The organism is Vibrio sp. CAU 1672, assembly GCF_029223195.1.
Lineage (GTDB): Bacteria > Pseudomonadota > Gammaproteobacteria > Enterobacterales > Vibrionaceae > Vibrio.
Genome location: NZ_JARHUF010000019.1, coordinates 1 through 57,030, shown reverse-complemented (window position 1 = coordinate 57,030; position 57,030 = coordinate 1). Strand labels below are relative to the sequence as shown.

54 protein-coding genes are annotated in these 57,030 nt (G+C 47.8%); 31 read left to right on the top strand and 23 right to left on the bottom strand.

Annotated features, from left to right (window positions below; all coding sequences use genetic code 11):
• Window positions 1-72 precede the first annotated feature (72 nt).
• Complete coding sequence (locus P2G85_RS15990; RefSeq protein WP_275865063.1) at window positions 73-750, top strand: transaldolase family protein; 678 nt, start codon at window positions 73-75, stop codon at window positions 748-750.
• A gap of 125 nt (window positions 751-875) precedes the next feature.
• Window positions 876-1,211 carry a PTS fructose transporter subunit IIB gene (locus tag P2G85_RS15985; RefSeq protein WP_345795429.1) on the top strand — a complete coding sequence of 112 codons (336 nt, stop codon included), beginning with the start codon at window positions 876-878 and terminating at the stop codon, window positions 1,209-1,211.
• Window positions 1,212-1,214: 3 nt separating this feature from the next.
• Here the strand turns inward: P2G85_RS15985 and P2G85_RS15980 are convergent, their stop codons facing one another.
• Window positions 1,215-2,153: an AraC family transcriptional regulator gene (locus tag P2G85_RS15980; RefSeq protein ID WP_275865062.1), complete on the bottom strand. Its 939-nt coding sequence runs from the start codon at window positions 2,151-2,153 to the stop codon at window positions 1,215-1,217.
• A gap of 260 nt (window positions 2,154-2,413) precedes the next feature.
• Here P2G85_RS15980 and P2G85_RS15975 point away from each other — a divergent pair, with 260 nt between their 5' ends.
• The 3 genes from P2G85_RS15975 to manA all read left to right on the top strand — a co-directional run bounded on the left by P2G85_RS15975 (window position 2,414) and on the right by manA (window position 5,488).
• The gene (locus P2G85_RS15975; RefSeq protein WP_275865061.1) at window positions 2,414-3,502 is read left to right on the top strand and encodes a glycerol dehydrogenase; all 1,089 of its coding nucleotides are present in this window, start codon (window positions 2,414-2,416) and stop codon (window positions 3,500-3,502) included.
• A 74-nt stretch (window positions 3,503-3,576) separates the two neighbouring features.
• Window positions 3,577-4,251 (top strand): HAD-IA family hydrolase, encoded by a 675-nt coding sequence (locus tag P2G85_RS15970; RefSeq protein ID WP_275865060.1) that lies wholly within the window; start codon window positions 3,577-3,579, stop codon window positions 4,249-4,251.
• A gap of 49 nt (window positions 4,252-4,300) precedes the next feature.
• Entirely contained in the window at window positions 4,301-5,488 is a 1,188-nt protein-coding gene (manA, locus tag P2G85_RS15965) for a mannose-6-phosphate isomerase, class I (RefSeq protein ID WP_275865059.1), read from the top strand.
• A 361-nt stretch (window positions 5,489-5,849) separates the two neighbouring features.
• Here manA and P2G85_RS15960 read toward each other — a convergent pair whose 3' ends face one another.
• On the bottom strand, window positions 5,850-6,782 hold the full coding sequence (locus P2G85_RS15960) for a M14 family metallocarboxypeptidase (protein ID WP_275865058.1): 933 nt from the start codon (window positions 6,780-6,782) through the stop codon (window positions 5,850-5,852).
• Between the two features lie 170 nt (window positions 6,783-6,952).
• On the opposite strand from P2G85_RS15960, the gene P2G85_RS15955 reads away from it, so the two are divergent.
• Window positions 6,953-7,858 (top strand): DUF808 domain-containing protein, encoded by a 906-nt coding sequence (locus P2G85_RS15955; protein ID WP_275865057.1) that lies wholly within the window; start codon window positions 6,953-6,955, stop codon window positions 7,856-7,858.
• A gap of 84 nt (window positions 7,859-7,942) precedes the next feature.
• Here P2G85_RS15955 and pyrC read toward each other — a convergent pair whose 3' ends face one another.
• Both pyrC and P2G85_RS15945 read right to left on the bottom strand, forming a co-directional pair.
• Window positions 7,943-8,971, bottom strand: a complete 1,029-nt coding sequence (gene pyrC, locus P2G85_RS15950) for a dihydroorotase (RefSeq protein ID WP_275865056.1) — start codon at window positions 8,969-8,971, stop codon at window positions 7,943-7,945.
• Between the two features lie 134 nt (window positions 8,972-9,105).
• Window positions 9,106-9,294, bottom strand: a complete 189-nt coding sequence (locus tag P2G85_RS15945; protein WP_275865055.1) for a YqaE/Pmp3 family membrane protein — start codon at window positions 9,292-9,294, stop codon at window positions 9,106-9,108.
• 205 nt (window positions 9,295-9,499) lie between these two features.
• Between P2G85_RS15945 and P2G85_RS15940 the strand changes: the two genes are divergently transcribed.
• A complete protein-coding gene (locus P2G85_RS15940; RefSeq protein ID WP_275865054.1) occupies window positions 9,500-11,317 on the top strand; it encodes a hybrid-cluster NAD(P)-dependent oxidoreductase in 1,818 nt (605 codons plus the stop codon).
• 129 nt (window positions 11,318-11,446) lie between these two features.
• Here the strand turns inward: P2G85_RS15940 and nadE are convergent, their stop codons facing one another.
• Window positions 11,447-12,277: an ammonia-dependent NAD(+) synthetase gene (nadE, locus tag P2G85_RS15935; RefSeq protein WP_275865053.1), complete on the bottom strand. Its 831-nt coding sequence runs from the start codon at window positions 12,275-12,277 to the stop codon at window positions 11,447-11,449.
• Between the two features lie 232 nt (window positions 12,278-12,509).
• On the opposite strand from nadE, the gene P2G85_RS15930 reads away from it, so the two are divergent.
• On the top strand, window positions 12,510-13,043 hold the full coding sequence (locus P2G85_RS15930; RefSeq protein WP_275865052.1) for a nicotinate-nicotinamide nucleotide adenylyltransferase: 534 nt from the start codon (window positions 12,510-12,512) through the stop codon (window positions 13,041-13,043).
• An 8-nt stretch (window positions 13,044-13,051) separates the two neighbouring features.
• Window positions 13,052-13,528 carry a hypothetical protein gene (locus P2G85_RS15925; protein WP_275865051.1) on the top strand — a complete coding sequence of 159 codons (477 nt, stop codon included), beginning with the start codon at window positions 13,052-13,054 and terminating at the stop codon, window positions 13,526-13,528.
• Window positions 13,529-13,643: 115 nt separating this feature from the next.
• Here P2G85_RS15925 and P2G85_RS15920 read toward each other — a convergent pair whose 3' ends face one another.
• The gene (locus P2G85_RS15920) at window positions 13,644-14,252 is read right to left on the bottom strand and encodes an AraC family transcriptional regulator (RefSeq protein WP_275865050.1); all 609 of its coding nucleotides are present in this window, start codon (window positions 14,250-14,252) and stop codon (window positions 13,644-13,646) included.
• A gap of 255 nt (window positions 14,253-14,507) precedes the next feature.
• Between P2G85_RS15920 and P2G85_RS15915 the strand changes: the two genes are divergently transcribed.
• Window positions 14,508-15,614, top strand: a complete 1,107-nt coding sequence (locus tag P2G85_RS15915) for a 1-acyl-sn-glycerol-3-phosphate acyltransferase (RefSeq protein ID WP_275865049.1) — start codon at window positions 14,508-14,510, stop codon at window positions 15,612-15,614.
• 115 nt (window positions 15,615-15,729) lie between these two features.
• Here P2G85_RS15915 and P2G85_RS15910 read toward each other — a convergent pair whose 3' ends face one another.
• Complete coding sequence (locus P2G85_RS15910; protein WP_275865077.1) at window positions 15,730-16,329, bottom strand: hypothetical protein; 600 nt, start codon at window positions 16,327-16,329, stop codon at window positions 15,730-15,732.
• A gap of 184 nt (window positions 16,330-16,513) precedes the next feature.
• Between P2G85_RS15910 and P2G85_RS15905 the strand changes: the two genes are divergently transcribed.
• Complete coding sequence (locus tag P2G85_RS15905; RefSeq protein WP_275865048.1) at window positions 16,514-16,804, top strand: DUF1496 domain-containing protein; 291 nt, start codon at window positions 16,514-16,516, stop codon at window positions 16,802-16,804.
• A 47-nt stretch (window positions 16,805-16,851) separates the two neighbouring features.
• Here P2G85_RS15905 and P2G85_RS15900 read toward each other — a convergent pair whose 3' ends face one another.
• On the bottom strand, window positions 16,852-17,151 hold the full coding sequence (locus P2G85_RS15900) for a YfcZ/YiiS family protein (RefSeq protein ID WP_275865047.1): 300 nt from the start codon (window positions 17,149-17,151) through the stop codon (window positions 16,852-16,854).
• A gap of 498 nt (window positions 17,152-17,649) precedes the next feature.
• On the opposite strand from P2G85_RS15900, the gene P2G85_RS15895 reads away from it, so the two are divergent.
• Entirely contained in the window at window positions 17,650-18,111 is a 462-nt protein-coding gene (locus P2G85_RS15895; protein ID WP_275865046.1) for a TetR/AcrR family transcriptional regulator, read from the top strand.
• A 99-nt stretch (window positions 18,112-18,210) separates the two neighbouring features.
• Here P2G85_RS15895 and P2G85_RS15890 read toward each other — a convergent pair whose 3' ends face one another.
• Genes P2G85_RS15890 through P2G85_RS15865 form a run of 6 tightly spaced genes read right to left on the bottom strand, consistent with a single transcriptional unit; the run spans window position 18,211 to window position 22,818 of the window.
• Window positions 18,211-18,993, bottom strand: a complete 783-nt coding sequence (locus P2G85_RS15890; protein WP_275865045.1) for a heme ABC transporter ATP-binding protein — start codon at window positions 18,991-18,993, stop codon at window positions 18,211-18,213.
• On the bottom strand, window positions 18,993-20,030 hold the full coding sequence (locus P2G85_RS15885) for an iron ABC transporter permease (RefSeq protein WP_275865044.1): 1,038 nt from the start codon (window positions 20,028-20,030) through the stop codon (window positions 18,993-18,995). Before P2G85_RS15885 ends, P2G85_RS15890 begins: the two co-directional genes overlap by 1 nt.
• Window positions 20,031-20,065: 35 nt before the next feature.
• Entirely contained in the window at window positions 20,066-20,935 is an 870-nt protein-coding gene (locus P2G85_RS15880) for a helical backbone metal receptor (RefSeq protein ID WP_275865043.1), read from the bottom strand.
• A gap of 25 nt (window positions 20,936-20,960) precedes the next feature.
• Window positions 20,961-21,374 (bottom strand): biopolymer transporter ExbD, encoded by a 414-nt coding sequence (locus P2G85_RS15875; protein WP_275865042.1) that lies wholly within the window; start codon window positions 21,372-21,374, stop codon window positions 20,961-20,963.
• Entirely contained in the window at window positions 21,371-22,069 is a 699-nt protein-coding gene (locus P2G85_RS15870) for a MotA/TolQ/ExbB proton channel family protein (RefSeq protein ID WP_275865041.1), read from the bottom strand. Before P2G85_RS15870 ends, P2G85_RS15875 begins: the two co-directional genes overlap by 4 nt.
• Window positions 22,069-22,818 (bottom strand): energy transducer TonB, encoded by a 750-nt coding sequence (locus tag P2G85_RS15865; RefSeq protein ID WP_275865040.1) that lies wholly within the window; start codon window positions 22,816-22,818, stop codon window positions 22,069-22,071. The genes P2G85_RS15870 and P2G85_RS15865 overlap by 1 nt, the downstream gene beginning before the upstream one ends.
• 167 nt (window positions 22,819-22,985) lie before the next feature.
• Between P2G85_RS15865 and hutW the strand changes: the two genes are divergently transcribed.
• The 4 genes from hutW (at window position 22,986) to P2G85_RS15845 (ending at window position 26,141) form a co-directional block, all read left to right on the top strand.
• On the top strand, window positions 22,986-24,356 hold the full coding sequence (hutW, locus tag P2G85_RS15860; protein ID WP_275865039.1) for a heme anaerobic degradation radical SAM methyltransferase ChuW/HutW: 1,371 nt from the start codon (window positions 22,986-22,988) through the stop codon (window positions 24,354-24,356).
• Window positions 24,357-24,377: 21 nt separating this feature from the next.
• Window positions 24,378-24,881: a heme utilization cystosolic carrier protein HutX gene (gene hutX / locus P2G85_RS15855; protein WP_275865038.1), complete on the top strand. Its 504-nt coding sequence runs from the start codon at window positions 24,378-24,380 to the stop codon at window positions 24,879-24,881.
• 111 nt (window positions 24,882-24,992) lie between these two features.
• Entirely contained in the window at window positions 24,993-25,523 is a 531-nt protein-coding gene (gene hutZ, locus P2G85_RS15850; RefSeq protein WP_275865037.1) for a heme utilization protein HutZ, read from the top strand.
• Between the two features lie 81 nt (window positions 25,524-25,604).
• On the top strand, window positions 25,605-26,141 hold the full coding sequence (locus tag P2G85_RS15845; protein ID WP_275865036.1) for an ATP:cob(I)alamin adenosyltransferase: 537 nt from the start codon (window positions 25,605-25,607) through the stop codon (window positions 26,139-26,141).
• A gap of 32 nt (window positions 26,142-26,173) precedes the next feature.
• Here P2G85_RS15845 and P2G85_RS15840 read toward each other — a convergent pair whose 3' ends face one another.
• The 3 genes from P2G85_RS15840 to P2G85_RS15830 all read right to left on the bottom strand — a co-directional run bounded on the left by P2G85_RS15840 (window position 26,174) and on the right by P2G85_RS15830 (window position 30,097).
• Window positions 26,174-27,088: a chemotaxis protein gene (locus P2G85_RS15840; RefSeq protein WP_275865035.1), complete on the bottom strand. Its 915-nt coding sequence runs from the start codon at window positions 27,086-27,088 to the stop codon at window positions 26,174-26,176.
• Window positions 27,089-27,208: 120 nt separating this feature from the next.
• Window positions 27,209-28,930: an AMP-binding protein gene (locus tag P2G85_RS15835; RefSeq protein WP_275865034.1), complete on the bottom strand. Its 1,722-nt coding sequence runs from the start codon at window positions 28,928-28,930 to the stop codon at window positions 27,209-27,211.
• Between the two features lie 30 nt (window positions 28,931-28,960).
• Window positions 28,961-30,097 carry a Glu/Leu/Phe/Val dehydrogenase gene (locus P2G85_RS15830; protein ID WP_275865033.1) on the bottom strand — a complete coding sequence of 379 codons (1,137 nt, stop codon included), beginning with the start codon at window positions 30,095-30,097 and terminating at the stop codon, window positions 28,961-28,963.
• Window positions 30,098-30,382: 285 nt separating this feature from the next.
• On the opposite strand from P2G85_RS15830, the gene ppiC reads away from it, so the two are divergent.
• From ppiC to P2G85_RS15810, 4 genes are all read left to right on the top strand, one after another.
• The gene (gene ppiC / locus P2G85_RS15825; RefSeq protein WP_005375342.1) at window positions 30,383-30,661 is read left to right on the top strand and encodes a peptidylprolyl isomerase PpiC; all 279 of its coding nucleotides are present in this window, start codon (window positions 30,383-30,385) and stop codon (window positions 30,659-30,661) included.
• Between the two features lie 272 nt (window positions 30,662-30,933).
• A complete protein-coding gene (locus P2G85_RS15820) occupies window positions 30,934-31,062 on the top strand; it encodes a hypothetical protein (protein ID WP_275865032.1) in 129 nt (42 codons plus the stop codon).
• Between the two features lie 226 nt (window positions 31,063-31,288).
• Window positions 31,289-33,190: a S8 family serine peptidase gene (locus P2G85_RS15815; protein WP_275865031.1), complete on the top strand. Its 1,902-nt coding sequence runs from the start codon at window positions 31,289-31,291 to the stop codon at window positions 33,188-33,190.
• Window positions 33,191-33,476: 286 nt separating this feature from the next.
• On the top strand, window positions 33,477-33,821 hold the full coding sequence (locus P2G85_RS15810; RefSeq protein WP_275865030.1) for a YajD family HNH nuclease: 345 nt from the start codon (window positions 33,477-33,479) through the stop codon (window positions 33,819-33,821).
• Between the two features lie 100 nt (window positions 33,822-33,921).
• Here P2G85_RS15810 and P2G85_RS15805 read toward each other — a convergent pair whose 3' ends face one another.
• From P2G85_RS15805 to P2G85_RS15790, 4 genes are all read right to left on the bottom strand, one after another.
• Window positions 33,922-34,803, bottom strand: a complete 882-nt coding sequence (locus P2G85_RS15805) for a patatin-like phospholipase family protein (protein ID WP_275865029.1) — start codon at window positions 34,801-34,803, stop codon at window positions 33,922-33,924.
• 262 nt (window positions 34,804-35,065) lie between these two features.
• A complete protein-coding gene (locus P2G85_RS15800) occupies window positions 35,066-36,649 on the bottom strand; it encodes an SgrR family transcriptional regulator (RefSeq protein WP_275865028.1) in 1,584 nt (527 codons plus the stop codon).
• Window positions 36,646-36,873: a hypothetical protein gene (locus P2G85_RS15795; RefSeq protein WP_275865027.1), complete on the bottom strand. Its 228-nt coding sequence runs from the start codon at window positions 36,871-36,873 to the stop codon at window positions 36,646-36,648. Before P2G85_RS15795 ends, P2G85_RS15800 begins: the two co-directional genes overlap by 4 nt.
• A 237-nt stretch (window positions 36,874-37,110) precedes the next feature.
• Window positions 37,111-37,998, bottom strand: coding sequence for a LysR family transcriptional regulator (locus P2G85_RS15790; protein WP_275865026.1), 888 nt, complete (start codon window positions 37,996-37,998; stop codon window positions 37,111-37,113).
• Window positions 37,999-38,116: 118 nt separating this feature from the next.
• On the opposite strand from P2G85_RS15790, the gene P2G85_RS15785 reads away from it, so the two are divergent.
• Both P2G85_RS15785 and P2G85_RS15780 read left to right on the top strand, forming a co-directional pair.
• The gene (locus tag P2G85_RS15785; protein ID WP_275865025.1) at window positions 38,117-38,971 is read left to right on the top strand and encodes an SDR family oxidoreductase; all 855 of its coding nucleotides are present in this window, start codon (window positions 38,117-38,119) and stop codon (window positions 38,969-38,971) included.
• Window positions 38,972-39,084: 113 nt separating this feature from the next.
• Entirely contained in the window at window positions 39,085-39,960 is an 876-nt protein-coding gene (locus P2G85_RS15780; RefSeq protein ID WP_275865024.1) for a nuclear transport factor 2 family protein, read from the top strand.
• Window positions 39,961-40,107: 147 nt separating this feature from the next.
• Here P2G85_RS15780 and P2G85_RS15775 read toward each other — a convergent pair whose 3' ends face one another.
• Complete coding sequence (locus P2G85_RS15775; protein WP_275865023.1) at window positions 40,108-42,303, bottom strand: hypothetical protein; 2,196 nt, start codon at window positions 42,301-42,303, stop codon at window positions 40,108-40,110.
• A 371-nt stretch (window positions 42,304-42,674) separates the two neighbouring features.
• On the opposite strand from P2G85_RS15775, the gene P2G85_RS15770 reads away from it, so the two are divergent.
• The 9 genes from P2G85_RS15770 (at window position 42,675) to P2G85_RS15730 (ending at window position 54,518) form a co-directional block, all read left to right on the top strand.
• On the top strand, window positions 42,675-43,058 hold the full coding sequence (locus P2G85_RS15770; protein ID WP_275865022.1) for a DUF2703 domain-containing protein: 384 nt from the start codon (window positions 42,675-42,677) through the stop codon (window positions 43,056-43,058).
• A 655-nt stretch (window positions 43,059-43,713) separates the two neighbouring features.
• Window positions 43,714-45,075, top strand: coding sequence for an alpha-amylase family protein (locus P2G85_RS15765; RefSeq protein ID WP_275865021.1), 1,362 nt, complete (start codon window positions 43,714-43,716; stop codon window positions 45,073-45,075).
• A 337-nt stretch (window positions 45,076-45,412) separates the two neighbouring features.
• On the top strand, window positions 45,413-46,843 hold the full coding sequence (locus P2G85_RS15760; protein WP_275865020.1) for an alpha/beta hydrolase domain-containing protein: 1,431 nt from the start codon (window positions 45,413-45,415) through the stop codon (window positions 46,841-46,843).
• A 1,279-nt stretch (window positions 46,844-48,122) separates the two neighbouring features.
• Window positions 48,123-48,791 (top strand): PAS domain-containing protein, encoded by a 669-nt coding sequence (locus P2G85_RS15755; RefSeq protein WP_275865019.1) that lies wholly within the window; start codon window positions 48,123-48,125, stop codon window positions 48,789-48,791.
• 24 nt (window positions 48,792-48,815) lie between these two features.
• Window positions 48,816-49,199, top strand: a complete 384-nt coding sequence (locus P2G85_RS15750) for a RidA family protein (RefSeq protein WP_275865018.1) — start codon at window positions 48,816-48,818, stop codon at window positions 49,197-49,199.
• A 37-nt stretch (window positions 49,200-49,236) separates the two neighbouring features.
• Complete coding sequence (locus tag P2G85_RS15745) at window positions 49,237-50,643, top strand: cation:dicarboxylase symporter family transporter (RefSeq protein WP_275865017.1); 1,407 nt, start codon at window positions 49,237-49,239, stop codon at window positions 50,641-50,643.
• A 77-nt stretch (window positions 50,644-50,720) separates the two neighbouring features.
• Window positions 50,721-52,043 carry a CoA-disulfide reductase gene (locus P2G85_RS15740; RefSeq protein ID WP_275865016.1) on the top strand — a complete coding sequence of 441 codons (1,323 nt, stop codon included), beginning with the start codon at window positions 50,721-50,723 and terminating at the stop codon, window positions 52,041-52,043.
• 783 nt (window positions 52,044-52,826) lie between these two features.
• A complete protein-coding gene (locus P2G85_RS15735) occupies window positions 52,827-53,984 on the top strand; it encodes an aromatic amino acid transport family protein (protein ID WP_275865015.1) in 1,158 nt (385 codons plus the stop codon).
• 225 nt (window positions 53,985-54,209) lie between these two features.
• Window positions 54,210-54,518 (top strand): hypothetical protein, encoded by a 309-nt coding sequence (locus tag P2G85_RS15730; protein ID WP_275865014.1) that lies wholly within the window; start codon window positions 54,210-54,212, stop codon window positions 54,516-54,518.
• 72 nt (window positions 54,519-54,590) lie between these two features.
• On the opposite strand, the gene P2G85_RS15725 is transcribed toward P2G85_RS15730, so the two are convergent.
• Window positions 54,591-56,462, bottom strand: coding sequence for a methyl-accepting chemotaxis protein (locus tag P2G85_RS15725; RefSeq protein ID WP_275865013.1), 1,872 nt, complete (start codon window positions 56,460-56,462; stop codon window positions 54,591-54,593).
• Between the last annotated feature and the right edge of the window lie 568 nt (window positions 56,463-57,030).

Here is a 57,030-nt window from a genome sequence, read left to right as displayed (position 1 = left end):
TCATCAAAGAGAGAGATTCAGGCGATTGTTTTACGCTAGCCAGCAGTCGCCGTTTAAATTAGGAGTTGTACTATGATTTTAATGCTAGACACCGCAAGCATCGAAGCGATTAAGAAAGCCGTTGATCTTTACCCTATCGAAGGTGTTACTACTAACCCGTCGATTATCGCGAAAGAGAATCGTCCTCTAAAAGAAATCTTGTTAGATATTCGTGAGATCATTGGTGAAGAATGCACTTTGCACGCTCAGGTGATGGGCAAAGACGCGGAAACCATGTTAAAAGAAGCAAGAGCACTACGCGCAATTGATCCTAAGATAATCATTAAAGTGCCCGTGACGCCACAAGGCATCAAAGCGATGAAGTTGATTTATGAGGAAGGTATTCGCATTACCGCGACTGCAATTTTGACTCCGCAACAAGCGCTGATGGCGGCGAAAGCAGGGGCTGAATTCCTCGCGCCTTATGTAAACCGTCTGGACAATATTTGTGGTGATGGTGTTGCCGTTGCTGTTGAAATGGCACAAATCATCAAAAACTACAATCTAAACGCGAAGGTGCTTGGCGCTTCATTTAAGAACGTTCAACAAGTGCATCAATTAGCGTTGTCTGGCATTCATTCAGTGACGATTGCACCGGATGTGTTTGATCAGTTGCTTGTCCACCCATTAACTGACTCTGGTGTTGCAGGATTTGTCGCAGACTGGGATGCGGTTTACGGCGAAGGTACCAACGTTCTCGACGTTCTTTAGTGTGATCCAGTACACGCTCTAATCGTTTGTCCGCTTGGTTGTGACGTAAAGCTGACCAGGATTAAGAATGACCATGCTTAATGAGTTAAACTCATTTATAAGCTTGGTCTTTTTATTTTTATATTATGAAAATAGTTGGTGTAACCGCATGTATTAGCGGTGTAGCGCATACTTACATGGCTGCCGAAGCGCTTGAAAAAATGGGGCGCAAACTCGGTCACAAGGTAACGGTTGAAACTCAGGGAGCATTGGGGAGTGAAAACCAATTAACACAAGATTTGATTGATTCTGCGGACGTTGTTGTGATCGTTTCTGACATCAATATTGAAGGTGCGGAACGATTTGAAAATAGCCGAGTAGTGCGCTGTGCCATCGCGCATTTTTTGCGTCGTACCGAAGAGGTGATGGGAGCGATTGACAAGATCCGCCAAGCCCCCCGAGGTACTGAAATCAGTTTTTGATCGTTACTCTTCTGCAACATGAGCACTGAGATATTGTGCTCGATATTCTGATGGCGAGCGCTCGGTTTGCGCTCGAAATACCCGACAAAAGTAGTTACTGTCTTTGAAGCCACAACGGTGCGCCACTTCTTTTACCTTCATATCGTATTCTACCAATAAGAACTTGGCGCGCTCTAAACGAATATGGTTTAAGTGTTCATTGAACTTGATTTTCCCTTCTTTTTGGAACAGTTGCGAAAGGTAGTTCGGCGATACGTAAAAATGCTCTGCTACGGATTCTCGCGTCAATGGCTCTTGGTAGTGCTGTTCTAAATAATCTCTTACTGACTCAAACAACGCGTGGCTTTTAGATGGTGTTTCTAGTGGCTGTTCAATGAGATCCACAATGTGACTATACAGTGAACTTACCAAAAGCTTCATCGTGGCTTGCGATTCGATTTGTCGAGTTAATTCTTCCAATGCATTGAGAATAAACGTCCCAACTCGTGGTCCGCGGCGCAGCACGGTCTCCTTTATTGCAGAGTCGAATGTCTCGCCATCCCAGCTCAGCAGGCTTAAACCAAAGCTCTGTTTACCCACCATGACCGTCATGGTCACCACAGGATTTTTGCCCCAGCTCGGTTGGTTCCAGCTCTCTGCTGGCAAGTAAATTACATCACCTTGTTTGAATACTCTCTTCTGCTCGACACCAGTGTGGCTGCCAAGTTCTATTTCTAACTCACCAAACAGCACCATTTCGATACGCGGAAAGTGAACTTGAAAAGCAAGTTGAGGCGGTTTAGGCAGACTGCCCGCACAAAACACATTGTTGATATCACCACTCAAGTTTTTGTAATGGTGAAGAGATTCAAGGAGGTAATCTTTATCGAGCATGAAGGGGAACCAGAGAAGTAAATAACCATTCCAGTATATGTCATTCTTTCTTGGCGTTGCTAGATACATTTTTCTCTATTTGTGAAGCAAGCTGTCTTGAAATGGCTGCGAGTAATCAGTGCGGATTATATATAATTTCATTGATTTATAATGCCTTAGCTTCGGCTTTGTATCGTCATCACAGTTTGGCTTTCTAAAAACAAATGTCCAGTTAGACGAACAAATATGCTGTGTACTGAAAGTTATTGGGTTGCTATTTTGTATTTATTCCAAGTCGAGATGTGCTCTTGAACTTTGCAAAAAATCGAATCAGTTATCTAGGAGTTATTATGCTTACCACAACTATTTTTCCGGGACGTTACGTTCAGGGTAAAGATGCTCGTAAACAACTTGGCACAGAGCTAAATCGCTTTGGTAAAAAAGGCTTGATGATCTGCGACCCGTTCGTCTACGACACATTGTTGACAGAATTTGAACCATACCTAGAGAACGTAGAGGTAGAAGTGGTTCGATTCGCTGGTGAGTGTTCTGACGAAGAAATTGCTCGATTGACGGCTATGTTAAAAAGTTTTGAAGGCGAATTTGTGGTTGGCTTAGGTGGCGGCAAAACCATTGATACGGCGAAAGCGACATCTCACGAAGCGAAAGTGCCTGTTGCAATCGTACCAACCTTGGCCGCAAGCGATGCGCCTTGCAGTGCTCTTTCTGTTATCTACACCGAAGAGGGCGAGTTCAAGCGTTACCTGATCCTTCCTCAAAACCCAAACTTAGTTTTGGTTGACACCCAAATCATTGCTAAAGCACCAGTTCGCCTACTTATCGCAGGTATGGGCGATGCGTTAGCAACATGGTTTGAAGCAGAGTCTTGCCAACAAAGCTTTGCCTCCAACATGACAGGAAATGTTGGATCGGTTTCTGCTTATGCATTGGCTCGTTTGTGCTACGACACCTTGCTTCAATATGGTGTGATGGCAAGAACCGCCAATGAACAAGGTGTTGTTACGCCAGCACTGGAACGTGTTGTTGAAGCGAACACTTTGTTAAGTGGTTTAGGTTTTGAAAGTGGCGGTCTTGCGGCGTCGCATGCAATTCACAATGGCTTGACGGTTCTAGAGCCGACGCATGCTTTTCTACACGGTGAAAAAGTGGCGTTCGGCGTGTTGTCTTCTCTGTTCTTAACCGATAAGCCTGCAGAGACCATCGCAACAGTATATGACTTCTGTGAGCGCGTTGGTTTGCCAACAACTCTCGCTCAAATTGGTTTAGAAAACGTATTTGATGAGGATTTGTCAGCGGTAGCTGAAGCTGCGTGTGCAGAAGGGGAAACCATTCACAATGAATCTCGTACCGTGACGCCGGACATGGTGTTTGCCGCAATGAAAGCAGCGAACGCAGAAGGACTTCGTCGTAAAAGCTAAGTCTATTTTGAACTGAAATCAGCCCTGCTTGTTACCTGTGTATGAGCAGGGCTGATTAACTTTGGAGAACAGAAATGATCACGATTCCTTTTACCGGTTTGTTGTTTGACTTAGACGGTACCCTGGTCAACTCTATTCCTTCTGTCACGCGATCTTGGACGACTTGGGCAACCAAAAAAGGGCTGGAACCCGAGTATGTATTGTCTCGCATTCACGGTCGTCCTGCGATTGAATCTATTTCTGAGCTTTTGCCGAATGCTTCACCGCAAGAAATTCAGGATGAAATGATATGGATGGAAGAGCTGGAAGCAACAGATATAACGGGCATCAAGCCAATTGCTGGCGCTAGAGAGTTACTGCATCACCTTAATGAGCTCAATGTGCCTTGGGCAATAGTTACGTCGGGAACCATCCCTGTTGCGAGTGCGCGGATCAAAGCCGGTAATTTACCCATGCCGAAAGTACTGATTACCCCTGAATGCATTACCAAAGGGAAGCCAAACCCAGAACCTTATCTCAAAGGTGCAGAAGTGCTTGGATTGAACATCGAAAGCTGTATCTGCTTTGAAGATGCTAGTGTGGGGGTACGTTCCGGTAAAGCAGCGCAGGCAAAGGTCATCGGAGTACTAAGTCATGGCGAAAAAGAGGCATTGTCAGAGGCGGATTTTGTCATTGATTGTCTGCACGAAGTGACGATCACCAAACAAGATCCGACAGAGCTTCGGTTAACTGTCCATCGCCTTTTGTAACGTTCAACGATTTCTAAAATTTCTCATTGTCTTTAAGACGAGGCCGCTTATGTCGATTTCAAAACTCGATACAGTTATCCAAAACTATAAATGGGGGAGCAAGTCCTCCATTAGCCAGATGTTTGGTGTGGAAAACCCAAACTCAGAGCCACAGGCGGAGATGTGGATGGGCGCGCATCTCAGTGGCTGCTCTAGGATCAAAGAAACGGGCTTGCCGCTCTCTTATGTTATCGGCGAAAACAAGGTAGCGGTGCTTGGCGATTACACCAGTTCTCGATTTGGTGAACTGCCGTTTTTACTCAAAGTGCTCGCGGCAGATACACCGCTTTCTGTTCAGGTTCATCCAAAGAAAGCCAAAGCTCAGGCCGGTTTTGAAAGAGAAAATGAGTTGAAGATTCCACTTACTTCTGAACAGCGAAACTATAAAGATCTTAACCACAAGCCAGAGCTGGTCTACGCGTTAACCTTTTATGAAGCAATGAACGGTTTTAGACCTATCGAGCAGATCGTTGCGTTATTCAAGGAAGCCAATATCTCGACTCTTGAGAAAGAATTGGTTCAGTTGGAAAATAATCCTAATCCAGAGGGTTTAAAGGCATTTTTTACATTCATTATGTCACTCAGTGGTGATAAAAAGCAGCAAGCGTTAACGGAGTTGTATACAGCTCATGAAATCGCTCCAAAAACCGCGCTCAGCCGGCAAGCAATGCATTACAGCAAGGTGTTTAAGCAGCATTACCCTGATGATGTAGGTTTGTTCGCACCATTGATGCTTAATATTATCGAACTCGCACCCGGCGAAGCTATGTTTCTGCATGCAGAAGTGCCTCATGCATATATTCGAGGAACGGCTTTAGAGATTATGGCAAACTCTGATAACGTGCTTCGTGCTGGTTTGACCCCCAAACACATCGATATTCCTGAGTTAATTGATAACACCAGTTTTGTCGCAATGACGCCAGAAAAGTTGATTCTGAACCCCATTGTTAAAGAGAACAGACTGACATTTTCTGTGCCAGTAGATGATTTCAGTTTTGATATTGTGTCGGTGAATAATGATGAATCGACTCAGTACCTAAGAAGTGCTGAGATCCTCTTTTGTATCGAAGGTGAGGTGACTATTTGCTCAAACACGCAAAGCGTTAATGTCCAAGCCGGAGAGTCTATATTCATTACTAATGACACTAAGTGTTATCACTTTCATGGGCGTGGAATTCTTGCACGGGCTTATAATTAATCACCGAAATGCTTGTACCTATGTTCGAGTAAAATGTAATAGACACCAAGTTAAAGTCGTTAGAGCTCTTTCTTGGTGCCTGCGGTGAATGTCACCTGGCCAAAGATAGTTTAAGTCGTTTAGCTTGAATTCTGGTTGTCTGAAATGATGAACAATGTCCCTAAAACGCATTTTCCAGGATAAGCTGGGGGGTACATGTGCTAGTTAGCAACCTTAGGTTTAATTTGAGTGAAAAGTGACACATCTATGGTCAGCTGTAAGAATGAATTTTACAGCTGACAGGTTTGTAACTTCAATTTGGTGACGTCATGTCAACTCATGGTGCACATAAGACATGAATTATTTGATATGCACTTGGCGCTTATGTTGTTTTATCGTGCAAACTACAGATAACGTAATCCAAACCACCGACAATGGCGGCGACCTGAGCAAGGTTACACTCTTCATCGGTCACTCTCGGGCTGTCCGGGTACACTTCGGTGGTGGTGCCGTACTGGCAGTTGGTCACGCTGCCGCATAAACCCAGCTGCTTCATCGGGTAGTTGATCACGCCGGGCTGCACCACGGGTGAGCCGATGATCTCACCGTTTTCATCCGCCGGGGCGATATGGGTAACCTTGGCGACAGATTCGATCACCGCTTTTTGAAACTCCGGCTGAGGGTTTTCACTGTCCCCCACGGTGTAGAAACCATCCGGGATCATCCCTTCAATGTACTGCTGGCCATCGCGCGCCGCCAGGGCCGGGCGGAACTCGCTTTCGTCAGAATCCGTGGTTTCGTGCAGGTCGAAATGGACCCGGATATCACCAAGGGTTGCGACCAACTTGATTAGCTGTGCCGCCTCTTCTGCCGGGCTGTCCGGGTAGAAGGAACGGTTAGGATCGAGGGAATCTGGGTTCCAGCGGTTGATCACTTCATAACCCCACGGGCTGACACACGGAACCACCACTATATTAAAGTGCCTGGTATATCGGTCGGCCTGCGTGTCGAGGAACTTAAGTGCTCCCTGTACGCCGCTGGTTTCATAGCCATGCACGCCACCGGTGATCAAAACGACGGGCTTATTGTTGTCCCATTGGCGGGTTTTAATGCAAAACAGTGGGAAACGCGTTTCGTCGTAAGATAGCGCACCATACTGGTGGACATCGAACCGACCCCGCAGGGCATCAATCTTTGCTATAACCTGCTGGTGATAACTGCGCTGGACGGTTTGACGGGCCAGCCAGGCCTGGCGTTCGGCGGCGCCCCATTTCTGACCGGGAGTGCCAATTGGATAAGTGGATTTATTTTTCATCTAGGTTGTTTCTTTTATCCGCTTGAAGGTAAGACAAGACTAGAGGTCTGCTATCTTGCTGGTAACCGTAAATACGAAATGGCGTTGTTTTATGTTGGCAATCATTACTTTGCTGACTGAAGTTGTGGTGTTACATTTTGTAGTATATTCAACGTAATGAAGAGAGAGCGATGGCAGGTGCGAGTTTACTGACACTGTTAGACGATATTGCTTCGGTATTGGATGACGTGGCACTGATGTCTAAGGTGGCGGCCAAGAAGACCGCGGGCGTGTTAGGCGATGATTTGGCGCTTAACGCCCAGCAGGTCTCAGGGGTGGCGGCTGACAGAGAACTCCCGGTGGTGTGGGCGGTGGCGAAAGGCTCGTTCAGGAACAAACTGATCCTGGTGCCTTCGGCATTGTTGATCAGCGCGATTGTCCCCTGGCTGATCATGCCGTTACTACTGCTGGGGGGATTGTTTCTCTGTTTTGAAGGGGCGGAGAAAGTGTTAGAGAAACTTTTTCCTTACCACCACCCGGATGAGGAACAAACGGCGACGCTTGAGGCCGGGGAGTCAATCGCCGAGTATGAGCGGCGGAAAGTCGCGGGTGCGATCCGTACCGATTTTATCCTTTCGGCAGAGATCATTGTGATCGCGTTGGGTACCGTTACCGGAAGCAGTATCATTACCCAGATCCTGGTCGTCAGCCTGATCGCGGTATTAATGACGATTGGGGTGTATGGCCTGGTGGCGGGGATCGTCAAGCTGGATGATTTAGGTTTCTATCTCGAGCGTCGGTCTCGGGGGGCTGGGCTGGGCGCTAAACTGGGAGCCGGGTTGATTGCATTTGCACCAAAGTTGATGAAAATGCTGACGGTCGTTGGTACGGCGGCGATGTTTTTGGTCGGTGGCGGGATTGTGGTTCACAACGTGTCTGCGGTCCATCATCTGATAGATCCCCTGCTCATGACATTCAGTAACCATAGCGTTATGTCAGTGCTGTTACCGATAGTACTTAATGGTTTGATCGGGTTAGTCGCCGGTCTGCTGGTGGTCGCGGCCTGGAGCGGGATTGAGAAACTGCGCAGCCGGTAACACTGGCCAGAAAGAGAGCGGCAATAGTCAGGTACAAAAAAGGTCATGATGACAATCATGACCTTTTTCTTAGTGCGATTGGGGTTATTTTACCGTCCAACCGATTGACTCACCGGCACGGATCGGCACGACGATGTCCTCACCAAACGGCATTGACTCCGGTACGTTCCAGGACGCTTTGGTTAAGGTCACGCTGTCCTGATTGCGTGGCTGGCCATAAAAATCCGGGCCATTAAAGCAGGCAAACGCTTCCAGGTTTTCCAGTTTGCCTTCGTTATCAAACACTTCAGCGTACAGCTCCAGTGCAGCATGGGCAGTGTAAGAGCCGGCGCAGCCGCAAGCGGATTCTTTTGCCCCTTTGGCGTGAGGTGCTGAGTCGGTCCCCAAGAAAAACTTCTTACTGCCACTGGTGGCCGCTTCAATCAGTGCTTGCTGGTGAGTGTTGCGCTTGAGGATTGGCAGGCAGTAGAAGTGCGGTTTGATACCACCGACCAGCATGTGGTTGCGGTTAAATAGTAGGTGGTGGGCGGTGATGGTGGCCGCAACGTTATCAGACGCGTTGTTCACAAACTCTACTGCGTCAGCCGTTGTAATGTGCTCCAGCACGATTTTTAGGTTCGGGAAGTCGTTGACGATCGGAGCCAGTACGGTTTCGAGAAATTGTTTTTCACGGTCAAAAATATCCACATCGTGCGATGTGACTTCACCGTGCACCAGCAGTAACATGCCCACTTCTTCCATCGCTTCAAAAACGTGGTAAATATTTTTGGCATTGGTTACGCCAGAATCTGAATTGGTGGTGGCACCGGCCGGGTAGAGTTTTGCCGCCACAATGTGGCCGGTTGCTTTGGCTTTGCGGATCTCTTCGGGCGTGGTGTTGTCAGTCAGGTAGAGCGTCATCAGTGGTTCAAACTGCTCACCGTGTTGCTCGGCCAGAATTCGCTCGCGGTAGGCGAGGGCCATCTCAGTATTGGTCACCGGTGGGACGGTGTTTGGCATGATCAGCCCCCGGCCATTGTAACGGCTGATATCGCGAACGGTATCTTTAAGAACGGCACCATCGCGTAAGTGAACATGCCAGTCGTCAGGACGAGTGATTGTCAGTGTTGTCATTGAAAGCTCCCACCATTGAAAAGTTGTCTGATTGGAGCCTAAACGCGCTGTTTTACTTTGGGCAAACGCTTGCGCTTAGGCGACAGGATGATAGAGCAAAAGTCACCGCATTGCATCCCATTTCTGTTTTTTTCTCAGTCAGACGGTTCACTGGTGAGTTTCATCGTCACCCAGAATGCATGAATGCAGCCCGGAAGGAAGAAGAGGAAAAAGGTGAGGAACAGATTGATCAAAAAGTGCTTGTCAAAACCTTTGACCATGTATACCGCCGCGGGCGGGAGGCACAGACACAGGAGAATAATAAGGATTTTTCTGCTCGGCATAATGAGGCCTCCGGTGAAAAACACAGTATGGACAGGTGGTTGTCGGAGCGGAGAGGAAGGTGAGCGTTCACCGACTACCGGTACATTGGGTTTTTAAGTTTCAAGCATATACCTATACAATAGCCCAATCTGCTAACGAGCGACGTTTTTTTGACGGTGTCCAGTTTCAAGCAGATATTGAGGAAACATTTAAAGGAAGAAGGTTATGTCGCGCGCTGTGTTGTCACAAATCAATGTATTCCCGGTGAAGTCCGTTGGAGGTATTGCCGTCTCATCGGCCTGGGTAGAAAAACAGGGCCTCAGTTTTGACCGCCGTTTTATGCTGGCGACCGCAGATGGAGCCATGGTGACGGCGAGAAAGTACCCGCAGTTGGTGACGGTAAAATCGGCATTGCTTGCCGATGGTATTGTGTTTAGCTGTGACGGTTATGCGTCGCTTAGGCTGCGTTACCAAAAGTTCAAAATGCAGCCAACGCCGGCGACGGTATGGAAAGACACTTTTACCGCCTACACCACCAATGACGAGGCGGATGACTGGTTTAGCCAGATCCTGGGAGTGCATGTCGAGTTGTTGTTTACCGGTGAGCAATTTAACCGGATCCGGGAAAAGGTGGGTCACAATGTCAGTTTTGCCGATGGCTATCCGCTGCTGGTGATCAGCGAGGCCTCGCTTGAGGAGCTGAACCGTCGTAGCTCTGAACATCACACGATGGATCAGTTCAGAACCAACCTGGTGGTTGCTGGTAGTCAGCCGTTTGAGGAAGACCGCTGGAAACGGATCCGCATAGGCGAAGTCGAATTTGAGTCGGTTAAACCTTGTGAGCGTTGTATTTTGACCACAGTGGATACCGAGAAGGGAACATTTCGTACCAGTAAAGAGCCGCTGAAAACCTTGTCTCAGTTTCGCGCCAACAAAAGCGGTGGTGTGTTTTTTGGCCAAAACTTAGTGGCACGCAATGAGGGCATGATCCGGGCCGGCGATACGGTGGAAGTCCTTGAGCACAAAGAACCGGAAAGCTATCCGGATAATGCTTCTGAGCGTCTGATCCTGACTTGTGTTGAGCGGGAAGAGATCGCTCGCGATTTTGTTACTTTCTGGCTGGAGCCATGTCAGGGCGTGTTACCAAACTATCTGCCGGGACAACATCTGCCGGTAGAGGTGAACTTGGACGGTGAGAGTTTATCGCGTCGCTATACGCTTTCATCCAGTCCCTCCCGTCCGGGGCGCTACGCGATTTCAGTGAAAAGAATTGCAAGCGGAAGAGTGTCCAACGCATTGTTGGATGACTTTCAGGTAGGGGATAGATTAACGGCTGAAACCCCGGATGGGGAATTTCACCTCTCACAACATCAAACTCAGCCCCAGTTGCTGCTTTCGGCTGGCAGCGGTATTACACCGATGTTATCAATGCTGCGTTATCTTGCGGATCAGGATCTGCTGGAGGATGTGGTGTTTTACCATCAGTGCCGCAGCGAAGCGGATATTCCGTGTAAAGAGGAACTGGCCGAGCTTAAACGCCACCATCCTGGCCTGGAAGTTAAAATCTGTTTGACCCAACCGGCCAGTGACTGGCTTGGGTTGAAAGGTCGTCTTAGCTTGTCACATATCAAGCAGATAAAAGATGTCGAGCGGCGCCAGGTTTTTGTTTGCGGGCCGGACGGCTTTATGCAAAAGGCCAAAAACTTGCTGCTTAAGCGGGGTGTAGCAGAAACCAATTATCATCAAGAAGCGTTTGGCGTGGCTTTACCTGCTTCTGAGCGGCGTAAAGAGCTCAGTATTTCTTACAACGGTCATCAGTTAACAGGCAATAATCAACATACCTTGCTAGAGCAGTTAGAGGAGGCTGGGCTGCGGGTTTCTCACAGTTGCCGGGCAGGTTTATGTGGTGCATGTAAGGTAACGATGAAGTCCGGCCAAGTTCACCATCCGGATGTGCCGGCGTCCAGTAAGGAGGAGCGCGCCATGGGCACTATTCTGGCGTGTTGCGCGGTGCCTGAGAGTGATGTTGTCATTGTTGACTAGCGATTCTGCCTACAAGTGCAAAAAAAACCGCTGCATAATTGCAGCGGTTGTACGGTTAAACTTGATGCCAGAAGCAAACGGCTTTAATCGAAGTTAAGCCATCTTGTCCTGTCTGTCAGCGATACCTTGTTAGTCATAGATGGTCGGGATAGGCTGGCGTTTATGTTGGGTGATTTTATAAATTCTCACCAGTCGTTCGACTACATCAGCGGATACCGGCTTACCTTCTAAAAAGTCATCAATCTGATCATAAGTCAGGTTAAGGGCATCTTCGTCGGCTTTTTGCGGTGTCAGCTCCTCCAGATCGGCGGTCGGGACTTTCTTAACTAATAGCTCTGGCGCGCCTAGCGTTGCCGCCACTTCACGTACCTGGCGTTTGTTTAAACCAAACAGTGGTGCGAGATCACAGGCACCATCACCAAACTTAGTGTAGAAGCCGGTGATGTTTTCTGCCGAATGGTCGGTTCCCATTACCAGGCCTCCCACGTAGCCGGCAATTTCATACTGGGCGACCATGCGTGCACGGGCTTTGACGTTGCCTTTGACAAAATCCACCTTCGCAGGATCAGATGGCTGCAGAGCGGTGCCTTGCAATGCCGTGTTTGTCGCAGCATGGAGCCCGTCAACACCGGGTTTGATGTCCACTGAAACAGAATGGGTCGGCTTGATGAACGACAGTGCAAGCTGGGCTTCGTCTTCGTCTTTCTGCTCACCATATGGCAGGCGCACTGCAATAAACTGGTAGTCGTTACTGCCTGTTTCTTCATTCAACTCATCGATGGCCAGCTGTGCCAGACGTCCAAGCGTGGTGGAGTCGACCCCACCACTGATGCCAAGCACCAATGATTTACAGCCTGCTTCCTGAAGCTTACGTTTAATAAATGCAACGCGGCGCTCAATTTCAAAGTGTGGATCGATGGACGGTAGCACGCGCATTTCGTCACGGATGGATTGTTCCATTTAGGGTTCCTTTGCCTGCAAATATATTTGGCACTATGGTCAGTCTGCGCGTGGGTTATGCTTGGGCAACCCGACAAAGACTAAAAATTACGCTTTTGTGGTTTGTATGGTGAAAAACCATGCAATTACACCTCATAAAAGTGCGATTAGTGCCAAAATTAACTAACTAATCATAGTATCATACCGAAATCATGAAATTAGAAAACACTCTTCAATCAGGTAGCTGCCGACCATGAGAAAAATTGCCATTTTTGGTAGTGCATTTAACCCGCCAAGCCTAGGCCACAAAAGTGTGATTGAATCACTGAGCCATTTTGATCTTGTGCTACTTGAGCCAAGTATTGCACATGCCTGGGGCAAAGAAATGCTCGACTACCCAACTCGGTGCAAACTGGTGGACGCCTTCATTGAGGATATTGCGCTTTCTAACGTTCAACGTTCGGATATGGAGCAAATTCTGTACCAACCCGGACAGAGTGTGACCACGTTTGCGTTGTTGGAAAAAATTCAAGAAAAGTACCCGGCAGCCGATATAACCTTTGTAATTGGTCCGGACAATCTATTTAACTTTGCTAAGTTTTATAAAGCGGAAGAAATCATTAAACGTTGGACGGTAATGGCGTGCCCAGAACGGGTAAAGATCAGAAGTACTGATATTCGTAACGCGATTATCGCCGGAGAGTCGGTAGACAATTTCACCACACCTGGAGTGAGTCATTTACTTCAGAGTGAAGGCTTATATAGGGCACTATCTTGCGGTAGTTGAGAGGTCATATGGTCACAAGGGGTATCCTAAGCGCACTGTTATGGCTGGCGGCAGTCCAGACGAGTATTGCCTGCAGTTATCTCTCCGACCGTTCAGTGGTTTTTAGCGACAATACTCAGGAAGTGTGTGAAGAGGTACTGGATAGTATTGCCAATGCCGAGCTTCTTCACTGGGAGATTGCCAAGTCACAGGCAGAAGGTCCGGTAAAAAGTTATTGGGAGCAGTGGGCAATTCAAAGTGCAGACACCCCGTTAATCACCCAGAACCTGGAAAAAAACTACTTTGGCCTGGGGATTTGGATGCCAGATGAACTGCGTGCAGAAGAGCGCGACATGAGTACAGAGGAATGGCTGAAAAACCATGGATTATTGTTCAGCGTCGGCTTTGGCAATAAAACCGACGGTGAACCGAGAATGCGCTTCGATTATCGCTGGCATGAATTGTATGATGCTGACTGGATGATGCAGATAGAAGTACCATTTTGAACCAATTTCTCATGAAAAAACATAAAGGCGTGCTTCAAGCACGCCTTTGTGTTTTTTGGCTGAACGGGCCGCAGTTGTTATCTGACACGTACTTATCCAGACTGGTATTATGTCATTACAATGTTTGCCCCAGCACTAACTGGCATAGCTGGCAATATTCTTGTTCGCTACCAGAGAAAAACTCGTTAATGATGTCCTCTTTTTTTCCGCCAGACAGTTTTTTCTTTCGGGCTTCACGTACTGTCAGCGCCAGTGATAGCTCTTTCGGCAGCCGGGTATTCCGCTTGGGGTGCCAATGGCTGATTGCAGTTGACAGTTCAGAAACATTTAATTTGGGTTTGAGTGCCAGTACTTCGTGTTTGACGACGGCCAGTAAATCCATCTGGAGCTGGGAACGTGTATCGGTTGTGGCTAATTTTGCCAGTAGTTCGCTAAGTAGAGCAGAAGGCTCAACGTATCCGGCTTGCGTGACAAAGTGGTTTTGCAGGCGAAGCGAAAAATCACAACTGTGGACACGAGAGTTTGGCAAGAAAGTGACGGAACTCAGGCAGCCTTGTGGAATCCAAAATAGTTGACCAGCTTCAATTGCATACTCTTGCTTCCCCAACTTAATAATGGCAAGCCCGGTCACCACAGACAGCAAACGATGCTTGAGCGAGGGTTTGCGTGGGGTGATATGAAGGAATGGGTAGCTATCGTCGTGGAATTCAATTGCGTGATTCATGCTATTTACCTGAGTTTTTGGGGCGCTAAGGGTATACCTAAGTGGTGGGAACATGCAAGTTGGCTAAAAGGCTTCACGCGGTTGTTAGCGGCTAAGCATGTCGACCACGGCGCGTGAATAACGGTGAACATCACATTTCTACGCGCTGAGGCGTACTATTACTGGTATGACCATGTTAAAAGTATGGGCGCGGATGCTGCGGCCCGGCGAAACAATGCGTAGAATGTGCCAGCTTTTTTTAGAATGTAGTGAACAATGACTTCAAACACAGATCCTTATATTGATATTCGCCCGTATAACGACGATGAAATTCCAGCTGCACTGGATCGACTGATCCAGGACGATGAGTTCATCAGTGCGATTTTAGAACACCGCTTTGCCAATAAGGCCGGTTGGTTTAAAACTTTGATGAGCCCAATCCTTCGCATTTATCTGAAAGCTAAATGGCGCAAATTGGATTCGGTGGAAGCCATTCAGTTGGAAGTCAAAAAGTATCTGCATGAGACACTAAAGTCGACGACAGATGGTGTTACTTTTTCAGGTCTGGAAAAATTAGACAAGAATACCTCTTATCTTTTTGTTTCAAACCATCGTGATATAGCAATGGATCCGGCCTTGGTTAACTATGGATTGTTTGCTAACCAACATCGTACGGTGCGTATTGCGATTGGAGATAACCTGCTCAAGAAACCATGTACGACAGAGCTAATGCGGCTGAATAAGAGTTTCATTGTCAAACGTTCAGCGAAAGGGCCACGTGAGATGATGAAAGCCCTGGGGCAGCTCTCTTCTTATATCAAGCACTCTTTAGATACAGGCAACTCGATTTGGATCGCGCAAAAAGAGGGCCGGGCCAAAGATGGTAACGATTTTACCGATCCGGCCATTTTAAAAATGTTTCACGTCGAAGGGCGTAAGCAGAAGGTTGAGTTTGGCGAATACACCCGTTCATTAAAAATTGTCCCGGTAGCGATCTCCTATCAGAACGATCCTTGTGATATTGCCAAAGCAAAAGAGTTGTTTGAAAAAGCCGAGAGCGGTCAATATCAGAAAGGGGAGTTCGAAGATATTGAAAGCATTATCCAGGGTATTGTTGGCTACAAGGGTAAAGTCCATGTGGCTTTCGGAGAGGTTATTGATCAAGCGTTTGCAACGCCGGAAGAACTGGCGGAAGAAATCGATCGCCAGATTCACCAAAATTACCGGGTATTCCCGATTAATTTGCTGGCGGCAGGACGTGAAGATGCTTCTATCACCGACGAGGTCAAACAGCAACTGGCAGATAAACTCAAACAGTTGCCGGAAGGTGCGCAACAATACCTGGTTGCGAGCTATGCTAATCCGGTGAATAATCAACCATAAGCCTAAAGTATTGTGAGGGACGGGTATTCAGCCGAATCTATCTCAGGCGTGTTATTGTTAGATTCGCTGCTCGTTCCTCCTTCGCCGGCTTGGGGCCGGTAATCCCAGCGAAAACTTAAGGCGCGACCGCACCACCTAACGTCAAATTCTCCGGCCATTTTGTAATCCGGTTGCCACCCAGAACGATGTTACCGTTAACCGTCATTGTATTGGGCAATGTCTGGATCGCTGAGCCGCTAATATATAGGTTACCTTCGACAACCAAACCTTCAGGAAGCGCTTCTAAAGGTGTGCGGATCACACTCAGGTCGCCTTTGACTGTTAAGCGGTTAGGTAAGCTTTTTACTGGTGTATCGGTCAGGTTCAGGTAGCCGCCTAGTTTGATTCCTGCCGGCCAACGTTCGATCTGACTGCCAAGCAGATTGGCATAGCCCTGGATTTTGCTTCCTGGGCGGATTGTTTTTAGCCCGCTGTTCGAGGCATCCAGGCTGCCACCTATCTCGAGTCCATTTGGCAGGGCAGGAATACTGGTGCGGGCAATATTAAGATTACCTTTAACGATCAAGCCATCTGGCAGGCTGGTGTAGGGTTTGTTGTGCAGGTCTAAGTTGCCGTAGTTATCGACATGGTTGAGTTTGGCATAGTAATCCAGTTCCATTGCAGAGGATTGGAAACAGGCCGTCAAGGCCGCAAAACAGAGCAATAAACTGCGCATAAAAAAGTATCGATTAGTCATTTCTGGAATCAGAATATCTCAAATTAAAGCGTATACCAATCTTGCCCGGCAGATTGGGAGCAACATCGAATTGGTTAAGCGATCTTTTTGTGAGAAAGTGAAGCGCTTTCAGGAATGTAATCAGTATAGCTGATAAGCTTGCCATAGCATTTTAAGGAGCGTTATGAAATTTTTACCTGGGATCAGAAGCGTGGCTGGTTTGTTATTGATGACCCTAATGACCAATGTCGCTATCGCAAAATCATATACCACACCAGAAGCTAAAGCACTGGTGGTCGCTGATGGTAAAGTCGGCCAGCGAGTCTGTTACTATAACGATAAGGCCTACAGTGTTGGCGCTGTGTTGAAAGTCGAGAATGTGCTGCTGCAATGTACAGCGGCAAACACTTTTGAAACTAACGGTGCATTGAAATGGGTTGTTTATCAGCCCGAGCCGGTCCAGAGAGCAGAGTAAAAAAAAGCGAGCCCCGGCTCGCTTTTGTTATTCTTCCGGCACACGGATTAACGCGTCAAAGAACGAGTTTTTAATTCGAAAATCAGTTTTTCTGCACTAACTTCAAACTTGAAACGTACCGTTAGTTGGGTCGAGTCTTCAGTCAACTCACTTACGTTGTACTCGACACCTTTACATACGGATTTCGCCAGTTCAACGTACTTTGCCAGCTCCGCTTCCAATAATGCTTTGGAGTTTGCAAAAATCGTTACATCAGAGACTTCATCGCCTTCTTTTATGATAAAGCCCATCTCACCTGCACAGCCACAGGCCTCACATACTGGGTTTTGTTCCAATTCGACACTCATAACGAATCCTCTTGTAATTAATATGGCTATTTTAGCAGGTATTTGATCTGTATCTACAAAAATGAATGGTTTTGGCCAAAAAGTACCAGTATGCCGTTTTGTTCAACTAAAGTTAGGCAAGTTTAATTATTGGTCAGGGTTATATTAATGTGATTTATATCTATATTTGGCTGCAAGCCATGTCTGGAGGCATCAGATTTGTGCCGGCTGAGTTGAACTGATAATCGTTTTATTAGACTATTTCTCGATTGAATAACTTCAAGTAGCTATGATGCTTGATCAAACAAACATTGCATGAATATGTGGTTGTAAGCTGGCGCGGAGCGGGTTCCTCACTCTGTTGCGAGTGAGGCAACAAATTATGGTAATGCACCTGTGTTACGGTGTCGTTTGATCATGAAGGGACTGAGCTGTAGTGATGGCCCGATAAGAATGACTTTAATTCTGGCTTCAAGTAGTTTTGAGTTAGATGGATTTACGAAAAGAAGAGCTGAAGATATGCCAAAGCGTAGTAAAGAAGATACCGAAATCACTATCCAGATGATTATGGATGCCGTTGTAGATCAGTTGCTTAGGCTCGGATACGACAAAATGTCGTACACGACATTAAGTCAACAAACGGGTGTATCACGTACCGGTATTAGCCATCATTTCCCGAAAAAAACCGATTTTACCGCCGCGCTGGATGCGCGTATTTTTAAGATGTTTATTGAGCATTTGGAGTTTGATAAAGATCTGGAGGCGTTTTCAGCCAGCTGGATCAAAGCCCTTGATAATTCAGAGTTTCTGGCGATCTTACGTTTACTGTTTCATCATATTGTTATCTCGGAAAACTCGCAGGATTTTGCTGCAAACGGGATTGAGCGCTTGTATAAAATCGCCGAGAGCCAGTTTGGTGCCGCTGGCGGTAAAGAACTCGAATGGTTGATTGGTAAGTCATTGGTCAAAATGAGTAAATAAGGCCTGCTTGGCCAAGCCCAGATTCATTTAAAAGCCCCATGTAAACATGGGGCTTTTTTTGTGATGAGCTTTTTTGTGATGATTAGCGACATGTTCTGGCTAAACGGCGGGGAGAACCTGTGGGAACTTCAGGGTCGGATGAGGGGTAACTAATGCCTGGTAACCGTAAACGCTGAAGATCCGTTCCGACTGCAGCACTTGTGATGGAGTGCCATCACAGACCAGTTTTCCCTCGTGTAACAACACCATGCGATCGGAATACTGGGATGCCAGATTAAGATCATGCAGGACAACAATAACCGCAGCATGGTGTTTTTTGGCGATGTCTCGGGCGATTTGCAGGGTATTGTGCTGGTGGGCAAGATCCAGTGCCGATGTCGGCTCATCAAGCATCAGGATTTTTTTATCACCGGACTGATGGAGCTGAGTCAACACCCGTGCCAGATGCAGGCGCTGTTTCTCTCCGCCGGATAACGACGGGTAGAGGCTGTGTGCGAGGTGAAGCACGCCGGTCTGCTCCATGTAGTGCTGCGCAACTTCACGGGTTTCTTTGCCTGATATGGTCAGAGGAATGGCTCCAAGCTCTACCACCTCCTGAGCGAGAAATGGAAAGTTCAGCGTGCTGTGCTGTGGCAACATGCCCAGATGACGCGCACACAAGTTGGGGTGCCATTGCTCTTTATCTACGCCAAAATAGCTAATTTGGTGAGCAGAGCCGATTTCACCACACAGGAGTTTGAGCAGGGTGCTTTTTCCGGCCCCATTTGGCCCCAACAGTGCCGTGACTTCTCCGGCGCGAATATCAATACTGATGTGGTCCAGAATGGTGCGTTTGCCATAGCGCATGGAAATATCCCGAGCAGATAAAACAACCGAGTTCATTAAAGGAGCTTCCCTTTTTGCTTGAATAACAGAAAAATAAAGAACGGGGCACCGATCAGTGCGGTGACGATCCCAACCGGTAGCTCCGCCGGCGATACTACGGTTCGGGCGAGCATATCCGCGGCCGTCAGGAGCAGGGCGCCCATAAAGGCCGAGATAGGTAACAGTGTCCGGTGATCTGGCCCTGAAAGCATACGGCCAAGGTGAGGGATGACTAATCCGACAAAGCCGATCGCCCCGCAAATACTGACGGTGATCCCGACCCCTACAGCGGTGAGAATGATTAACTGGCGTTTAAGTGATTGTACCTGTATACCAAGATGACGGGCTTCAGCTTCACCAAGCAATAAAGCATTCAGTGCCATTGAACGTCTCTGAAACCACACCAGCAAAATGAGTAAAGTCATCAGGGCGAGGCCAATACTGGACCAATTTGCCCCTGCCAGTGAGCCCATTGACCATAAGCTCAGGTCACGCAGCATTTGGTCGTCGGCAATAAAGTTGAGGTAGCCGATGACCGCTCCTGACAGTGCACTGATGGCCACACCAGCAAGGAGCATGATAGTGACCGAAGTGCCAAACTTTCCGGTACCGAGGGCATAAACAAATATTGTCGTCAGTGCGCCGCCGAGAAAAGCGAAAAGCGGCAGTACGGCCAGGCTCATGAGTAGGGGAGAGCTTTGGCTGACGTCTGCAAACAATACAATGGCCAGCGCACCACCTAACGCGGACCCCGCTGATACCCCAATGATGCCGGGTTCGGCAAGGGGGTTACGGAACAGTCCCTGCATGACCACACCGCAAATGGCTAAAATCGCACCAACAATCAGGCACAGGAGCGTTCTTGGTAAGCGGATCTCATGAATGATGAGTGAAACATGCGGGGCCAGTTCTCTGGTAGGGTTGAACAGGCTATGCAGGCTATCGCCGAAGCTAATGTTCATCGGCCCTACCGTAATGGAACTGATCATTGTGACCACAAGCAGCCCGGTTAACAGGACCATGGTTGAAGTAAAAGGAAGACGTTTTAGCAACATAACTGATCGTTCATCTTGTCATTGAAATAGCATGATTATGGATAAAGTAACGTGTTCAGGCGCTGAGCTTCTGCCAGGCTTTTCAGCCCCAGCCCGCCGACGAGAGCGTGGCCATCAAGGGTGATGATCCGCTTGTGTTGTCCTGCTGGCGTGGCTGCAAGCGTAGGCATTGCATTGAGAATCGCCTCGGGGCCGCCCATTTTCTGGTAGCTTCGCCCGCTGACTAAAATGACGTCGGGCTGCATTTTTATCATTGCCTCTGCTGACAAAGGCTTGTAGGAGTGAATATGCTCAGCGGCCGGATTTTCCCCTCCTGCCAGTTTAATGATCGCATCGGCTGTGGTATCAAGCCCCGCTACATTTGCCGGACGTCCTTCATGGATAAGCAGGAACAACACTCTCTTTTTGGCAGATTTGGCTGGCTGGTTTTGTTTAAGTGCTTCAATTTGAGCCGTGACACTCTTTTTTAAATCGCTTGCCTGAACTTGACGCTCCATAATCTCCGCGATTTGATCGATGCGCTGAAGCAGTCCCGCTACATTTGCTTGTGTATTGACCACTTCAACCTCTACCCCCGCTGACTTTAGCTGCTCTAATGTGCTGTCCGGCCCCATTTCATCTGAGCCAATCACTTTGTCAGGACTCAGGGCCAGCAGACCTTCTGCAGACAGACGGCGGTGGTAGCCTACTTTTGGTAACGGCATCTCTGCCGGAAGTTGACTGGTGACGTCAACGCCAACCAGATTTTCTTGTGCGTTGAGAGCAAGCAATAACTCAGTGACGGCGCTGCCTGCACTTATCACTCGTTGTGGTGACGGGGCCTCACTGGCATAAAGGGTTGCACTTGTAAGCAGAGTCACTGCTGCCGTTAAGGCGGTGCGAATGGTTGATAATGGTGTTTTCATTGGTCCGTTCTTAATTGTAGGTACTTTACTGCGGTTCTTTGGTAAGCAGTTGTGTGGCTTGGATACCGTTTTGTTGTAGAAAGCCTAATAGCTTGACGAGATACTGAATATCAGCGGTTTTTTCTGCACCGATAACAATTGGTTTGTCAGTGGATCTGCTCTGCTCTAATAACGCGAGGGTGAAGTTCTCCCAGTCGATATAAGTTCTGCCATTGATCGCCCAGTAAGGCGCCTCGTTAAGAATGTTTACCGTGATCGATTGTTTATCTACTTCCGCTACGGCTTGTGAGTCCGTGCTTGGCAAATCCACGTCCAGTGAATCAAGCTTTACCGCAGCGGTCAGCATTAGGAAAACCATAACAATAAAAATGATGTCTAGCAGGGGAGTTAAGTCCGGCGTTAATCCATGACTGTTATGCTCTTGAGGTGCTTTAATCATGACGGGATGGCCTCGACTGAGTCAGCGACGGTGACGACCACCTTTGGGTTGTCAGGTGAAACGTGCTGAACTGAAATACCTTCAAGCCACAAATTGACGTAATTTAAAGTGTGCTCATGTTTTGCAATAACGCGGTCCGCCCATAGGCCGATAAGCTGAGCTCCTGAAATGGCGGGCAGAGCGATTATCAAACCCGCGGCGGTGGTGCGCATCGCGAGTCCAAGGCCATCGGCTAAGTCATTGGGAGTAATGTTGCCAGTTGAAGATGCGATGCCTTTGAACATCTCAATTAAGCCCAACACCGTACCAAGTAAACCGATGAGTGGGCTAATCACACCAATCAAAGTCAGCAGACGCAGTCCAGAGTGTAACTGGTGGCGTTTTTCCTGCAGCCAGATACCAGCGGCATCTTCCCGGAGTGATTTGGAAAACGAATGATGGGCCAGCAGCATAGCTACTCCCCGGCATAAAAGCGGACGCTGAGCGGAAAGTTCATCTGCGAGCGCTTCAATGCCTGTGCTCCGGGTAGGGTCTAGTGTGCTAAGTTTCTGCCGAATAACTCTTTTACCTACTCCAAGGCTAATGAGAACTTGAAAGAGCCTTTCGGCGATGATCATTACCGTAAGCGCAGAGCAAATGACCAGGGGCCAGGTCATAAGACCAAACTGGGTTTGTAATTGTTGTAGCTGTTCCATTATCCATCCAACTTAAAACGAACTGGGATTTGAACTCGGTGAGCAACTTGTTGCCCGCCGGAAATATGCGGAGAAAACTGCCATTGTTTAATGGCGCGAAGGGCAGAAATATCCAGCATTTCTGCTCCTGATGATTCAATCAGTACTTGTTTAATTTGCTTGCCGTGTGCATCTAACCAAATCTCATATACCGCAACACCTTCAATGCCGCGTTTTTGTGCCGAGCGTGGGTAACGCGGTTGTACTGGCTGAGAAACAAAGGTTGGTTTGTCCACCAGAACCGCTTGGGCGGTGACTCCTTGAGATTCTGTTGTCGGGGCCACTTTTTGTTCGGGCTCCGGTTTTCTGGCTACGTTGTCTGGTTTCTTTTCTGCTGGTTCAGGTACTTTCTTAGCGACAGGCTTTGGAGGCTGTGGCTTTTTCGGTTTTGCAACCGGCTGCGGTTTAGTCTCAACGGGCTTACTTTTAACCGCTTGCTTTTTAACGATTGGTTTCGCTTCAGATCTTTCTAGCGGCACTGCTTCAGGTTTTGACTGTTTGTTTGGTCCGGGTTCTTTTGGTTCGACCACTTCCTGTGGTGTTGGCTGTGGTTGGGCAGGCTTGGGTGCTGCTACCAAATTTAAGCTCACCGTACTGTTGGGATGACCGGCCGGCATCGCAAACACCTTGGTTTCTTGGGAAACAAAAAGAAGTGCAGCGTGAATCACGAGTGAAGCACTTCCGGCAATAGCATATCTTTTTAGGTTCACAGGTTAATCTCAGTGTCGCTGATGAATGTCGAAGTAAGCGTGATTATTACCCGCAACGGAAATAATATCAATTATCAATTGCATTATCATTTCGTGCAAATTATGATCCGGACAGTTTTTTGATATGAGCCTTGGTCCTATATCTGGTGGGCTTTAAGTGAGTAAATATGAGCGTCGATATCGATAAATTTGACGAATCAATTCTGGGAAGTGACAGCCCTGATCCGCTGCGTTTTGCTTTTGTCAAAAAGCATTCCGCACATGCGGGGGGGAGTAGCACGCCAGTGCCGCCGCCTCAGCAAAGAGAGATTCTTGACAGAATTACCGCGGTAGCAGAGGCACAGAACAACAAACGTTGTTTATATGTGCATGTCCCGTTTTGTCGTGTGCGTTGTACTTTTTGCAATTTTTTCCAAAATGCCGCGAGCCGTAAGCTGGTAGATGAGTATTTCGATGCTCTGATGAAAGAGCTGAAAGAAAAAGCGGCGCTGGCATGGACGCAAAGTGGCACCTTTCATGCGGTATATATTGGTGGTGGCACCCCAACAGATTTGTCACCAGAGCAGATACGTGTCTTGGGCCAGGTTATTCAGGATTATTTCCCACTGGCGGCAGATTGCGAAATCACCCTTGAAGGTCGTATCAACCGTTTCTCTGATGAGCTTTACCAAAGTGCACTGGATGGCGGGTTTAACCGTTTCTCATTTGGTGTGCAGAGCTTCAATACCCAGGTTAGGCGCAGTGCCAAACGCCTTGATGATCGCGAGGTGGTATTACAGCGAATCACGGAGCTGGCGAAAGAAGACCAGATTCCCGTCATTATAGATTTGCTTTATGGCCTGCCTTACCAAACCAGAGAAGTGCTCGAACAAGACTTAAATGACTTTATGTCGACCGGGGCTCATGGCCTGGACTTATACCAGTTAGTGGTGGGCGGTAGCGCGCCGATGTTAAACCTGGTCGAGAAGGGCAAGATCCCCCCACCAGCCACGACGCCGGAAAAAGCCGCTATGTACGAGCTGGGGGCCAACTTTATGGCCAGGCAGCATATGAAGCAGCTAAGCGTGAACCATTGGGCAGTCGATAACCGTGAACGCAGTTTGTACAACAGCTTAGCCAAAACCTATGCCGAAGTGTTGCCGCTAGGCTGTGGCGCCGGCGGTAATATTGGTGGCTATGGCATGATGCAACACCGCAGGTTAGATACTTATGTCCAGGCTGTGAATGAAGGGCAAAGCACCATTGCGATGATGATGAAGCAGAGTCCGCTGGAGCCACTTTTTGCCGCGCTTAAATCTGGCTTTGATCGCGGGATTGTCCAGGCAAGCAAGCTCCCGCTAATTGCCGGTCAGGATAGCTTTGATTTCTTGATGCCATTATTCAGAGTATGGCAGGGCAAGGGTCTGGTTGAGCTTGAAGCGCGCAGTCTGGTGCTGACCCTCGCCGGTAGCTTCTGGGCAGTCTCCTTGGCTCAGGCATGTATTCAGGTATTGACTTCGGAGATGAAGCAAACAATGCCGCAAGTATCGAATAGTTAATCAGAACGAAATGGAAAAATAATGGAATCAATTAAGCAACAGGTTGAGACGCTACTAGCGCAAGAGCCTCAACTGTTACCTGCGGTAATGGCAGAGCGCCTGGGCATCTCTGAGTTTGAAGTGGTCGCAGCTCTTCCGCAAAGCATGGTAGCGCTGGCACCAGGAGACCAGGCGCAGAGCATTCTTGAAAGCCTGGTTGGATTTGGCCCGGTCACGACGATTGTGCAGTCTTTCGGCTCTATCTTTGAAGTAAAAGCGCCATTTCCGAAAGGTAAAGTGGCTCGTGGTTACTACAATCTTATGGGTAAGGACGGTGAGTTGCACGGCCATCTTAAACTCGATAACGTGCAAAACATTGCTTTAGTGAGTAAGCCATTCATGGGACGTGAAAGCCACTACTTCGGCTTTTTCTCCGAGTGTGGTAGCACTGTTTTCAAGATCTACCTCGGCCGTGATAAGAAGCGGGGGCTGTTCGAAGAACAAGTCAGTGTATTTCGCGCGATGCAAGCAGAGCTCAACACGTAATTTTGGCATACGCGCACTGTGTTGATGGAGCGCACGACAGCCGAAGCTGTTCAGTAAAGAATAACCGGGTTTAAACCCGGAAAACTATAATAAGTAAAGTTAGGGATCAAAATGGATCAACAAGTCAAACAAGAACGTTTACAAGGCCGTCTGGGGCCTGAAATAAAGGCGTTTCGCCAGGAGCGCCGTACACTTCAGCTGGCGACTGTCGACGCTAAAGGGCGCCCGAACGTGAGTTACGCTCCTTATGTGCAAAACCAGGAAGGTTACTTTGTTCTTATTTCCCAGATTGCCCGCCACGCGCGCAACCTGCTGGAGAACCCGAATGTTTCTTTGATGATGATCGAGGATGAAGGCTCGTCTAAGCAGTTGTTTGCGCGTAAGCGCCTGACGTTTGATGCGGTTGCCACCGTTGTCGAGCGTGATACGGAAATATGGCAGCAGGTCATTGGTCAAATGCAAGTGCGTTTTGGTGACATCATTGATGGCCTGAGTCAGCTGGAGGACTTTGTTCTGTTCAACCTTAAAGCCGAACAAGGCCTGTTTGTGAAAGGCTTTGGTCAGGCTTATCAGGTTTCCGGTGATGATTTGGTGGATTTTGTTCACCTGCAGGAAGGCCATAAGAAAATCGAAAGCGCCTGATCAGGTGTGCTATGGCAAAATGATGAATGCAAAGAGGGAGTTAGGTTATACTGACTCCCTTTTTTATATCGGGAGAAAAGCATGAGACCAGTAAGCAAGGAACCTGATGAAATCTGTTACCCGTTCATCTATGAAGACAGCCCGGTGTGTGATTTTGAAATCACGGCGGATGAGCTGTGCAGCCGTATCGGGCTGATATTATCCATGGAGCTGGACAGTTTTAGCCGCGATATTCTCACCCGTATGCAGCCGAACCTGTATCACGTTAATGGTTCCGTGCGTGGAAAGTTAGCGATTACGCAAGCAGAACTGGACGAGCTTAAAAGCGATTATGCGGCAATAAAAGCGCATATTGATGGGGGCTTTAAAGGGTTTGTGCTACCCGGCGGGCACCCGGTTGCGAGCCAGCTGCACTTGTGTCGTTGTTTGGCGAAAAAAGTGGTGCGGGCACTGGTGGTGATTGAACATTCCGGTACCAGGCAACCTGATCCGATCTTATTCCGGTACGCCAATTTGCTGGCAAACGTGTTGTACAGCCTGGCATCGTACGTCAACCATACGCAACAAGTGCAGGAAACTGAATTTGTTTCCCGCAGTTACACCGTGGTGAAAAAATAACTTATCGGTCTCTTGCCGTAAGTACGGTTAGGTTAAGAAGCCATTGCCTGTGCTTCCAGCGTTTTCGCGCCGCGCAACATGGCTTCGATCAGCTCACCGGCATTGAATTTCTCCAGCGCTTCATGCGCCCCGACCTGATGGGCCCGGTCGACACAAATTTCACTCGAAAGTGACGTGTGCAGGATCAGGTAGGCCTGGCTCAGCTGGGGATCATTTTGTGCTTCAAACGCAAGTTCATAGCCATCCAGTCCCGGCATTTCGATATCACTGACCAGCAGGTTAACCGGATTATTTGCCTGGGCATCTCGCTTCATCAGCGCCAGGGCATCGCTGCCGTTGTTACAGATCTGATAAGGAATATTGATGTTATCGAGCGCATCGCTGAGCTGCTTGCGTGCGATGGATGAGTCATCAACCAGCAGGATGTTCAGCGCTTTCAACCGTTCACGCTCCACATCGGTGAGCATTGGGATCTTGGCACTTTCATATTGCGGGTAGATTTTCGACAGCAACAGCTCAACATCGAGCATCTGCACGATTTGGTTCTCATAGCGGGTGATCCCGGTGACAAAGATGTTGTTGCCGGCACTTTGCGGTGGCGATTCAATCGATTTCCAGTCGCACTCGATGATCTTTTCGATGCTTCTGACCATAAACGCCACCACGGTTCTCAGGCAGTCAGTGACGATGAGGTAACAGCTCTCATATTCGTCTTTATGGATGGGGCGCAGACCAATCGCGGCCGCCATGTCGATGACTGGTACCGTGAGGTCACGGATGGTCACTGTCCCAATCACATGGTGGTGTGAGTACGGGATCTTGGTCGTTGGCATGTAAGGTACGATTTCACGGACTTTCAGTGTTCCGATTGCAAAATGTTGCTGAAGAGACAGTTTAAACAGCAACATGCCTTGAGACTGATTGGCCTTACTGATTGATTTTGCCATGAAATTACCTTAGCGATGCGACGTTCTTATTTAAAGTATTTCAGTTTAACACGTATTACCTTTAACACCATAATGTAAGTTATTTGAGCTGCATACGAAATTTTCCAAAAAGCGAGTGGTTTAACTTGTTCCGTTCTGTGGAGGTTGCTGTTTTTCTATTTCCTGCTCGCGCATGCGGAATTTTTGTAACTTACCGGTAACGGTCATCGGGAAACGGTCGACAAACCGGATGAACTTGGGAATTTTGAAGTGGGTTAACTCCCCTTGGCAGAAGGATTTCAGTTCGTCTGGTGACATCTCCTCGCCGGGGTGAAGCTGGATCCAGCTTGCGACCTCTTCACCATAGAAGGGATCCGGAACGCCGAACACGGCGACCTGCTGAATTTTCGGATGGGAGAAAAGAAACTCTTCAATTTCACGGGGGTAGATGTTTTCACCGCCGCGTATGATCATTTCTTTGATCCGGCCGGTGATTTTCACGTAGCCTTCGTCATCCATCACCCCCAGGTCGCCCGAATGCAGCCAACCAGCTTGATCAATCGCTTCACGGGTGGCCTCTTCGTTGCCGTAGTAGCCCTGCATGATGTTATACCCGCGGAAGCAGATCTCACCGATTTCGCCCAGTGGCAGCGTAGCCCCGGTGTGAATCTCCACCACTTTGACTTCCTGATGCGGCAGGTTTTTCCCGACGGTTTCGGTGCGCCGGGTCAACGAGTCGTGGATTTCGGTCAGGTGCGTTAGCGGGCCAGCTTCGGTTTGCCCGTAGCCGATGAGGATTTCACGGCAGTTAAGATCCTCCATTACTCTGACCATCAGTGCGGGCGGGCAGGTGGCTCCGGCCATAATACCGGTCCGCAGTGAACTCATGTCATAGTCGGCAAACTCCGGCAGTTCCATCTCAGCAATGAACATGGTCGGCACGCCATGCAGCGCGGTACACTTTTCGCTGTCGACAGCCTGCAGGGTGGCCTGGGGATCAAAATGCTCAGACGGGATGACAATACACGCGCCGACGGATAAACACGTCAGGTTGGCGAGCACCATGCCAAAGCAGTGGTAAAACGGTACCGGTACACACAGTTTGTCTTGTTCAGTAAAACGCATCGCCAGCGCGGCAAAATAGGCGTTGTTGAGAATGTTAAAGTGCGTCAGCATCACCGCTTTAGGGAAACCGGTGGTCCCTGAGGTGTACTGGATATTGATCGGGTCGTCACAGTCGAGGCTCGCGCAGTGCTGCTCTAATTGTTGGCTAGTTACTGACGCCCCCGCAGCAACAATATCTGACCAGACACCAAAACCCGGGGCCGGGCGTTTGGTTTGCTGCGGATGGGCCGGATCATAGATCACCACTGAGCGTAAATGAGGGAACTCGGCATTCTCCAGGGGGGCTGCCGGCGTTTGTCTCGCTTCGTTGAGCTGTGGCAGCAGGGCTTGCAGCATCGCCACATAATTGCTGTCACGAAATGACGGGATGACAAACAGGCCCTGAACCTCGGAACATTGCAGCGCATACGCCAGCTCGCGTTGTCGGTATGCCGGATTGATATTGACCAGGATCGCCCCAATCCGTGCAGTCGCCATTTGCAGTACCAGCCACTCAAGGTTGTTGGTTGACCAGACTCCAATCCGGTCTCCTTTAGTAAATCCTGCACCCAGCAGGCCTTTGGCCAGAATATCTATCTCATCGCTCAGCGCCTGGTAAGACAAACGCCGTTGCTGGGGGATGGACACCACTGCCTCACGATCGGGGTACTGACGGGCCATTGCAATAAAGTGCTCGGCGATGGTTTTACCGATTAAGGGCTGGCTTCCGCCACGATGGAAATAACTTTTGGCGACCATATTGCCTTCCTTACTGAATCAGGTACGTGTTTACAGGAAATGGGGCGCGGTTGAAAACAGCGAATAACGCCGGTTTGCCATCGCCCGTTTCAAGCGTGCCTTGGCCAGTTGGAGCGCCGCCTCACGTGGCAACAAAGATTGGCTGCCAGCCAAGCTGAGCACTTGTTCGGTATTGCGCCGTATTTTTTCTTCAATCGATTGAAAAGCGGCGTCCTGGGTAGCGCCGTGGTATTCCATGGCTGCACAAATCACGCCACCCGCGTTGGCAATAAAATCCGGCAGGCACAGGATCCCGTGCTGGTGCAGATACGCTTCTGCCCCGGGAGTGCACGGAATATTGGCACCTTGTACCACTACCTTAGCTTTCAGGCGCTGGACGTTGTCGTCGTTGATCACATCGGGCCGTGCCGCCGGTATCCAGATATCACAGTCCAGATCCAGCAAATGGTCTGGGCTGATGATGCTAGCACCGTCGTAATCTATGACAGATTGTCCGGCGTCTTTGAGCGCCATCAGTGCGTTAACATCCAGTCCGCCTGGCTGATGGATCGCCCCGCGTGAGTCAGACACACCGACCAGCAGCGCACCGCGCTGTGCCAGAAAGCGGCTGACATGTTTGCCGACCGCGCCAAAGCCCTGGACAACAAACCGCGCGCTCTGGAGACTGAAGCCACGCTCACTGGCAACGACGTCAATCGCATGCGATAGTCCCCAGCCGGTCGCGCCGAGTTGATCCAGCGGGATCCCGCCCAGTTCCTGGGGCAGGCCAACCACCCGGCCCACTTCATCACGAATCCACGCCATACAAGTCTCATCCATGCCCATATCCGGGGCAAAAATGTAGCTTTCTTCATTACGCAGTGCCTGACAGAATGCCCGCACCAGCGCCTGCTTTTCTGCTTCAGGCATTTTGGGATCGGCGCAGATAACGGCTTTGCCACCGCCATGTGGTAGCCCCGCTGCGGCGTTTTTGAACGTCATCGCTCTCGCCAGGCGGAAACACTCTTCCAGCGTCACATCAGAGGCCATACGGATACCGCCGATGGAAGGGCCAAGTGCGACATTATCGACAATCAGTGCCGCTTTGAGATTAACCGAGGGCTCATAAACCTGAATGACTTTGAAAGGTCCGAATTGATCAGAAAAGGGGAAATCTAACTTCAACATAATCATATGCCTATCATTCGATACTGTTTATAAGATAGTCGGCTTTGTGGTGGTTGTGCGGTGTGGTGGTAAAAAAAAGTTGTTAGAGTGAGCAGGGTCAGATGCCAACGCCATAAGCATTAATGTGTTGATTTTCGATTATTTACAGGCGAACGCTAATGGGCCTCTGGTCTAGGCGGGCTGGGAGTGGGTTAAACAGCTGCCACTGTTTTGTTGGTGCCAGCCTTGAGCTTGACCCCCGATTTTGGGTAAACTTGCGCGTTCGATATTTTGAGAGGCACATCCATGGCAAACACCGCAGCCGCTTTACATATTCTGGTAAAGCACAAAGAACAAGCTGAAGACATCATCAAGCAGCTGAAGAAAGGCGCTAAATTTCAAACGCTGGCAAAAAAATATTCAACCTGTCCTTCGGGTAAACGGGGCGGTGACCTGGGTGAGTTTCGCCGCGGCCAGATGGTGCCACAGTTTGATAAAGTCTGTTTTAGTGGTGAAGTGCTGACCCCGCACCTGGTCAAAACCAAGTTCGGCTGGCATGTAGTGAAAGTGTTGTATCGTACGTAAGACTCAGAGTCTGCTTAGATACAGTAAGCTGGCTTTCGGGTGGCTTAAACACTATCTGAACTCACTCATACATTCTCTGACACTATGGCAGGTGCGACTCGATTCGTTCTTCTCATTAGCCTGCCATTTTTGAACTCATTAATGCCCCGTTTTGTTTTTTAATCCACAATCTCCCTCATTTTTTTGACTTACATTGATTACATTTTGCTGGTGGTGAGTTATTGCATTGGCTGCAAATGGTCTTATCAACTAACAGCTAAGTAGAAAGTCAAATGAGTTCATTTCAATTACACCACTACCTCCCTCGTTTCTATGTGAAACATTTCGTTGACGATAAATTGCAGTTTTGGGTAGGGAATCAGGACAAGAAGAACCTGGATATGGCAGCCAAGGAGCATTGAGAGTGGCATGGCTGACCGCGACAGATCCGTTTTCCTATTCTTGCCATTGTTCTATTCTCGAGACTATGCAGTAGTTGTCAGCCCCCTTGTTGGAAAATGCAGAATCCGGCTTCTATTCTGAGCTAAAAGGTCTTGATGGGATTTGTGTCGTACCCGTTGCCATTTCATCTGGCAAATGGAGTTCCCCGGCTAAGTAAGGAACTCGCCCAACACGGAGTATTGTGCCATGCGTCATTCATTATTCTTGTCGACCCTGTTGCTGTCGTTTGCGTCGGCGCAGGCGGCTGTACCAGAAAGCCTGACCCTCCCGCAGGCTTACCCCGAGAGCCGTCCCGGTATCATCCATACTACGCCACCTCCCGCCTATGCACCGGATCGCATTTTGGTCAAATTTCGCCCCGGCGCAGCGGCGTCTGAGGTGGGGGAACTGATGCGTGAGAGCCACGCCAAGTCTCTCAAGGTGATAGCTGGCATTGAGGTGCATGTACTGCAGGTACCCGCCGGGACGGTGCAAACGCAGTTAATCCGGTTTAACCAGAACCCCAACGTATTGTACGCCGAGCCCGATCTCAACCGCATCACCACTGTCCAGTACATTCCCACTGAAGGAGATAGTGCCAATATCTACGCCAGTGATTACTTCTCTGAGCAGTGGGGGCTCAACAATACCGGCCAGACACATTCGGTGGTTGTAAATGATCCCCTGTTTGGCCCGTATCTGGACGCCGCGTCCGGGCTGCCTGGTGCCGATATCAATGCGCCCGAAGCCTGGGCTGTTACTAAAGGCGATCCGGCCGTCAAGATAGCCATCCTTGATTCCGGTATCGATTGCCGTATGGCAGGAGACACAGTCAGTAGCATTGAGTTCGGCAACGGCAAATGTGTCGAGCAACAGAAATTCGTCACCGACTACCAAAGCGATACCCTTGAGGATGTGCTTGGGCACGGCACCCATGTCGCTGGCATCGCAGCCGGTCAGACCGACAACGGTATTGGTATTGCCGGGGTTGGTTTCAACAGTTCCGTCGGCAACCTGAAGGCCTGCTACGAATACCTGATCTATGTCTGCGACCCCTTTTTCGGATGTATCCTCACCAGCGCCATGGGCGTATGTCCGCTGTCCTCATCAATCGATGCCATCACCTATGCCGCCGATAATGGCTACCACGTGGTCAACATGAGTTATGCCTCCGATGAAATCGATGCCGACAGCAACCCGGTTAGCCTGGCCGGTTACAGCCAGTCGGAAAACGATGCCGTTAACTACGCCTGGGGAAAAGGCGTATTGCTGGTGAGCGCGGCCGGTAACGCAGGGGACCCGATCAAAAACTACCCCGCGGCCTACGACAACGTCATAGCCGTAGGTGCCACCGATGACGATGACAACCGGGCCAGTTTTTCCACTTATGGCAGCGATTGGGTGTCGCTGCTGGCACCCGGTGATAATATCCTCTCCACGCTGCCCAATGAGTTATGTGGCAGCTTCGATTACGACAATGACGCCTGTGTTCACTGGCAGTCCGGCACCTCCATGGCCAGCCCTCATGTCGCCGGTGCCGCCGCTTTGCTCTGGGCAGACAAATATGCGGACCAGTTGTCCGATCCAGCGGCTTGTCAGGACGCTTCCGGCGTAGCGTGCAACCAGATGATCCGCATGATGCTGGAACAGGGGGCCGATCCGACTGGCGCTGGTGGCCAGGATCTGCTGAGCATCTCCCAATACGGACGGCTTAATCTGGTTGGCGCCCTGACCGCAACCCCTTCAGAACCGCCGCCTAAGGTGGTTACAGCGCCGGAGAATCTCTCGATAGCCGTCAACAGTAGCATTGTCTCGCTTGATTGGGACTATTTTGGGGATCAGGATGGCATTGCTGGCTTTAGGGTTGAGCGCGAGAGCTGGAATGCCAAACGCAACCGATGGCAAAGCCTGACCAACTGGGAGGTTCTTGATCCAACGGCAACGACATTCGAAGATTCCAGTGCCAGTGGCGAAGTGCATTACCGGGTTGGCACCATCCAGCAAAGCGATGGTTCCGTGTTCTGGAGTGACTGGACCATCAACGTCACAGTTGCCGGCAAGGGCGGCGGTAAAGGTGGTGGCAAAGGAGGGGGCAAACCGAACAAATGATCACCCTGAAAAGAGGCCCGCAGATGTGGGCCTTTTGTTTACTTTCAGGTTAGTGCTGTTTGTATTTAAACTCGCATGACCAAGAAGGATTTGCAGTGAACGTAAGCCAGCTCTTGTTCTAAGAGGCGGTTAGCGAAGCATTGTGGTAGTAAGGGTGACGTGATCCTGTTATGAATACGGCATTTCTGAACGATCTGTTTTAGTGCCTTTTGTGCTCTTTGGTCATTTTTTCCAATTTACACTCATGTTAGCATCTGAGGACAAATGCTATTTATGGAATACCAACATGTCTTCAGATTATTACGGAACCAGTGCAAATTACGCACGTAAAGAAGCTGATTATCGAGAGAAAGCACTTAAACTCTATCCTTGGGTATGCGGACGCTGTGCCCGGGAGTTTGTATATTCGAATCTACGTGAATTAACGGTACATCATAAAGATCATGACCACACGAATAATCCAGAAGATGGAAGTAACTGGGAGTTGTTGTGCCTCTATTGCCACGATCACGAACATAGTAAATATCTGGAGCATGAACGTTACGGCAGTGAGATAAAGCCAGGGGAAGATGAACACCAAGCGGCGACATACAACCCATTTGCTGATTTAGCAAAGATGATGAAGAAGTGATTTTGCCGTGCTCTGCGACTTGGGGTTTGTATGCTAAAACATGTATGCCCACAAAATATGTTTGTGTAACAGAGTTAGTGGCAGCCGGTAGGCAAGCCCCTCACGTTAACGAAAGCTGCTTACCCAGTTTCTCTTTTGCCAATTGATAACCACGATCAATCATCTCTTGAGAGCGCTCAAACTGTAGTGTGCCACACGCGTTTCGCGGTACCTCTAGTGTGATGTCCGCGGGATAGGCCGCCAGTTTTTGGCGGGCAATGGTGGATTGCATAGCATCAAATGCCTGGTTGGCAATATCGTAGGCGGCAAAGTTAAAGCTCATTTTACTTTTTACGCTGCTGCCTAAGCTATCGATGAAATGTGTGATCTTGTGATGAAGCTTACTTTCCATTGGTTGTTGAGCTGTTAGTGGCACCTTCTGGGTAAGCACTTCGGGCTCGCCACCTAAGTTGACCGCGAGGGTGAGGTCTGTGTTGTCGCCAAAGGTAGGGGCAATGGGAACCGGGTTTAATACCCCACCATCAATTAGCGCTTCACCATTAATGGTGTGTGGGGTGAAAAATAGTGGCAATGAAATGGAAGCGCGAATGGCATCAAACAGTGAGCCCGATTTGATCCAGACCTCTTTTTCATTGGCGACATTCGCTGCTACCGCAGTATAGGTGATAGGCAGCTCTTCGATAGAAACATCACCGATGAGTTCACGCAGGGTCTCGACAATCCTATCTCCTTTGAACATACCACTGGATTGCCATGAGAAATCAAGCATCATCGCTATATCTTTCTGATCAATACTAGTGATCCACTGTTCAAATTCATCTAACTCGCCAGCGGCATATATGCCCCCGATGAGTGCACCAATAGAACAGCCAGAGATGGATTTGATCTGATAACCGTTTTCAATCAACCAGCGAATGATGCCAATATGGACCAGGCCTCTGGCGCCACCACTGCCCAGCACTAGTGAGATTGTTTTTGCCATCTTTTCATTCCTTCAAACACTCCGGAGAAAAATAATAACACATTGTTTACTAGCAGACTTTCGGGTTTGCGAATCTTCATTCCCTTCACGAATCATCAGGAGTTTGGTTTGGTATCAGGGGGCAGAAGTTAATCAAGTTTGGCCACTGAGTTATCGTTTTTCAATGTTTGATGAAGATTCCGCCATAACCGTGAATGCTTGTTTCACTGTACTAGATGATATCTCTACCGATCCAGTCGCCACTCATCGATATCCGACTCGCTCAGTTGTGGTCTATCCAAAGCTTTGCAAAACTGCACCACCCAATTGAGTTTATTTCTACGTTTCGAACCCTCGATGGGACGGTTAACATCAGATCCTCTGACTTTATGATAGCTAGTACGTTGCTGTCATAAAGTGTTACAAGCAAGCTGTCGAGTAATTCCTCCCGCTGAGTAGGCGACACACAACGACGTACTGCCTGCAAAACCTGTTGTAGATTTTCATGTTGCTTCCAGGTCAGGTTCTTGTCCCAATAAGGGTAAAGCTTAAAGAAGGCGAATAAACTGGTTGCCCGGTCTCCTTCCAGCCGAATTCCGCCGATAGCCAGATCCTGGTTTGATAGGCTATGGCCATATACTACCTGACTGCCCGATGGCTTAGCTTTTGCCGGAGAGCGTATGTTCATTAACGCAGTAGCAAAGCTACGGTTGTCATTGTTATTCTCGTAACTAAATGAAATAGGGAAGGGCAGCTCAAAAGACGCTGCCTCATTACTTTCTAAAAGCCTGAGTAGTGCATTTTTGGTCGCTTTAGTTTGTAAACCACGATGATTTATAAGGATAAAGAAGTACCCAATATTGGTCGTGGATACTTTATAGTTTTTCTCATCACCATCAAGAAAGAAGAAATTTTCGGCACATTTTTTATCCAGTGCCCATTCTTGGTGAATCCAGATTTCGATCTGTTCAATGAGTGCATTCTGACCGTTGTAGTGATTATTCCTCTTAAGTCTAAGAACTTTGCTGGAGTGGATGTCAACGATAAATGGGCCTGAACCTATAGGCGCGTAGGTTCCCTCTGGTTGATAGATATTACGTTGCGGTATGATCGAAGCTTCGGCCCTGGTTAGTAAGTAAGGTAAACCGGGATCGGCGTCCTTTAAAGTGATAACTACGCAGTACGTCGAAACCGCTTCTATTAGATTGATGTGGTCGTAAAGTCTTTGCCAGTATGAAGATATAGTTAAAGCCCTGAGGCTTTCAACGACATCTGCCGCAGTCACTGGGGACTGATCATGAAAGGTTGCCCCTGAGCGCAGATAAAAACACCATCGCATATGGTCTTCATCACTTTCCCAGTGATGAGCAAGCTCTCCTTTGAGTTCTGAACCATGATAACTCACCAGAGTCTGGAATATTTCGTGAATCAGGTGCCTTTCTGTCCGTTCCATTGAGTGATGAGGGTGTAACCAGCCTAGCTTTCTGTGAAAGGGGGCATATATGGTTTTCTCACTTTGGCTGGATGCCCGGCCCAAATAATGCTTTAAACCGAAAGCAACGTCGCGTCCATTGAAACCAATGAGCTGATATGCCTGCTCATATTTTCCTTGTTCGATAGCAATATCTACCGCCTGATAGCACGCCTGAATAGGTTCGATATGACAGTTAAGCTCCCCTTTCTGTCCTCGCCCTTTCATTGGATGCCAAGTTAACCAGCTGTTTTCAGCCATATGTTTGAGTAACGTGCGGGCATGTCTGTCACTGCAGTTGAAAGCGCCGACAATGTCGCCAATGGTGACCTTGTTAGCGCCGGGCCCTACTTTCTTGAAGAGATCTTCGTAGAGTTCTAATTTACGTTTGTTCATTTTTGCTTGCGGTATTTTTGTTCAGGCTGTTGTTCCGAGGCTTGTGTCTGAGTAGCAGTGAAAGCCGAGGTGCTCTCCCAAAACTTATTCGTATCGAAAATTTCGTTGAGACGCTGAACTCTTTCCGCTGGCGATAAATAAAACAGTCGAGCCCAAAAGCCTTGGTTTTTCTCATATTTATAAGTGGATTGGATATAGTTTGCAATGTAGTCATAGATAGTCATGATGTTTACCTTTCCGATTTGAACTCAGATAGGCTATATGACCCGGGAAAAATAAAACCGGAACAGATTTCTGGACTGTTCCGGTTTTATTCCTTCAAGGAAGCTTATTGTTTCAAGGAAGCTAACTGCAGTGGCATTGTGAGTTGGCCTCCTGAACAGAGGTATTGAGGTGCCATGATATATGGGGTTCGTTGATACTGCATGAGCCATGGCGGATTCGATGCTGTTGAGAGAACCTTAAGGGTAAGAGCTCGCTTCTTGCTTGAGGAAATCTATCAAAGTACGCGTCCTTAGCGGCATTAATGCCTTGTTCTGATACACAGCATACAACGGAATACGAACGTCATGGACTTGTGGGAGGATCCTGACCAGTTCACCGCTAGCCAGTTCATCTTTAACCGCAAAGTCTGGCAAAATACCAAATCCCATATGATTGAGCAGGAATCCTTTTAGTGAGTTTGTAGTGCGCACCCGTACTTTGGGCTTTTTGCTCAGCCTGATTTCTCCCTGTGGCGACTTTAGGATTAATAGTTTTTCCCCATGCACAATATCGTGGCTTACCCAGTCGAGTTTAAGCAGATCTTGTGCTGACTGTAACTGAACAACATCCTGCAAGTACTGTGGTGACGCACAAAGGATATCATCAAACTCACCAATTTTAGTGGCATACAGGCTGGAATCTTCGAGTGCAGATGAAGCACGAATTGCGATATCGCAGCGGGATTCGATTAAGTTGCTGTAGCTGTCACTCTCCACCACTTCAAGCTGAATTTTCGGATACTGACTGAGAAACTTACTGAAGAGGCGTATGTATCCTGCGTTGCCGATCGGCGTTGAAATGCGGATCAGGCCAGTTGGCTCGTTACTGAACTTCTGGGCTTCCGTGTTGGCCTCCATTGCCAGCTCTTTAATCATCAAACACTTTTTGTAGTAGCGGACTCCGGTGTCAGTCAGTGACAGCGAACGTGTAGTTCGTTGCAGCAGGCGGGTATTTAACCCTTGCTCAAGTTTGGTCACGATCTGGGACACCCGAGCTTTGCCAATGCCTAACTGTTCTGCAGCTTTGGTAAAAGACTGGGTTTCGACCACCTTAGTAAACACCATCATGTCATCTAGTGAGATCATTTACTTACTTATAGTTTAGTCACATTTAACTATGAGTTTATATGTCTGCTAATTATCAATCAATAACGAAACTATATAGTTATCGCAACACAATTGAGAAACACATGGAGCTAGACATATGATTGTTGTAACAGGTGCTAATGGCCAGCTTGGCCGTCTGGTGATCAAACATTTAGTCCGCAAAGTCGACGCGTCAGAAATTGTTGCTGCGGTTCGTACTCCTGAAAAGGCCGGTGATTTAGCCGCCATGGGTGTGCAGGTGCGTGAAGCAGATTACTCAAGGCCTGAAACGCTGGAAAAAGCGTTCGATGGCGCAGACAAAATTCTGCTTATCTCTTCGAGCGAGTTGGGCCAGAGAGTGGCACAACACCGCAATGTTATCGACGCGGCAAAAAGCCAAGGTGTTTCGCTTATCGCTTATACAAGCTTACTGCATGCAGACTCGTCGCCTTTAGGACTGGCCGCAGAGCACATTGAAACAGAGCAATACCTGAAAGAGAGCGGGGTACCATTTGTGCTGCTTCGCAACGGTTGGTATACGGAGAACTATCTTGCCAGCGTCGCGTCGGCCATTGCGCATGGGGCATATATTGGTAGTGCAGGTGAGGGCCGGATAAGCTCAGCTGCGAGAGAAGATTATGCAGAAGCTGCTGCTGTGGTCATTGCATCAGACGAACCACAAGCCGGAAAAGTTTATGAGCTGGCTGGCGATGGGGCATACACACTCGCTGATCTGGCGGCGTTAGTCAGTCAGGAGTCAGGTAAAGCAATACCTTACGTAAACCTGCCTGAACATGAATTTAAACAAGCCCTTGTTGGTGCCGGACTGCCTGAGCCATTCGCGGCACTGCTTGCAAATTCTGATACCGGCGCTTCGAAGGAAGGATTGTTTGATGATCAGGGTGAATTAAGTGCTTTGATCGGTCGTCCTACAACAAACCTAAGTGAAATGATCAAAGCAATCATTGATTAATCGCTATTGTTTGCTCCGAATTTATGTGGAGCAGAGCGACGGTTTATATTTCAACGACAACGGCAAATAAAGGTGCTTGCTGGTAGTGAGGATAACCTTTAGGAATTAACACAATGAAAATATCAAATGCGTACATTTCTGCAGCGCTGCTGACGACGGCATCATTGCTTAGTGCATGTACAAATACAACAGCTACTTCAAATAACCAGATGGTTAATACACCGATGAAACAGACAGCGGTGAAGGCGCAAGATGCATTCTTTAAAGACTTTGACGCCGAAGCAATGAAAGAATATTTCCGTGAAGATTATGTTCAGCATAATCCTCATGTACCTACAGGACTGGCGCCTGCACTTGGTTTTCTGCCTGTGTTAAAAGAGGCAGGGTTGACCTATAAAACTCATCGTCTCCTGGAAGATGGTGACTTTATCATCATGCACAACACCTATGATAACGCGGAAGCATTCGGCGCCAGGGAAGTGGTCACATTTGATGTCTGGCGTATGCAAGATGGCCAGGTTGCCGAGCACTGGGATGCTGTCGCTCCGGTTGTCAAAGATACCGCAAGTGGCCGTTCACAGTTCGATGGGCCGACATTGGTAACTGATACCGACAAAACTCAAGCGAACAAGCAACTGGTTGCCAACTTTATGGAAGATGTTTTTTTCGGCAAGGCGCCTGAAAACATCACGGAATACATTAGTACAGAGCAATACGATCAGCATAACACCATGGTAAAAGATGGCTTAGATGGCCTGAATGAAGCACTTACCTACTTAGCATCGCAGAATAATATGTTCGAGTACCATAAGGTTCATCGTATTTTAGGTGAAGGTAATTTTGTCCTGACCCAAAGCGCAGGGCGATGGAATGGCAAACCACAAGCGTTCTATGATTTGTTCCGTATTGAAGACGATAAAATAGTTGAGCACTGGGATATTATTCAGGAAATTCCGGAAAAAATGGCGCATGATAATGGCATGTTTTAACTAACAAAAAGAGCCTCTTATTAAGAGGCTCTTTTTTTGACGTTGGCTGGAATGACCCTGCTTTTTTACCCTCGTTACTTAGAGTGGGGTGAGGTGGCTAATGTGTTTTGATCCTGCGCTAAAGTAGCGGGTTGTTGTATAAAAGCGTTATCGCGTTTCACCTTCGATATAACAGAGAACCTGGCCAAAAAATGGATCTTCGACACGACTGAAGTAAAGTGAGCGGCCCTCTTCGGTAGTTTCGATCTCATCCAGGAAACCGTCATCGCCGTAGATGTAACTTTCGTAATGAACAAAGCCTTTTACTGGTAAATCGACACCATACCAAATACCATCGATATTCTCTTTACCATCACACGCACCAACAAAATGCTGCTCAGCACCAGATTTTTTATCGGCTTTATTTGTCCCTACCTTTTTTGGCTCATTTATTAAGTGTTGGTAATAGAACGTGTATTTACCTTGCTTAATATCAGGCATATACGGAGGTCGGAAACGCTCTTTTAAAATGTCCTCATTAGCAGCGATAGTGTCTGTATCCACCGCCCAGTTGATATCACTGTGCCGGGTATAAAAGAACACACTGTCTTTATCACAGGATTCCGGAGACACAGCGTAATCACACAGCATCACATTATTGGTTGTGTGAAGCCCTACCTTAGAACCATGTGAGTAACGGCCCGTATACTCAACCAGGCTTTCTGCATTCTTGGCGTACTTCTGATATAAGCCGTGAGTGTAACCGTCTTCGTCATACTCAACCGTGGCACGCATACCTAAACGGCCATAATCATCAGGCAGATAGAAATGAACTTGACCTTTCGGACGCATATGGCAGGCATAATGGTTAAAGTCATAAGCAAGGTAACTCGACTTCTCCGATATGAATAGATCGTTCTCGAAATCAATCTGCGCGAAGCAATCTCTGATGTCACTTAGCGATGTTACCGCTTTGCCTAGCACAATTTTGGTGTAAGGCATGTCACACATGCTACCAACAATCCCTCCTACTTTAGGATCGAGATCGGATTTACTTACTCCAAAGCACTGGCCTGTCTGAGGTTCTTCCTCGCTGTCTAAAAAATCACCGTCATAACCAAATAAAGGATCGGTTCCGCCTGTCTCCTTATAGCGCTCAGCAAGTTCATGCTCTGCGACATCTTCAAACATGGAGAGCAAATCATCTGATAATTGCTCGACAGTATCTAACGCCTGATGATCAAACGAATCCAGCACATCGTTCAATCGTGGCTCGTTACTCGCACTAAAATTAAGTTCATTGGAATCAAGCAAATCAGGAACAGATTGAATGAACTCAATCGCATTGTCTAAGGCGCTGCTTAGGCTGACGTATTCTGCTAACACTAAGTTTCGGATCACTATGAGCGATTTGACATCAGATGGCATTTGGCGTTCAAAGTCCGCCTCGCGTTCATCGATACAAGCTTTAACCTCACTGGCTAAGGATGTATTAAGGGATGCGCAGTGTGAGGCACTACCGGAAGCTTGCGCAAATGGATCAAAATCGACCCACAGGTCTTTAGTTATTTCGTAAGGATATCCACGAGATACACACGAAGCATCATCATAAATTACCGAGTGGTAAATGGCCCCATTGCTCGGTGCAACATTTTCTTGATGCCATTTTAAGGTACACATGTCCGGGATACTGTCAAAGGGCATATTACTGTGGCAATAAGAGAGCGTTTCTCCCATCAGGGTGTAGTTGGTTACACATGTACCATTCCCGTTTACTACGGGCTTGTCTTCAGATTGGCCTGCATTGTCAGTGTCACCGGAGTCAGTGTCACCGGAATTTGAACCATTTGAGTCCTCACCGGTTTCTGGATCCGTATTAGTGTCTGAGCCATTATCTGGTTGATCGATAATCAATTGATCATTTTTATCAAAGTAATAGGTTTCGGTCACACCATCTGGTTCTGTCACGACCACACTAGATGTACCGTCAGTGCCAGTCATGAACTTGAACTGGTAACCATTTAACACAACGGTATCCATGAGCAAACTGGCGCTTTGCCGAGCAAGAACGATCTCGTTACTCCCGGAATGATAAATAATCCCGCTCGCGTAGGCCTGGCTACCACTTACGTCATTTAACAACGTCGCAGTCGCACCATCACTAATAATGGTGCCGACGTAATCTGAAGAAGTATTGAGGCCTAAAAACAGACCCGGAGAGGATGACGTTTCCGGCAGTTGTTGATTTCCATCAGTGTTATGGTCGCTGCCTCCGTCACCACCGCCGCCACCACCGCAAGAAACGATGGCGAGTGAAGATAGCCCAACCCAAATAGCACGACACGTTTTATTGATAGACAACATAACCAGATCCTTTTTTTTCTTTTAACTAAGTCGTATTTTAGAGCACAAACTCTATGTGTTTGTTGGTATACCCAGCAAACCGAACGCTCTGTTGATACACGTCAATGTTTAGCAAAATTAAGTGAGTGTTCTTTATCAAAGAGCCACTAGAAAACGGAGACCTAATTGCACCAATAACTCGTTCTGTTCATTGATGATCGCGTTGATGGATGTCCATTCGAGCACTTTTCAGAAGGTCATGCTGACCTTTCACTGCCTATACTTATGCCAGCGCGTTTGATTAATCTGAATGTGGCATGACAACGTCAGCTTGCTTTGATCGCTGCACTAGGTGTGGCTATGTTATTGGCTAGCCCTCATGGGAGGTATAAATGCAAACACTGGAAATCGAATGGAAACATTTTGATGTGGCAGGTAAAACTTGTTGCCGGTGCTCCGGTACAGGTAAAGCACTCCAAGACGCTATCAGGAAACTTCGCGAAGAGTGTAAAACCATGGGCTGGGAGATACAGTTTAAGGAAACCAAACTCACTTCAGAGAACGTCGCAGAATCAAATGTCATTTTGTTTAATGGCAAGCCGATAGAGGAACTGCTACCTGAAGCCCGGTCATACCAGAGCCATTGTGAGTCATGTAGTCAACTCTCCGGCAAAGCAACGTTATGCCGAACGGTTGAGTTTGATGGGAGTTTCTATGAAGAGATACCGGCATCGCTTATTCGTCAGGTCATATGTCAAATTACCCGGTGCTGCTAGGTAAGTCGTGTTATATCTCACGGTGTTAATTGGCGTTACTTAACCAAACTACGGAGATAACCCTAACCTGAACCACAGGAGTGAGGTTTGTGGCTTCAATAACAAAGGCTTCTTTATTCAGAGAGGTATGATTCAATGGCAGTTGCTGTCGGAAAATGTCCAGTGAACTTTGTTATTCTCCCGCTTTTTTATGTCTGCTTTCTGTCATATTCTTCGAGATTTGAACCAACAACACAGTTTTTTGTACTGCTTGCTTGGTTAAACAACAATACTAAACGTGATTTAGTTAGCAGTTTTTCATTATTTAATTTCATACCTATTGCATGCATTTTATCGCTCAAGACTGGGTTTCCTGTGAGATGGTAGTACTTGTCTATAATCCTACAGGAATACTAATTGGCATATAAATAACATATAAATCATTAACTTAATCATGTATTTTTGCTGTCCGCATTTACTGTTTAGCCAGGCTTGGCCGAATTTGACGCGCAGATACGCTCGTTGTGGTACGTCTACGCCCTTTTTTTCCGCCTCTGCATAACGGCGTAAGGGTGAGGGAGCCGCGCCATTTCTACTTATAATTTTTGTTATTGATTCACTCGGGCCTGTCGTTCGGCTTTAACAAAGAGTGAAAACCTAACTAGGAGAGATAGAGATGAGAGGCTCACAGACATCGCAAGCAGGCAACGCTAACGTGATATTGCATGCCTTTGATTGGAAATATGCAGATATCGCCAAGCAAGCAAAAGCAATTCATGAACTGGGTTACGGCTCCGTACTGGTCTCCCCACCAATGAAAAGCGCTAAAGATGCGCGCTGGTGGCAGCGTTATCAACCTCAAGATTATCGTGTTATCGACAATGCGTTGGGTAACACCCGTGATTTTAAAGCCATGGTCGCCGAACTGGAGCGCTATGGTGTGCTCGTGTACGTCGATGTGGTGTTCAACCATATGGCAAACGAAGCTCATTTGAGAAGCGACCTCAAATACCCGCGTGAACAGGTTTTAAGTGAGTATGCTGCCGAGCAGGCGCACTATGATTCACTCAAGCTGTTCGGCGACTTAAGTAAGCCGCTGTTCACCGAAGACGATTTTGTCGAAGCATTCGGTATTGAAGACTGGAAGGACAAGTGGCAGGTGCAGAATGGTCGTATCACCGGCGGACCAACCGATCCGGGCCTGCCGACTCTGCGCGTGTGTGATCATGTGGTGCAGCAGCAGCGTGCCTATCTGCAGGTACTGAAAGAAATTGGCGTGAAAGGTTTCCGTATTGATGCGGCCAAACATATGACACTGGAACACCTTAAGCAGGTGTGGACTGAAGATATCGCCGATGGCGTGCATATTTTTGGTGAAATCATTACAGATGGTGGCGCAACGGAACAGGAGTATGAACTTTTCCTGGAGCCATACCTGAAAGAAACCCGTTTGGGGGCGTACGACTTCCCGCTGTTCTCGACCATCTTTAAGGCGTTCAGTAAAAAAGGCAGCTTTAAGTCGCTGATTGATCCGTACTGTTTTGGTCAGGCGTTATCTAAAGGGCGTGCGATCACGTTTGCCATTACCCACGATATTCCAAACAATGACGTGTTCTTAGATTCGATCATGGCGGAAGAAGACGAATGGCTGGCGTATGCCTACATTTTAGGCCGTGATGGTGGCGTACCACTGATTTACACAGATCTGGACACCAGTGGCATCAAAGGCAAGGACGGCCAGCCAAGATGGCAGAACAGTTGGCAGGATCCACGTATGGTCAGCATGATTACCTTCCATCGTATGGTACATGGGTTGGAGATGACTGTGCTGGAAGGTAACGACGATATGTTGGTGTTTAAACGGGGTGACAAAGGCATTGTGGTGCTCAACAAGTCATTACGTCCACAGACGCTCACTTTGCCCGGAGAGGGGAGTATGCATGATCTGTTGACGGATCAAGAGGTGACTTTGGGCTGTGAAATCAAAGTACCGGCGAAGAGTGCAATGATGTTGCTTAGTTCGGAGTTGGTAGGTTAATTCAGCCTGGTCTATGGGGCCTGTTCGGCCAACAGTTGATTAATTACAAAGCGGGTCAGCGCACAGGTGCTGATCCGCTTTGTTCGTTGAACCATTGTGAAATTGGCTGTGAAAGGTTTATCTGAACCCGAACGGTTTATCATGTTACGTCTGGAAAACCTTAGTCATTTTGAGCGTTATATGTGTTTCCTCGATTAACGCTCTGTCTTTACCAACCGGCTTTTCATGGCCTGCCACTCTTAAATTTGAGAATAGTTATTAGCTGCTTCAACAATTTTGTGGACTAGACTGTCATTAATAATTTTGTCATTAATTCCGGCCTTTAACAGGGGGCTCTATGCAAGTTCCAGCAATAACAAAATTCATTATCATACTCAGTGTGTTGTTTGCCCTGCCGGCTTATGCGAATCCAGTGTTGTCTAATGTAGACATTGAGCCTGTCTCTCTGGCCGGCAAGCCCTATTACCGGATTAACGCCGATTTCTTATCAGACTTCAAACGTAGTGATCGCTCTCGTGGTGAGTTTAGTGTGCCTTTTAGCGCCTTAGTGCCACAAGGTAGTTGCAATAATACGGTGATCGTCGATGTGGTAAACAGTGTCTTGTTTGAATTCCCGGTAACACCGCTCGGGCACATCACGCTGAATTTGGCGCAGCAGTTTCTCGGCGAAACATTTATTGCCGGGAGAGGGGGGGATGATGGTTTCATTTACGTGGCGGCGCAGTGGAATAAGAGCGTCACGGACGTACTGGCTAATGGCCAGATCGAAAGAAGTACCGATGGCTATCACGTGTTTGACCAGTTGTCCCAAGCACTTCGTAAAGGATTGCTGTATAAATACCTGCCTTCGGCAAGCCGGTGTAAGGTTGATCTCCTGCTTGCCTTTGGTTGGTCACAAACCGGTAAACTGCTGGCGGGAATATTAACCGATGATCTCAACGGTAAGCCATCACAGCCGATGTTTGATGGTCTGTTTTTAGGCGTGGCGGGAGGCATTTGCCGTGCCTTGCGGGATGGAGAGTTTCCGTGGAGTTATCACTACTGCACTGAGCCTCCACAACATCATGTTCCTACGGTGGCGTTCAATACCCAAAGTGAAGTGGAGCTTGCGCTGGGGGAGGGTGCGTTAAGGCAGCCGTCCGGGATACTGGCGATTTATGACTACGCAGGGCTTGCCCACATTGATGCCCAGTTTCTGCCGTTTGCGGCGATCTTCAGCGGATTTGAGTTCAGGCAGAATCCGGTCTCGGTGATCCCCGCGGTCCGAGCCTCGTTCTGGAACTTGTATCTGCAAGTTAAATACGGGGTGCCGGCGGCGGAAAGCCAACTTATGGATGCTGTGCCTGTAGCCACAGAACCGGTGGTTTTCCTGGATTCACGGTTTGATCCAAGCCTGAAAAGCTGGAGTGGCGGTAAAGTTTATACGGCTGATCAAGATGGAGACGGGGTTGCTGAGGGCGGGGTGCGTTTACCGCATATACCAACCCGTGTGAATGATCAGGTCAGCATTGGTGCGCCATTAGGAACCTATGGCGGTATTGACTTCAATTACGCCGGAGGTGGCGGGATTTTCTTTGCCAACGGTGGCACGTTTGAGCCTTATTCACCAGAGCAACTTGCCGAGCTTTACCCGACCAAAGAGGACTACCTGTTTAAGGTTACCAGTTCGGTGCTGTATTCCGTTCTCCAGGGGTATTTATTAATGGAAGACGGGTTGCAGATGATAGAACAGGCCGATGCCAAAGAGATGCCTCATTGGGTTGAGTAAAGCCATCCAGTCAGGCACTTTGAGCTATATATACCAAGCCCCTTTCCGGGGCTTGCTGGGTAGCCGGATAACAGTTAAAAGTAACCAGTGCATTTTAGTCTGGCAGTGAATGGGAGCTATAAATATGTGAGAGCATGTTAAGTACTTTATTCAAGGCTTAATTTGGCATCTGATTATCCAGGTGAATTATACTGTTGCATTATATAGTGCTGGTGTATTTTTGGCTTAAGCAGCCAGTCCACAAACGCCAGTCAGATGAAATATGAACAAGATCAGGCAGTAACGTTGAAATCATTATTACCTGTTTTTACTGTAAGTTGCCCCTGCTATTTATTTTAGTTTTTGGTGGTTGCTTGATTCGAGCCTTTGCCTCGCGCGTGAAGTTAGGTGGGTAGAATGAGTTCGAGTATTACCCGTCTTTGATATAATATCTATATGACATAGGCTTCAAAAATATACGTTGAGTATTTATTGTACTTGAGGTTGTAACTGAATATATAATTGGTGTGATTATTAAAAACTGAACTCATAAACATTATTAATGCTTGCTTATTTAAGTGTTTTTCTTTTTTAAATTATGAGAATTTTTCCCCGCCAACGAGCAGTTTTGTCATCTCCAACTCTTTTGGTGGTCTTAAGCCTATGTGAACGTGGCTGTCAGCAATTTGAAGTTATTGTGGATTTTGTCTTTTTTTCAGTTAGATGAGTTTGGTTTGTTGGTTGTTTACTGTTGTGCTGCTCTAGAGCAGCGCTCAAATACGAACGACATTCGGACAAACAGTGTCCGAATTTAATTGATATATATTTTCTTTTTGTCATCTGAAGGTCATGTTTATTCATTGCTTGTGGTGATGGGTTTTGCGTTATATATAAAAGGCGTTAAATAATTTGCACGTATTAATGCTGGTGTCATTATATTATTGATGAATAATGCATAAATTACAATCAACTAAATTAATGAGCCTTGCAAATGCTTTTAATTGGTTTATTCCTTCGGTTTATTTAAGCAAAAAGCGAATTTTGTTTTAGATCATTAAATTGTCAAAAACTGAAAAGATTGGGTTTAATTATTTAAACTATGACTAAGTTTAAATAATTAAACCCAATTGGGTGTTTTTGAGTGACCGAGTTCAAATGATAATCGGCTAATACACTTTTGTAAGGTCTCTTAGGACAATTTAGAAAGGCAGTTTTAGGTTTAAATAAGTATTCGCTGTATTGCCGAAATAAATTAAAAACGGTACTTTTCTCGTCGTTGAGTTTAAGAATGTAAACTAAAATGATGCATGTGAAGCAAGTTCGATTTACCGACCAGGACAGGCAATATCTGAGTAACTATTTTCGCCTCGCAGACACGATTGCCGATTTGATTGGGGCACATTGTGAAGTGGTGATCCATTCATTTGAAAGCTTAGATAACTCCGTGGTGAAGATTGTTAACGGCCACCACACCGGGCGTGAAATTGGCTCGCCAATTACTGATTTAGGCTTACGTATGAGGAGTCAGTTTGAGAAGACGGGCGAGGTCTCGCCCAAGAGTTACTTCACTAACGCATCAGATGGCTCATTGCTTAAATCGACCACGTGCATTCTGGCTGGTCCGGAGCTAAAACCGATAGGCATGTTGTGTATCAACATGAATTTATCATTCCCATTCCCTGAAATTGTCAAAACGCTTTTGCCGCAATGCAATGTGTCGCAAACCTTGGTCAGCGAGACATTCAGCAACAACGCCAATGATGTGATTAAGCAGGCGTTAAGCACAGCCACGGCGGAAGTGGATCAAGACGCGACAGTTTCGGCCAAAGGTCGTAATAAAGCCATCATCCGTTATTTGTTTGATAACGGCGTGTTTGAGCTGAAAGAGACGACCACACAAGTATCTGAGCAACTTGGGATCAGCCGTCAGGCAGTTTACAAGTTCATCCGTGAATTTAAATCAGAATAAAACTAATAACTTAGGAGTTATATCGTGAAACATATCATTGCCACTGAACAAGCACCTGCTGCTATCGGCCCTTACTCACAAGGTACGGCTTACGGCGAAATGGTTTACACCTCAGGTCAATTGCCACTTGTTCCAGAAAGCATGCAGTTTGTTGAAGGCGGCATCAAAGAGCAGGCGCGTCAATCGCTAGCAAATTTAAAAGCTGTACTGGAGGCATGTGGTGCCGGTCTGGATACAGTGTTGAAGACAACCTGCTTCTTATCGGATATGGAAAACTTCACAGCATTTAATGAAGTGTACACCGAGGTATTTGGAACAGAAAACGCACCAGCTCGCTCTTGCGTTGAAGCAGCAAGACTACCAAAAGATGCATTGGTTGAAGTTGAAGCCATTGCTTACAAAAAGTAAACATTATCAAAAATATGGGCATCAATAGGAGATTCTCATGAGCGTTTCATTTATTGCATTAAGCATCCTGTTTTTCGGGTTTTACGCGCTACTCGCGAACTTCAAAAAACAAAAGAAGAGTTTTAACTTCCGCGTATTAAGCGCACTTGCTGCTGGTTTGCTATTCGGTGGTGCTATTCAGCTTGTTTTCGGTGTCGGCAACGTTGCAACAGCTGGTTTTGCGGAGCTGATTTCTGTTTTTGGTAAAGGCTACATCAAGCTGCTACAAATGATCGTTATCCCACTGGTATTCGTGGCGATGATCTCCTCGATCATGAACGTAGAAGGTGGTGGTGCGCTATCGCGTATCGCACCGAAAATCATCGGTATTCTACTTTTCACTTGTGCTATCTCTGCGGCTGTGGGCATCGCAAGTATTTACCTGTTCGGTATCGATGCAAACGTGCTAGTGAGCACAATTGGCACTAACAGTGCTATCGAAGCTCGTGGTGACTCTCTAATTGCAACACAAGATGCGTTGGCGAGCAGCGGCCTTTCTGGCATGGCGTTGTCTATCATCCCAACCAACATCTTTGACATGTTAACCGGTTCACAGCGTACTTCGACACTATCGACAGTGCTGTTCGGTATGTTCCTGGGCTACAGTATCCTGCAAGTGAAAAACCGTAAGCCTGAGAAAGTGCAAAATTTCGTTGATTTCATCAACTCAGCGAAAGAAGTGGTGCTTTCAATGGTGCGTGAAATTCTGAAGCTGACACCTTACGGTGTATTTGCTCTGATGACTACATTCATGATGACTAACGATTTGTTCGCACTTGCAGAAATGGGACGCTTCCTACTGGCAAGCTACGTGGCAATCGGTGTCATGTTCGCTATCCACTTTGTGATGGTGTCAATGTTCGGTTTGTCTCCGGCGAAATTCATGAAGAAAATCTGGCCGGTACTAGTGTTTGGCTTCGGTTCTCGCTCAAGTATGGCGGCGATTCCACTCAACGTTGAAACCCAAACTCAACGCCTGGGTGTGGACGAAGAAACAGCAAACATGTCTGCGACATTCGGTACCAGTATCGGTCAGAACGGTTGTGCAGGTATTTACCCGGCAATGCTGGCCATCATGGCAGCACAAGTGATGGGTATGCCAGTTGACCTCGGCTTTGTCCTACAACTGATTGCGGTTATCGCGATTGCTTCATTCGGTATCGCCGGTGTTGGTGGCGGTGCAACGTTCGCAGCGGTAGCGGTGCTGACCATCATGGGTCTGGACATTACGGTGGTGGCGATTCTGGTTTCTATCGAAGCGCTAATTGACATGGCTCGTACTGCACTGAACATCTCAGGTTCAATGTTGTCAGGTGTGCTAACCGCGAAGAAGAATGGCTCACTAAACGCTGAGCAATACAACGCTGATGTTGCTGCAACAGTAACAAAAGAAGCGGTTGTGTAATTTCCAAACTTAACTAAGAGCACCCAACGCGGGTGCTCTTCCGTTTTTCCTGAGTTCAGGTTATTTAGGTAGTAAATATGAAAGTTGTTGTCGTAGGCGGTAGTGCCGCTGGTATGAGTTTCGCAGCGAAATACAAACGTAATCAGCCATCGGATGAAGTGATTGTGTTGGATAAACGTGATTACATTTCGTTTGGTGCGTGTGGTTTACCTTACTTTGCTGGTGGCATGTTTGATGACACTGAGCGCATGATTTCTCGCACGCCAGAGCAAGCAATCAAATCAGGCTTGGACGTGCGCATCGAAACGGAAATGGTGGCGGTAGACTGCGCTGAAAAGCAGATCACGATTTGTCATCAAGGCGAAGAGAGCGTCATGGATTACGATATGTTGGTCATCGCTACGGGTGCCCGTCCAATCGTTCCGTCATTTGGTGAATTCAACCCAGAACATGTATACACGCTAACCAGTATGGAAGATGGCTTGGCGGTTAAACAAGCACTTAAGGACAGCAGTAAACAACGCGTTTGTGTGATTGGTGGTGGCTTCATCGGTCTCGAGGTGTTTGATGCGGCGCACGGCTTAGATAAGCACGTGACCATCATTGAGCGTGAAGAACACATAATGAGCCGCCAGTTCAGCCCGGAAATGATTGAGGTGGTAGAAAGTGCGATCCGCGAGTCTGGCGCTGAGCTGAAAACCGGTTGCAGCGTATCGGCGATTCGCGACGCTGAGCAGGGCGGTTACATCGTAGCAACTGACAATGGTGATGTTGAGGCGGACATTGTGATCATGTCACTTGGCTTCAAACCAAATACAGAAGCTTTCGAGTTGGCCAAAGCAGCAAACGGCGCATTGCTGGTTGATGAGTTTGGTGCCACAGAAGATGCATACATCTGTGCGGTGGGCGATTGTGCCGTGGTGCATCATATGGCGCTGGGAAAATCGGTTTATGTGCCGCTGGCAACCACTGCAAATAAGCAAGCACGCATGATGGCAGACAGACTTGCGGGTAAAGACACTTACATGACGGGCTTTTTAGGTTCATCTTGTTTGAAAGTGCTGGATTATGAACTGGCATGTACCGGTGTGTCTGAATTGATGGCCAGAGAGCATGATTTGGCAGTGAAGGTGTCGACCATCTCGGACAAAAACCAGACTGATTACTACCCGGGTCAGGAAGACATCAAAGTCAAGTTGGTTTACCACCCGGAAACCAATGTTCTGTTGGGCGGCGAAATCGTCGGTAAGAAGGGCGCCGTCGGCCGTATTAACGCACTGGCGGTTGCCATTACGGCGAAGATGACCACGCAACAGCTCGGCTACATGGACTTCTGCTATGCACCACCATTCGCCCGCACCTGGGATGCATTGAATGTCGCGGGTAATGTGGCGAAATAATACTCAAATGTTTTATGGTTATAGGCGAGGGGAAACTCTCGCTTTTTTTTGTTCTTCGAGACTGAAAAGACAGGTGCTGCTTGGTAAAAGACAGGTGTTTATCGTGCAGGGCTAGTAAGGGGACCTGTAATCAGAAGAGGAAGACAAGAAGAGTAAATGCTGGGTGAACCTATCCCAGCATTTCGACACTCATTTACCTAAATTTTCGAACCGTAAATCAGTGTTTTTAGAGGTATGTGAACCGTAACTTGTCGTTACGCTGGGAATAATAGCGACATTGCTGGCGCGGCGCTATGGAGGGTGAAGCGAATCCGCCGGGCTATATTGTAAAGATTATTGTACACCATGCTGCGCACGGCCTGATGAGAAAAACAGGCATCACTTGATAGTGATTTTGAGCGTCAATTGCCTTTAAACTAAACAAATGTATCAGCTATAAACTAAATGCAGAAACATTTGCCTACATATAAAAGAATAATCTTTCTATTTGTCCTGTAATTATCTTACAATCTCGGTGAACCTTAAACGAACAGCTGGGTTTTGGATATGTGACTCTGGCGCTTTCATTTTGCTTCGAACCCAAGATGAAACCGTGTTACGTATCGGATCCCCGCCTGAAACGACCCCTTGTTTGGGATGCCATTGGTGTGCTTCGCTGTAAGCCAACCTTGTTCCGTGCATGGCTTTTGCTATGCGCGAGGCAGTGTCGTTTTTATCATTCGGGCCCCTGAACCAGGCCTGGAGTCTTTCTATACAAACGGATTAACTTTAGAGGTATTAACCGTGAACCTTAAACTTGTTGGCAGTTCCCTGATCGTTGCGGGAACGGCACTGGGCGCAGGTATGCTTGCGATCCCTATGGTCCTGGCACAATTTGGTCTCCTTTGGGGGACATTGTTGATGTTGTTTATCTGGGGTGGCACCACCTATGCGGCGCTGTTGCTGCTTGAAGCCAGTTGTAAAGTTGGCGGCGGCGCGGGTATGAATGCGATCGCGCGTGAAACGCTGGGACGTGGCGGCCAGTTGGTGACTAATGCGCTGCTGTATGCACTGCTGGTATGTTTATTGATGGCATACATCATCGGCGCGGGCGATTTAGTCCAGCAATTGGTTGCTTCGGCGGGATTAACTCTTTCTACTGTCACCTGCCAGATTGGTTTTACGTGCCTGGTAGGGGTGATTGTTGCGTCCGGTACGGCTGCGGTCGACAAACTTAACCGGGCGTTGTTTGCCGGTATGGTCATTGCGCTGGTGGTCACGCTGTTTGCGCTTACGCCGAGTGTCTCATTTGCCGGCTTAAATGAAGTTGTGAGTGAGGACAAAATTGCCCTGATCAAAACCAGTTCGGTGCTGTTTACCAGTTTTGGTTTTGTGGTTGTGATCCCGTCTCTGGTCTCTTACAACAAAGAAGCAAGTAAAACAGAGCTGCGCAATATGATTGTTGTTGGTTCGGCGATTCCTCTCGTATGTTACATGCTGTGGCTGTTTGCCGTGGTTGGTAACCTGCCACCACATGAACTGGTTCAGTTTGCTAATGTGTCAGAATTGATCCGGGTACTCGGCAAAGAGTATGACGGGCTTGAGGCGATTCTATCGACCTTTACCGGACTGGCGTTGCTGACCTCGTTCTTGGGCGTGGCAATGGCGCTGTATGATCAGAATGCAGAGATCCTCAAAGCCGGCAAGCCGGTCATCTTTGTTGCTACTTTTATCCTGCCACTGCTTGGTGCTGTTATTGCTCCTGAGCACTTCCTCGCTATTCTGAGTTATGCCGGTATTATTCTGGTCTTTCTTGCGGTGTTTGTCCCACTATCGATGACACTCAAAGTACGTCGCCAACCTGCCTTTGATGCAGATGTCTATGAAGCTGGCGGGGGAGTCATGGGCATGAGCTTGATTTTCCTGTTCGGCTGTTTTTTGCTCTTTGCTCAAGCGGTATAACGGCAGGCAGTCCTGCGAAAGTGAAGTGACATTACTACAGATGTAATTAATACCAAGCGCACCGCATGAGTGCGCTTTGTTGTATCTATGGCTCGATAACAGTTGTTATGAGTACATTTGCTAACGATGCTATTGGGGGCTTTTAACCGGAGAATTACCCAGAACTGACAAGTAGAAACGGCGGAAAACTTACCCTGGAGGAAGATCAGAGATAAGGGAAGTAAAGTGTCGAAACTGATATCGTTGAGTATGGTGGCGGTCCTGGGCTTGTTTACCGCGTACAGCAGTGACGTGGCTGCCGAAGCAAAACATAAACCTGGCCACAAGCATCATCACAAGCACTACCACAAGCCAGGTAAAGTTGTGGTGGTAAAGCATAAATCCCCTAAACATAAACCTAAGCACCGCTATTATCATTACAAGCGGGTGCCAAGCAATGCAACTTATATAAAAATAGGCAACCTTACTTACCTGAAAGTAGATGGCCACTATTACAAGCGTTCACGTGACCAGTATATTCATATTGTACTTTGAACTAAAAACAGCGAGCTTTGCTCGCTGTTTTTAGTTCATGTTGCAGCCAATGCAAAGTATGGCGCGACAGAGTTAAACCTTAAACCGGTTTAAAATGTCATCCTGTTTGCGTACATTTTCATGCTGGGCATGCATCGCTTCGTTAGTCTGGCCTGCCGACTCCGCCACTTGTGTGGATAGATCTTTAATGTTAACGGTGTTGTTGTTGATTTCTTCTGCCACCAGGCTTTGCTCTTCAGCGGCTGATGCGATCTGCAAATTCATATCGGAAATTCGTTGGATTGCATCACGGATGCGCTGTAACGACTCGTTGGCTTGCGCAGCTTTGTCAACCGCGTCCACCGCACTGCCTTTGCTCTGCTGCATGGCGCTGGCTACTGAAGAGGCGCCTGACTGAAGCTGTTCAATCATGCTGCGAATTTCTGTGGTTGATTCTTGAGTACGCTGAGCCAGGGTGCGCACTTCGTCGGCCACTACGGCGAAACCGCGTCCGGACTCTCCTGCTCGAGCGGCCTCAATCGCCGCGTTTAGCGCCAGTAAGTTGGTTTGGTCGGCAATATCGTTGATCACTTTGAGGATGGTTTCGATATTGGCAGTGGCTGACTCCAGTCCCTGAACTTCTTCCACAGCCTGATCGATGCTGTCGGCCAGCAGGTTAATAGTTTGAGTCGAGTCATTGACCACTGCTGAACCTTGCGACGTCGCCTCATCCGCTTCTTTGGCGGCGCTTGCCGCGCCCTGGGCGTTGTTTGCCACCTCGCTGGCGGTGACCGACATTTCATGCATCGCAGTCGCCAGTTGTTCCAGCTCCTGTAGCTGAGTCTGAATGGCTGAGGCCGAGCCTTTTGCCCCTTCAGCCGATACCTTAGTACCTGCAAGGATCTCAGCAGAGATCTGCTTTGATTCGATCATCTGCTGTTGCAGGTTTTCCATGAAGGTATTGAAGCCCTTAGCCAGCTCTGAGAATTCCTGGTCTGTGTCGGTGTCCAGTCTTTGCGTCAGGTCGCCTTTGCCAGAAGCCACGCCCTGAATGGCAGTGTTAAGCTGATCGAGCGGACGCATTAGCATGCGGATCAAAATGGTTAAAGCGATAATCGAAGCAATCACGGCAATCAGGGTATAAATCATCGCGCTATTGCGCAGTTTGGTCACCGCCGAAAACGCAATGTCTTCATCGATCAGGGCTCCGACGTACCAGTTTTCACCCTGAATAGGAGCTAACGACACCATGTAGGGTTTACCGTTTATGTCAAAATGCTGAAAGCCGGCTTTCAGATTGACTTGAGGCAGGTAGCTGGACAGTTGCTTGCCATTGTTTTTCGCGTCGGGGTGGGCGATGGTTGTTCCATCTTCCGTGACCAAAAACAAATAGCCAGCGTCAAAGACATTGACTTGGTTGGCGAGCTCTGCCAGTTTGGTTAACTCGAGATCGTAAAACATACCAGCTACGAACTGGCCATGCTGTTTCACTGGGGTGCCGATAGAAATGATGACCTTTTTTGAAGACGCATCGACATATGGGCTGGTCACGACCAGTTTGCCGTTGCTTTTGGCATCAATGTACCATGGGCGTTGGCGAGGATCGTAATCCGGGCCTGCATCCCAGTTATCGTCATTTTCAATAACGGCACCATCAGCCTGGTAGCCAAAGCCGATGGCAAGAAAGCTGGATTTTGGTTTAGGCATCTCAATGACCGATTTAACGTAGTCACGGTTGGTTGGGTCAATCTCGATGACCTCAGTCAGTGACTGGGCGAGATCCTTTTTGGCCGTCATCTCGGATGTAACAGTGTTACCGATACTAGACAAAATCTCTTTAACGCTGGTATCAACGTGTTCCTCGATCTGATCGCGCACAGTCAGTACCTGTTGAATAGACAGCAGCGATACGGTGACAAGTAATAGTACTGAGGATGCGGTAACGACTTTGTGTCTGAATTTCATGGTGTCCCTCTATATTTACGGCTAGCGAGTTCCACAGTCACTTCTTATTCCCTGAGTGATTAGATGTGTGGTCGGTGCACTATATGTTGTGCTTATAATATCTATCGACAGATTTATCAGAATTATTAGGGAAAGTTGAGGATTTTTGTTAAGAAAGCGAATTCTTGATTAAAAATGTGATTTTGCTCGTCTTGATCTTCAACTGTCATAAAATGGTAATAAAATTAAGATATCGGCTTTCAGGCTCCGGTTTACCAGCTCTTTAATGCTTTTTTTAATAACTTAAAATGATGAATTTGAACTAAAAAGTTGTCTTTTTTATTCATAAATGGACAGTTTTTATATCCTTTGGTTGTTTGCCATATGAACAGTTATATTGCCAAAGTGTTAGGGAACCTGACGTAAAAAAAAAGGCCTTACATCTGTAAGGCCTTTTTGGCTATCGGTGTTCCGTCCTAAATAAGGTTGACACTTTCCAACCCCAAAATTGGAGAGTGTTATGAAATCAACAAATAAAAGAACTCAGCGCGATTATTCCCTCGCTTTTAAACTCACCGTAGTGGATGAG

What these genes read in the sequence shown, in the direction of transcription:
- P2G85_RS15990 (WP_275865063.1), top strand. Translation starts at nt 73, where the DNA reads ATGATTTTAATGCTAGACACCGCAAGCATCGAAGCGATTAAGAAAGCC.
- P2G85_RS15985 (WP_345795429.1), top strand. Translation starts at nt 876, where the DNA reads ATGAAAATAGTTGGTGTAACCGCATGTATTAGCGGTGTAGCGCATACT.
- P2G85_RS15980 (WP_275865062.1), bottom strand. Translation starts at nt 2,153, where the DNA reads ATGTATCTAGCAACGCCAAGAAAGAATGACATATACTGGAATGGTTAT.
- P2G85_RS15975 (WP_275865061.1), top strand. Translation starts at nt 2,414, where the DNA reads ATGCTTACCACAACTATTTTTCCGGGACGTTACGTTCAGGGTAAAGAT.
- P2G85_RS15970 (WP_275865060.1), top strand. Translation starts at nt 3,577, where the DNA reads ATGATCACGATTCCTTTTACCGGTTTGTTGTTTGACTTAGACGGTACC.
- manA (WP_275865059.1), top strand. Translation starts at nt 4,301, where the DNA reads ATGTCGATTTCAAAACTCGATACAGTTATCCAAAACTATAAATGGGGG.
- P2G85_RS15960 (WP_275865058.1), bottom strand. Translation starts at nt 6,782, where the DNA reads ATGAAAAATAAATCCACTTATCCAATTGGCACTCCCGGTCAGAAATGG.
- P2G85_RS15955 (WP_275865057.1), top strand. Translation starts at nt 6,953, where the DNA reads ATGGCAGGTGCGAGTTTACTGACACTGTTAGACGATATTGCTTCGGTA.
- pyrC (WP_275865056.1), bottom strand. Translation starts at nt 8,971, where the DNA reads ATGACAACACTGACAATCACTCGTCCTGACGACTGGCATGTTCACTTA.
- P2G85_RS15945 (WP_275865055.1), bottom strand. Translation starts at nt 9,294, where the DNA reads ATGCCGAGCAGAAAAATCCTTATTATTCTCCTGTGTCTGTGCCTCCCG.
- P2G85_RS15940 (WP_275865054.1), top strand. Translation starts at nt 9,500, where the DNA reads ATGTCGCGCGCTGTGTTGTCACAAATCAATGTATTCCCGGTGAAGTCC.
- nadE (WP_275865053.1), bottom strand. Translation starts at nt 12,277, where the DNA reads ATGGAACAATCCATCCGTGACGAAATGCGCGTGCTACCGTCCATCGAT.
- P2G85_RS15930 (WP_275865052.1), top strand. Translation starts at nt 12,510, where the DNA reads ATGAGAAAAATTGCCATTTTTGGTAGTGCATTTAACCCGCCAAGCCTA.
- P2G85_RS15925 (WP_275865051.1), top strand. Translation starts at nt 13,052, where the DNA reads ATGGTCACAAGGGGTATCCTAAGCGCACTGTTATGGCTGGCGGCAGTC.
- P2G85_RS15920 (WP_275865050.1), bottom strand. Translation starts at nt 14,252, where the DNA reads ATGAATCACGCAATTGAATTCCACGACGATAGCTACCCATTCCTTCAT.
- P2G85_RS15915 (WP_275865049.1), top strand. Translation starts at nt 14,508, where the DNA reads ATGACTTCAAACACAGATCCTTATATTGATATTCGCCCGTATAACGAC.
- P2G85_RS15910 (WP_275865077.1), bottom strand. Translation starts at nt 16,329, where the DNA reads ATGCGCAGTTTATTGCTCTGTTTTGCGGCCTTGACGGCCTGTTTCCAA.
- P2G85_RS15905 (WP_275865048.1), top strand. Translation starts at nt 16,514, where the DNA reads ATGAAATTTTTACCTGGGATCAGAAGCGTGGCTGGTTTGTTATTGATG.
- P2G85_RS15900 (WP_275865047.1), bottom strand. Translation starts at nt 17,151, where the DNA reads ATGAGTGTCGAATTGGAACAAAACCCAGTATGTGAGGCCTGTGGCTGT.
- P2G85_RS15895 (WP_275865046.1), top strand. Translation starts at nt 17,650, where the DNA reads ATGCCAAAGCGTAGTAAAGAAGATACCGAAATCACTATCCAGATGATT.
- P2G85_RS15890 (WP_275865045.1), bottom strand. Translation starts at nt 18,993, where the DNA reads ATGAACTCGGTTGTTTTATCTGCTCGGGATATTTCCATGCGCTATGGC.
- P2G85_RS15885 (WP_275865044.1), bottom strand. Translation starts at nt 20,030, where the DNA reads ATGTTGCTAAAACGTCTTCCTTTTACTTCAACCATGGTCCTGTTAACC.
- P2G85_RS15880 (WP_275865043.1), bottom strand. Translation starts at nt 20,935, where the DNA reads ATGAAAACACCATTATCAACCATTCGCACCGCCTTAACGGCAGCAGTG.
- P2G85_RS15875 (WP_275865042.1), bottom strand. Translation starts at nt 21,374, where the DNA reads ATGATTAAAGCACCTCAAGAGCATAACAGTCATGGATTAACGCCGGAC.
- P2G85_RS15870 (WP_275865041.1), bottom strand. Translation starts at nt 22,069, where the DNA reads ATGGAACAGCTACAACAATTACAAACCCAGTTTGGTCTTATGACCTGG.
- hutW (WP_275865039.1), top strand. Translation starts at nt 22,986, where the DNA reads ATGAGCGTCGATATCGATAAATTTGACGAATCAATTCTGGGAAGTGAC.
- hutX (WP_275865038.1), top strand. Translation starts at nt 24,378, where the DNA reads ATGGAATCAATTAAGCAACAGGTTGAGACGCTACTAGCGCAAGAGCCT.
- hutZ (WP_275865037.1), top strand. Translation starts at nt 24,993, where the DNA reads ATGGATCAACAAGTCAAACAAGAACGTTTACAAGGCCGTCTGGGGCCT.
- P2G85_RS15845 (WP_275865036.1), top strand. Translation starts at nt 25,605, where the DNA reads ATGAGACCAGTAAGCAAGGAACCTGATGAAATCTGTTACCCGTTCATC.
- P2G85_RS15840 (WP_275865035.1), bottom strand. Translation starts at nt 27,088, where the DNA reads ATGGCAAAATCAATCAGTAAGGCCAATCAGTCTCAAGGCATGTTGCTG.
- P2G85_RS15835 (WP_275865034.1), bottom strand. Translation starts at nt 28,930, where the DNA reads ATGGTCGCCAAAAGTTATTTCCATCGTGGCGGAAGCCAGCCCTTAATC.
- P2G85_RS15830 (WP_275865033.1), bottom strand. Translation starts at nt 30,097, where the DNA reads ATGTTGAAGTTAGATTTCCCCTTTTCTGATCAATTCGGACCTTTCAAA.
- ppiC (WP_005375342.1), top strand. Translation starts at nt 30,383, where the DNA reads ATGGCAAACACCGCAGCCGCTTTACATATTCTGGTAAAGCACAAAGAA.
- P2G85_RS15820 (WP_275865032.1), top strand. Translation starts at nt 30,934, where the DNA reads ATGAGTTCATTTCAATTACACCACTACCTCCCTCGTTTCTATGTGAAA.
- P2G85_RS15815 (WP_275865031.1), top strand. Translation starts at nt 31,289, where the DNA reads ATGCGTCATTCATTATTCTTGTCGACCCTGTTGCTGTCGTTTGCGTCG.
- P2G85_RS15810 (WP_275865030.1), top strand. Translation starts at nt 33,477, where the DNA reads ATGTCTTCAGATTATTACGGAACCAGTGCAAATTACGCACGTAAAGAA.
- P2G85_RS15805 (WP_275865029.1), bottom strand. Translation starts at nt 34,803, where the DNA reads ATGGCAAAAACAATCTCACTAGTGCTGGGCAGTGGTGGCGCCAGAGGC.
- P2G85_RS15800 (WP_275865028.1), bottom strand. Translation starts at nt 36,649, where the DNA reads ATGAACAAACGTAAATTAGAACTCTACGAAGATCTCTTCAAGAAAGTA.
- P2G85_RS15795 (WP_275865027.1), bottom strand. Translation starts at nt 36,873, where the DNA reads ATGACTATCTATGACTACATTGCAAACTATATCCAATCCACTTATAAA.
- P2G85_RS15790 (WP_275865026.1), bottom strand. Translation starts at nt 37,998, where the DNA reads ATGATCTCACTAGATGACATGATGGTGTTTACTAAGGTGGTCGAAACC.
- P2G85_RS15785 (WP_275865025.1), top strand. Translation starts at nt 38,117, where the DNA reads ATGATTGTTGTAACAGGTGCTAATGGCCAGCTTGGCCGTCTGGTGATC.
- P2G85_RS15780 (WP_275865024.1), top strand. Translation starts at nt 39,085, where the DNA reads ATGAAAATATCAAATGCGTACATTTCTGCAGCGCTGCTGACGACGGCA.
- P2G85_RS15775 (WP_275865023.1), bottom strand. Translation starts at nt 42,303, where the DNA reads ATGTTGTCTATCAATAAAACGTGTCGTGCTATTTGGGTTGGGCTATCT.
- P2G85_RS15770 (WP_275865022.1), top strand. Translation starts at nt 42,675, where the DNA reads ATGCAAACACTGGAAATCGAATGGAAACATTTTGATGTGGCAGGTAAA.
- P2G85_RS15765 (WP_275865021.1), top strand. Translation starts at nt 43,714, where the DNA reads ATGAGAGGCTCACAGACATCGCAAGCAGGCAACGCTAACGTGATATTG.
- P2G85_RS15760 (WP_275865020.1), top strand. Translation starts at nt 45,413, where the DNA reads ATGCAAGTTCCAGCAATAACAAAATTCATTATCATACTCAGTGTGTTG.
- P2G85_RS15755 (WP_275865019.1), top strand. Translation starts at nt 48,123, where the DNA reads ATGATGCATGTGAAGCAAGTTCGATTTACCGACCAGGACAGGCAATAT.
- P2G85_RS15745 (WP_275865017.1), top strand. Translation starts at nt 49,237, where the DNA reads ATGAGCGTTTCATTTATTGCATTAAGCATCCTGTTTTTCGGGTTTTAC.
- P2G85_RS15740 (WP_275865016.1), top strand. Translation starts at nt 50,721, where the DNA reads ATGAAAGTTGTTGTCGTAGGCGGTAGTGCCGCTGGTATGAGTTTCGCA.
- P2G85_RS15725 (WP_275865013.1), bottom strand. Translation starts at nt 56,462, where the DNA reads ATGAAATTCAGACACAAAGTCGTTACCGCATCCTCAGTACTATTACTT.